This window comes from Acinetobacter sp. 226-1 (assembly GCF_030329325.1).
Taxonomy (GTDB): Bacteria; Pseudomonadota; Gammaproteobacteria; order Pseudomonadales; family Moraxellaceae; genus Acinetobacter; species Acinetobacter sichuanensis.
In genome coordinates, this window is record NZ_JACANU010000017.1 from 1 (window position 1) to 48651 (window position 48651).

General features: G+C 37.7%; 43 protein-coding genes. 28 read left to right on the forward strand and 15 right to left on the reverse strand.

Translation table 11 applies throughout. The features are described 5' to 3' along the window. Positions 1-182 precede the first annotated feature (182 nt). Together nadC and HX124_RS16245 are read left to right on the forward strand one after the other, a co-directional pair. Positions 183-1028: a carboxylating nicotinate-nucleotide diphosphorylase gene (gene nadC, locus HX124_RS16240; RefSeq protein ID WP_286384149.1), complete on the forward strand. Its 846-nt coding sequence runs from the start codon at positions 183-185 to the stop codon at positions 1026-1028. A 158-nt stretch (positions 1029-1186) separates the two neighbouring features. Continuing rightward, entirely contained in the window at positions 1187-3052 is a 1866-nt protein-coding gene (locus HX124_RS16245; RefSeq protein WP_286384147.1) for an LTA synthase family protein, read from the forward strand. A gap of 30 nt (positions 3053-3082) precedes the next feature. Here the strand turns inward: HX124_RS16245 and HX124_RS16250 are convergent, their stop codons facing one another. The 3 genes from HX124_RS16250 to rph form a co-directional block, all read right to left on the reverse strand. Then, complete coding sequence (locus tag HX124_RS16250) at positions 3083-3232, reverse strand: ABZJ_00068 family colistin stress protein (RefSeq protein ID WP_286384146.1); 150 nt, start codon at positions 3230-3232, stop codon at positions 3083-3085. Positions 3233-3418: 186 nt separating this feature from the next. Further along, positions 3419-5584 (reverse strand): phosphocholine-specific phospholipase C, encoded by a 2166-nt coding sequence (locus HX124_RS16255; protein WP_286384145.1) that lies wholly within the window; start codon positions 5582-5584, stop codon positions 3419-3421. 303 nt (positions 5585-5887) lie between these two features. Further along, complete coding sequence (rph, locus tag HX124_RS16260; RefSeq protein WP_107009160.1) at positions 5888-6604, reverse strand: ribonuclease PH; 717 nt, start codon at positions 6602-6604, stop codon at positions 5888-5890. Between the two features lie 469 nt (positions 6605-7073). On the opposite strand from rph, the gene HX124_RS16265 reads away from it, so the two are divergent. Then, on the forward strand, positions 7074-7361 hold the full coding sequence (locus tag HX124_RS16265) for a hypothetical protein (RefSeq protein WP_116746701.1): 288 nt from the start codon (positions 7074-7076) through the stop codon (positions 7359-7361). A gap of 58 nt (positions 7362-7419) precedes the next feature. Here the strand turns inward: HX124_RS16265 and HX124_RS16270 are convergent, their stop codons facing one another. Together HX124_RS16270 and HX124_RS16275 are read right to left on the reverse strand one after the other, a co-directional pair. Continuing rightward, positions 7420-8559: a fatty acid desaturase family protein gene (locus HX124_RS16270; protein WP_502872840.1), complete on the reverse strand. Its 1140-nt coding sequence runs from the start codon at positions 8557-8559 to the stop codon at positions 7420-7422. A gap of 147 nt (positions 8560-8706) precedes the next feature. Then, positions 8707-9744: a flavin reductase family protein gene (locus tag HX124_RS16275; protein ID WP_286384144.1), complete on the reverse strand. Its 1038-nt coding sequence runs from the start codon at positions 9742-9744 to the stop codon at positions 8707-8709. Between the two features lie 172 nt (positions 9745-9916). Here HX124_RS16275 and HX124_RS16280 point away from each other — a divergent pair, with 172 nt between their 5' ends. Next, positions 9917-10561, forward strand: a complete 645-nt coding sequence (locus HX124_RS16280) for a TetR family transcriptional regulator (RefSeq protein ID WP_286384143.1) — start codon at positions 9917-9919, stop codon at positions 10559-10561. A gap of 80 nt (positions 10562-10641) precedes the next feature. On the opposite strand, the gene HX124_RS16285 is transcribed toward HX124_RS16280, so the two are convergent. Beyond that, positions 10642-11250: a thiol:disulfide interchange protein DsbA/DsbL gene (locus HX124_RS16285; RefSeq protein WP_107009165.1), complete on the reverse strand. Its 609-nt coding sequence runs from the start codon at positions 11248-11250 to the stop codon at positions 10642-10644. A 183-nt stretch (positions 11251-11433) separates the two neighbouring features. Between HX124_RS16285 and ubiG the strand changes: the two genes are divergently transcribed. From ubiG to HX124_RS16310, 5 genes are all read left to right on the forward strand, one after another. Then, positions 11434-12147 carry a bifunctional 2-polyprenyl-6-hydroxyphenol methylase/3-demethylubiquinol 3-O-methyltransferase UbiG gene (ubiG, locus tag HX124_RS16290; RefSeq protein WP_286384142.1) on the forward strand — a complete coding sequence of 238 codons (714 nt, stop codon included), beginning with the start codon at positions 11434-11436 and terminating at the stop codon, positions 12145-12147. Continuing rightward, entirely contained in the window at positions 12147-12836 is a 690-nt protein-coding gene (locus tag HX124_RS16295) for an HAD family hydrolase (protein WP_107009167.1), read from the forward strand. The genes ubiG and HX124_RS16295 overlap by 1 nt, the downstream gene beginning before the upstream one ends. 36 nt (positions 12837-12872) lie before the next feature. Beyond that, a complete protein-coding gene (locus HX124_RS16300; protein WP_107009168.1) occupies positions 12873-13619 on the forward strand; it encodes a YciK family oxidoreductase in 747 nt (248 codons plus the stop codon). A 173-nt stretch (positions 13620-13792) separates the two neighbouring features. After that, on the forward strand, positions 13793-13948 hold the full coding sequence (locus HX124_RS16305; protein ID WP_286384141.1) for a hypothetical protein: 156 nt from the start codon (positions 13793-13795) through the stop codon (positions 13946-13948). Between the two features lie 282 nt (positions 13949-14230). Continuing rightward, positions 14231-14629, forward strand: a complete 399-nt coding sequence (locus tag HX124_RS16310) for an RcnB family protein (RefSeq protein ID WP_107009170.1) — start codon at positions 14231-14233, stop codon at positions 14627-14629. Between the two features lie 90 nt (positions 14630-14719). Here HX124_RS16310 and HX124_RS16315 read toward each other — a convergent pair whose 3' ends face one another. After that, positions 14720-15229 (reverse strand): hypothetical protein, encoded by a 510-nt coding sequence (locus tag HX124_RS16315; protein WP_286384140.1) that lies wholly within the window; start codon positions 15227-15229, stop codon positions 14720-14722. A 214-nt stretch (positions 15230-15443) separates the two neighbouring features. Between HX124_RS16315 and HX124_RS16320 the strand changes: the two genes are divergently transcribed. From HX124_RS16320 to HX124_RS16360, 9 genes are all read left to right on the forward strand, one after another. Then, a complete protein-coding gene (locus HX124_RS16320; protein ID WP_286384139.1) occupies positions 15444-15842 on the forward strand; it encodes an RcnB family protein in 399 nt (132 codons plus the stop codon). A gap of 195 nt (positions 15843-16037) precedes the next feature. Next, a complete protein-coding gene (locus tag HX124_RS16325) occupies positions 16038-16388 on the forward strand; it encodes an RcnB family protein (protein WP_286377979.1) in 351 nt (116 codons plus the stop codon). A 127-nt stretch (positions 16389-16515) separates the two neighbouring features. Next, positions 16516-17871, forward strand: coding sequence for an amino-acid N-acetyltransferase (gene argA, locus HX124_RS16330; RefSeq protein WP_286377980.1), 1356 nt, complete (start codon positions 16516-16518; stop codon positions 17869-17871). A 324-nt stretch (positions 17872-18195) separates the two neighbouring features. Then, entirely contained in the window at positions 18196-19155 is a 960-nt protein-coding gene (locus HX124_RS16335; protein ID WP_286384138.1) for a sulfonate ABC transporter substrate-binding protein, read from the forward strand. A 75-nt stretch (positions 19156-19230) separates the two neighbouring features. After that, positions 19231-20163 (forward strand): sulfonate ABC transporter substrate-binding protein, encoded by a 933-nt coding sequence (locus HX124_RS16340; RefSeq protein ID WP_107009192.1) that lies wholly within the window; start codon positions 19231-19233, stop codon positions 20161-20163. Between the two features lie 18 nt (positions 20164-20181). Continuing rightward, positions 20182-21351, forward strand: coding sequence for an FMNH2-dependent alkanesulfonate monooxygenase (ssuD, locus tag HX124_RS16345; RefSeq protein WP_286384137.1), 1170 nt, complete (start codon positions 20182-20184; stop codon positions 21349-21351). After that, positions 21348-22169, forward strand: a complete 822-nt coding sequence (ssuC, locus tag HX124_RS16350) for an aliphatic sulfonate ABC transporter permease SsuC (RefSeq protein WP_286384136.1) — start codon at positions 21348-21350, stop codon at positions 22167-22169. The genes ssuD and ssuC overlap by 4 nt, the downstream gene beginning before the upstream one ends. 10 nt (positions 22170-22179) lie before the next feature. Beyond that, positions 22180-22977, forward strand: coding sequence for an ABC transporter ATP-binding protein (locus HX124_RS16355; protein WP_286384135.1), 798 nt, complete (start codon positions 22180-22182; stop codon positions 22975-22977). 342 nt (positions 22978-23319) lie between these two features. Then, the gene (locus tag HX124_RS16360; protein ID WP_107009193.1) at positions 23320-23931 is read left to right on the forward strand and encodes a TetR/AcrR family transcriptional regulator; all 612 of its coding nucleotides are present in this window, start codon (positions 23320-23322) and stop codon (positions 23929-23931) included. Between the two features lie 80 nt (positions 23932-24011). Here HX124_RS16360 and HX124_RS16365 read toward each other — a convergent pair whose 3' ends face one another. The 5 genes from HX124_RS16365 to HX124_RS16385 all read right to left on the reverse strand — a co-directional run bounded on the left by HX124_RS16365 (position 24012) and on the right by HX124_RS16385 (position 30656). Further along, positions 24012-24575 (reverse strand): 5'-methylthioadenosine/S-adenosylhomocysteine nucleosidase family protein, encoded by a 564-nt coding sequence (locus HX124_RS16365; RefSeq protein ID WP_286377985.1) that lies wholly within the window; start codon positions 24573-24575, stop codon positions 24012-24014. 106 nt (positions 24576-24681) lie between these two features. Further along, on the reverse strand, positions 24682-25800 hold the full coding sequence (dnaJ, locus tag HX124_RS16370; protein ID WP_107009180.1) for a molecular chaperone DnaJ: 1119 nt from the start codon (positions 25798-25800) through the stop codon (positions 24682-24684). 93 nt (positions 25801-25893) lie between these two features. After that, on the reverse strand, positions 25894-26271 hold the full coding sequence (locus HX124_RS16375) for a hypothetical protein (RefSeq protein WP_107009181.1): 378 nt from the start codon (positions 26269-26271) through the stop codon (positions 25894-25896). Between the two features lie 135 nt (positions 26272-26406). Further along, positions 26407-29541 (reverse strand): efflux RND transporter permease subunit, encoded by a 3135-nt coding sequence (locus HX124_RS16380; protein WP_286384151.1) that lies wholly within the window; start codon positions 29539-29541, stop codon positions 26407-26409. 8 nt (positions 29542-29549) lie between these two features. Continuing rightward, positions 29550-30656 carry an efflux RND transporter periplasmic adaptor subunit gene (locus HX124_RS16385; protein WP_286384134.1) on the reverse strand — a complete coding sequence of 369 codons (1107 nt, stop codon included), beginning with the start codon at positions 30654-30656 and terminating at the stop codon, positions 29550-29552. 210 nt (positions 30657-30866) lie between these two features. On the opposite strand from HX124_RS16385, the gene HX124_RS16390 reads away from it, so the two are divergent. The 4 genes from HX124_RS16390 to HX124_RS16405 all read left to right on the forward strand — a co-directional run bounded on the left by HX124_RS16390 (position 30867) and on the right by HX124_RS16405 (position 37918). Then, positions 30867-31484 (forward strand): TetR/AcrR family transcriptional regulator, encoded by a 618-nt coding sequence (locus HX124_RS16390; protein WP_286384132.1) that lies wholly within the window; start codon positions 30867-30869, stop codon positions 31482-31484. 169 nt (positions 31485-31653) lie between these two features. Then, positions 31654-34344: a phosphoenolpyruvate carboxylase gene (gene ppc, locus HX124_RS16395; RefSeq protein WP_107009183.1), complete on the forward strand. Its 2691-nt coding sequence runs from the start codon at positions 31654-31656 to the stop codon at positions 34342-34344. Positions 34345-34671: 327 nt separating this feature from the next. Next, a complete protein-coding gene (locus HX124_RS16400; RefSeq protein WP_286377989.1) occupies positions 34672-35976 on the forward strand; it encodes a solute carrier family 23 protein in 1305 nt (434 codons plus the stop codon). 259 nt (positions 35977-36235) lie between these two features. Beyond that, a complete protein-coding gene (locus HX124_RS16405) occupies positions 36236-37918 on the forward strand; it encodes an amidohydrolase (RefSeq protein ID WP_286384129.1) in 1683 nt (560 codons plus the stop codon). Between the two features lie 148 nt (positions 37919-38066). Here HX124_RS16405 and HX124_RS16410 read toward each other — a convergent pair whose 3' ends face one another. Further along, positions 38067-38717 (reverse strand): hypothetical protein, encoded by a 651-nt coding sequence (locus HX124_RS16410; protein ID WP_286384127.1) that lies wholly within the window; start codon positions 38715-38717, stop codon positions 38067-38069. A 209-nt stretch (positions 38718-38926) separates the two neighbouring features. Continuing rightward, positions 38927-40063 carry a TDT family transporter gene (locus HX124_RS16415; RefSeq protein WP_286384126.1) on the reverse strand — a complete coding sequence of 379 codons (1137 nt, stop codon included), beginning with the start codon at positions 40061-40063 and terminating at the stop codon, positions 38927-38929. A gap of 207 nt (positions 40064-40270) precedes the next feature. Between HX124_RS16415 and ribF the strand changes: the two genes are divergently transcribed. From ribF to HX124_RS16445, 6 genes are all read left to right on the forward strand, one after another. Then, the gene (ribF, locus tag HX124_RS16420) at positions 40271-41272 is read left to right on the forward strand and encodes a riboflavin biosynthesis protein RibF (protein WP_107009187.1); all 1002 of its coding nucleotides are present in this window, start codon (positions 40271-40273) and stop codon (positions 41270-41272) included. A gap of 63 nt (positions 41273-41335) precedes the next feature. Further along, positions 41336-44179: an isoleucine--tRNA ligase gene (gene ileS, locus HX124_RS16425; RefSeq protein ID WP_286384123.1), complete on the forward strand. Its 2844-nt coding sequence runs from the start codon at positions 41336-41338 to the stop codon at positions 44177-44179. Then, positions 44172-44711 carry a signal peptidase II gene (lspA, locus tag HX124_RS16430; RefSeq protein WP_286384122.1) on the forward strand — a complete coding sequence of 180 codons (540 nt, stop codon included), beginning with the start codon at positions 44172-44174 and terminating at the stop codon, positions 44709-44711. Before ileS ends, lspA begins: the two co-directional genes overlap by 8 nt. Continuing rightward, positions 44707-45189: an FKBP-type peptidyl-prolyl cis-trans isomerase gene (locus tag HX124_RS16435; RefSeq protein ID WP_286384150.1), complete on the forward strand. Its 483-nt coding sequence runs from the start codon at positions 44707-44709 to the stop codon at positions 45187-45189. Before lspA ends, HX124_RS16435 begins: the two co-directional genes overlap by 5 nt. Positions 45190-45331: 142 nt before the next feature. After that, positions 45332-45874 carry an NADPH-dependent FMN reductase gene (locus HX124_RS16440; RefSeq protein ID WP_286384121.1) on the forward strand — a complete coding sequence of 181 codons (543 nt, stop codon included), beginning with the start codon at positions 45332-45334 and terminating at the stop codon, positions 45872-45874. A 390-nt stretch (positions 45875-46264) separates the two neighbouring features. After that, positions 46265-46765, forward strand: coding sequence for a lytic transglycosylase domain-containing protein (locus HX124_RS16445; RefSeq protein WP_107009197.1), 501 nt, complete (start codon positions 46265-46267; stop codon positions 46763-46765). Positions 46766-46827: 62 nt separating this feature from the next. Here HX124_RS16445 and HX124_RS16450 read toward each other — a convergent pair whose 3' ends face one another. Beyond that, positions 46828-48177: an MFS transporter gene (locus HX124_RS16450; RefSeq protein WP_286384120.1), complete on the reverse strand. Its 1350-nt coding sequence runs from the start codon at positions 48175-48177 to the stop codon at positions 46828-46830. Between the last annotated feature and the right edge of the window lie 474 nt (positions 48178-48651).

Below are 48651 nucleotides of genomic sequence, written 5' to 3' on the forward strand. Positions count from 1 at the left end.
ATTTTAAATAGAGAACCCAAAGATATTCTATACGACACTTCATGTCGTATGACTTACGCCAGTCGCTTATATCCTCGTCCTGAACGGCGAGGTTTTACGCTCCAATAGATAAAAACTTATCCTATTGTTAAAGGACGATGCTAATATATTGCACAATTTTTAAGAGCGAATATAGGGAATTTATGAGTATACCTCAGTCTTTGCTTGATCAATCGATCCACATCAATATACAACAAGCATTACAAGAAGATGTGGGCGATGCAGACATCACTGCCCTACTCACACCTGAAGATGAGCAAGCGACTGCAACGATCATCACACGTGAAACGATGGTTTTAGCGGGTCAACCTTGGGTAAATGCTCTGATTCAAGCTTATGATCCAAATGTACAAATTACATGGCTTAAAAATGATGGTGATCTCGTCCAAGCCAATGAAATATTATTTAAACTGGCAGGTTCAGCACGTAGCCTACTTACTGTAGAACGTCCAGCGCTCAACTTTGTACAAACATTATCGGCGGTAGCCACCAAAACTGCCGAGTATGTCAAACAACTTGAAGGCTTAAACACTCAATTACTCGATACACGTAAAACCTTACCGGGTCTTCGTATTGCACAAAAATATGCCGTTGCAGTGGGTGGTGGGAAAAATCATCGTTTGGGTTTATTTGATGCCTTTTTAATTAAAGAAAATCACATCATGGCAGCAGGTGGCATTGCACAAGCGATTGCTAAAGCACATCAAATTGCACCGAATAAACCAGTCGAAGTCGAAGTTGAAACATGGGAAGAACTCAATCAAGCACTTGAAGCCAAAGCCGATATTGTCATGTTAGATAATTTTAGCCAACAGCAAATGATTGATGCCGTTAAACATGTTGCAGGACGCTGTAAATTAGAAGCATCGGGTAATATTACCATTGAAAATTTACGTGAAGTTGCAACTTCAGGTGTAGATTATATTTCAATGGGCGTACTCACCAAAGATGTTAAAGCCGTTGATTTATCTATGCGTTTTAATGATTAACAGACAATAATTCGAACATATTCCCTCTTTTAGTTATTTAAAGTAAAAGAGGGAATAAAATAGTATTTTGATTACAATTTAAGCGCCTTAAAACTTTCAAAACCTATCCCTCAAGCCTATAATTGCAAGCCTTCTCTTATCAAGCTTAATCTCTGCAAATGAAGACTTTAAGACAACAAGTCCTTTTTTTAATTGTGGCTTTTGTATCTGTATTGGCTTTTTTTCTCTATCAAGAAAATATTCAAAGGTTTTGGGCTTTACCCGAAGCTTATCGAGAATTACGCCTTTATAAATATGGTTTTTCTGTTTTTTTAAATTACGCACTGATTAGCCTGATTTATCTGGTTTTTAGACGAACTTTTGCCACAATTTTAGTCAGTCAGTTTTTAATTTTTATGCTGACCTTTATCAATGTGAAAAAAGAACAGTACTTGTCAGCAAGTCTTATTCCTAGCGATTTTTTATTAGCAAAAGAAACATTAATTGCTTCGCCTTTTTTATTAAAAATTACTTTTTTTACAGGTTTACTGCTTTTTATTGCCTTAATGTTTTGGCTATATCGTAAAGAGCAAACTGAAAAAAATACCCTACTTTGGGCAAATGCAGTTTTATCTATTTCAATTCTGAGCTTTTTTATTACGGCAAATTTTAGTAATAATTTTAGTCAGGTATGCTCAGGCGAGCAAAAACCAAGTTTATGTAAATATCGTATGTACTTACCCAATACACGTGGAGATTGGGTAGGCGATCATATGAATATTAAACAATTAGGTTTTAGTGCTTTTTTCTTTTCAAAAACAGTTGATGATATTAAAGCCAAAGTTTCAAATACTGCGACAATTCCTGAAGCTAGAATTCAAAATATCTTAGCAACATCAGAAGCTTTAGCTGAAAATAAACCTCAACACCAAGCAGACCCAGAAAAATTATTACCGAATATTATTTTTGTCATGAGTGAATCTCACTGGGATGCAACTCAGCTCGACAAGAGTATTCCTAAAAATATTACCCCCACCATTCAAAAAAATCAGGTCAGCAAACTACTCTCCCCTAGTTTTGGTGGTGGTACAGCCAATGTCGAATTTGAAGTCTTAACCAGTTTAAATACTTATTTAAATCAGAATCAGTTGGCTTATGTTGCAAAACTAAAACGTCCAATGTATTCATTACCGATGTATTTAAATAGCTTGGGTTATAACACGACAGCCATGCATAATAATGGTAAATATTTTTATAACCGTAGCAGTGTTTATCAAAATTTAGGTTTTAACCAATTTACTTCAATTGAAAATATGGTGAGTGCTGCTGATCGTGGTAAATATATTAATCAAGCAGGTTGGGCAAATGACGATTTAATTTACAACAGTATTCAACAACAACTCAAACAACAAGATCGACCACAATTTATTTATGCAATTAGTGTTGAAAATCATCCGATGTATAATGATGATCGTTTTGGAGCCAATAATTTTAATATTAGCAAATCTGGTATTTCAGATGCTTCCAAACGTGCTTTAAATACCTATTTGTCTGGTATGCAACGTGCCGATCAACATTTAAAAACTTTGCTTGAATATACCAAACAATTAGAACGCCCAAGTATTGTAATTTTCTTTGGTGATCACTTGCCTAACTTACAAAATGTTTATGATGAATATAGCTTTTGGGGTTCAGAACAAGCCAAAACCGAGAAAAATGATGTGCGTTTTTATGAAACACCTTTAGCCATTTGGAGCAGTTTTCCAATCAACAAAAAACAATGGGCAGAACCGTTTATTCCTGCACATTTTCTTGCACCACGTGTTTTAGCAGCAGCGAATATTCCGCTGTCACCCTATTATAAATTTATCCAAAAAGTGAATACTTGCTATAGTGCTATCCATAAAACAGGCAATTACACCACTCAACATTGTGATAATGCTGTACAGCAATTGCAAGATTATAAAGATTTAAACCTAGATATTTTAGATGGTAAAAACTTTAGTTATGAAAGTTTAAAATCAAGCCTACAACAGCAAGATTAAAATGAATTTATGCAAAGTGCACTTTTCTACTCAGCCCTCTAAATCAGTCTGCTTGCTTTTGTTGGGTTGAGTCGATTGGGTTTTTTGGGTTTGTAATGTCTCATCTGAGTTTTCTGCCTGTGGTGCAATTGTCATCAACACAAAAGTAACGACCATCAAAGCAATAATTAATAAACTCATAAAACCTCAAAACTTTATCTTTTATGATCTACAACACTAAAAGATAAACATGACATTTTTTTAAAGATTTGGTTGTATCTTCAAGGTGGTCTATAAGGAAAAATGTAAATTTAAGTTTTTATTTTATAGTGAAGTTAAAAATAAGGCATTTTTCAACCATGTAATGCCTTATTTTTAAATATAAAACTACCCATTAAACCCCATATAAGGATCAGAGATAGAATCTTTGTTATTTTCAATACGTCCCGCAAAACGACGACTATAACGAGAATCTGTTGGCATACTTACCGTAAAATCATACCATCCGCCAAATTCTGTCATATCCAAAATTAACTCTTGCTCTGTCGCATTTGTTTCAATTTCCCATGTTTTATTGGGCAAATAGGCATTGGCTGTGACGCGCAATTTTGTTGCTTTAGCAGCGTCATTTCTGACTTTTAAATAGAGCTTATAGCTACATTCTTCTACGCATACACGTATTTCAGGCAAACTTTCTGTTTGAGCATTTTCAGTTAAATCGCCAATAAAAGCACGATGAAAACCATTTGCTCCCAACACCCACAAATCATATTGTCCATTTAGAGTATGCCAAACATCTTCTAACTGTTTGCCTGCTTCTACCATATAACGCTTTGGAATTGCAGTTAAATTTAATTTGTCATAAACATGGAATACTGCTGCTTGCGTACCTGTGTTAGAGAACATTAATTTTACAGTTTGTCCTAACACATCTACTTTTGCACTGGTATGTAAAATATAAGGTAAAGCTTTAGAAGGACGAATGCCTTGTTCTTGCACAGGAAATAATGCATCAATTGGGCGTACCACTTGAGGCAATGCAGCTTGTGTCTGACGAATCGCATCAGCTTGCTCTTTACTCTTTTTGCCTGCTAACTCAGGTAGAGCAGAGATATTTGGTGTTTTAAAATTAAATGCACTAGTTAAATCGCCACAGACTGCGCGACGATATGGGCTGATATTTGGTTCTTTGACGGCAAAACGTTCCTCTAAGAAACGAATCACAGAAGTATGGTCAAAGACTTGAGAATTCACCCATCCACCACGACTCCATGGAGAAATGACATACATAGGGACGCGAACACCTGGTCCATAAACACGACCATCAGGTTGAGGTTGTGATTTTGAATCCGCAATTGCTTTATGGTCAAAATACTCATACGAAAGCTGAGCATTGGTCAGAGTCGTTTTACCCTGTAATTGTCCTGTTTCATTACGAGAAGGCGCACTTGGTGATGGCATATGATCGAAGTAACCATCATTTTCATCAAAATTCACCAAGAGTACAGTTTGGCTCCAGACGTCTGGATTCTCAGTTAATGCATTTAATAGCTCTTGAATATACCATGCACCTTGTACAGGGCTTGAAGGTCCAGGGTGTTCACTATATGTCGCTGGTGCAACAACCCAACTGACTTGTGGTAATTTCTTTTGTGCAATATCGTCTTTTAATGCCGCAAAAAAACCACCATCTGGCATTGTATTGGCAATGCCTTTATATAAAGGCTGTGTTGCATCAATTTTTTCATCATAAGCTGGGCTAATGACATCACTATTACTGACAGGTTGCCCTGACAATTCATTCGCACGACGATATTGTTTAAAACCCGCCAGTGGATTATCGGTAAAATTATCTGGCATGCCTTGATAAACTTTCCATGACACACCTGCCTGTTGCAAACGTTCAGGATAAGTTACCCAATCATAACCTGCACTTGAAGGACCAAGACCATCAAATTCATTGACCACACTCGCAACATTTGCACCTGTAGGTCCATTGGTTCCTGTCCAAATAAATTTTCGATTTGGGTTTGTTCCTGCATGCATCGCACAATGATACGCATCACACAAAGTAAAAGCATTTGCTAAAGCAAACTGAAACTCGACTTCAGCTTTTTTAAAATATCCCATCGATTGAGGTTGTTTATGCTTCACCCAATCGCCCATACGTCCAGCGTCCCACGCATCTTGTCCATCTTTCCATGAATGTGGTGTGCCACTGACACGTTGAGCATTGCCTAAACGACTATCTAAATGATAAGGCAATACTTTATTCTGATCTTTATCATATTGCTGCCAAACTTTACGCTCATTTGACAGTGGAATAGTAAAGCGATCACCAAAGCCACGTACACCTTTTAAGGTACCAAAATAGTTATCAAATGAACGATTTTCTTGCGTTAAAATAACGACATGTTTGACATCTTGAATTGTACCTGTTTCTACCTTGGCATCAATTGCGAGCGCCTTTTGAATACTCATTGGGAAACTTGCTAAAGCTGCCGCACCAAACATTGTTTTACTTGTATTTATTAAAAAATCACGACGATTCATCTTCAATATCCTTAATTTTTATTATGGTGCACAGTGCATTTTACAATTTGACACAGGTGGATTTGGCGTTTGGCTTGAATCACTGTCATTATCGTCGTTACATCCACTGAGCATTAAACAGCAGCTTGTGGCTAAAATTAAAAATAAACTTTTCATTGACCATTTCCGTATTTCAAAGAAGCTGTTAGTCAATACAAAGCCCATGACAGTTTGGTGATGCTTTGGTTTCAATTCCATTAAGCTTTTGAATGGACAATAAAAAACGCATCCGAAGATGCGTTATATATTCAGGCTAAAAAGTGCTTACCAACCCAAAGCTTCTTGTTGTTTTTTCACTAACTCTTGGATACCTTTTTCAGCCATTTCTAGCATTGCATTACACTGTACACGTGTAAATGGTTTGTCTTCGGCTGTACCTTGAATTTCAATAAATTCACCAGCTTGGGTCATCACAACATTTAAGTCGGTTTGACAGTTTGAATCTTCTTCATAGCAAAGATCGAGTAAAACTTCATCTTTATAAATACCAACAGAAATTGCAGCAACAAGCCCTTTTAATGGATCTTGTTTAATTTTTTTCTGTTCAAGTAGAATATTCATCGCATCAATAAGTGCAACTGCTGCGCCAGTAATCGATGCTGTACGTGTGCCGCCATCCGCTTGGATCACATCACAGTCAATCGTAATGGTATTTTCACCCAGTTTTTTCAAATCCACCATCGCACGTAGGCTACGACCAATTAAACGTTGAATTTCTTGAGTACGACCACTTTGTTTACCACGTGCTGCTTCACGATCACTACGTGTATGTGTAGAGCGCGGCAACATACCATACTCAGCAGTCACCCAGCCTTGCCCTTTTCCTTTTAAGAAACGTGGTACTGAGTTATCAATACTTGCAGTACACAACACTTTTGTATGACCAAATTCAACCAATACAGAACCTTCTGCATAACGCGTATAATTACGGGTAATTTTCACATCACGTAATTGATCTAATGTACGTTGGTCGATACGCATAATTCGTCCTAATGTTGACTAAAATAATTGTGCATAAGTATAGCAGATGCAATCAAGATGGTTTTGTTACAAGTAAGTGTTTTTCAACGAAACAAGATGTTATAGTGCCAGTTTGTTGTGATGTAAATCAACCAAATTTGCTGTTTTTATTTTACCTTTTTTATTATTTTTCATGAATAATCATTATTTTTAAAATAATAAAATGTTAAATACATCACATTTTAATTTAAAATAAAAAATATTAAAAAAATTCAGAAAACTCAAATATATTTATACAAAAAATTATATTTAAATTTAACAAAATTCAGGTTTAAGACATTTTAAATTGAATATTATTTTTTACAAATATTTATATATTTTTGATATAGAAGTCGTTGTTTTAAAAAAATCAATCTTTTATTTTAAGTTTAAATACATTAAATTTTCAAACAATTAAATATAACCAATAGTTGAAATGATTATTTTTGAAATGAGCTTAATTCAAGGAATAGATGAGCCTATTAAACATCTCTATTTTCAGAATAATGAACATACACGAAAGAGTTTTATTGAAAAAATCGAAATCATGATTTTTGAAGAACTCAAGTCAAGTTTGAAAAATCTTAAAAACCAAGATTTAATTAATTTCTATAATGATATTTATTGCGAAAGCTATAATTTATTATTAAAAATGCAAAATAGTTTTATTTCTTCTGGTACTGCCGAATATGAATTAAACTATTTACATGTTGAAGAAAGATATATCGAAACAGTTTAAATAACGATGGAATAGTTTTTTACACTATTCCATAAAAGTAGCGCCAACATGCAAATGTTTAAGCAAAAATTCCTTTCACCTTTGCCAAAGATTGTGTGATTTTAGTGGTCATATTATTCGGTAGAGAACATTTGGTTAAACGTACCCACACACTACCAAACTGCTGAAAAAAATTCGCTTCATTGTAGTTAATGCCATACTCAGTACATAAAGCCTGAATTTTCGGTGCCACTTCTGCATAACGATTGGCAGGCATATCTGGGAATAAATGATGCTCAATTTGATGGCTCAAATTACCACTTAAAATATGTAGCCATTCTGCTCCAGTAAAGTTACTTGAGCCACGAATCTGACGTAAATACCATTCAGCACGCGTTTCATTTTCAGTATTGTCTACTTCAAACGTTTCTGCATCTTCAGTAAAGTGACCATTAAAAATCACCGCTGAAGACCACAAACTACGGATCACATTAGCAATCGCATTGCCCGCAAAAACAGGCAAAGCATTTGGACCTGCAATCACAGGAAAAAATACATAATCTTTTAAAATCTGACGACGCGCTTTCTTACGAAATTTGCTTGCATCTACCCAAACTTGCTGCCAAGTCTTGGTTTTATAAATCAAAGCATCTTCCAAATGCAGATTTTGCACACCGACATACCATTCAAAAAACACCATCAACTGAATTGCCAACGGAATATTGAACAAGAAACGAGGTTCCCACTTTTGCGACTCACTCACACGAAGCAAACCATAACCGACATCATGGTCTTTACCGACAATATTGGTATAGGTGTGATGCACATAATTATGGGTATATTTCCAATCATCGCCTGTCGCCATGGTGTCCCAGTCATAATTTGCACCATTCAAACTTGGATCATTTAACCAGTCAAACTGACCGTGCATCACGTTATGACCGAGTTCCATATTTTCCACAATTTTGGAAATACCCAATAAACCTGTACCCATCACCCAAACAGGTGGAATCCAACCGCCAAACATCAACATAGCACGAGAAGCGATCTCGCTATAACGCACAAAGTTACGGATTTTATAAATATATTTAGCATCTTGCTCGCCCAAATTTTCCATCACTTCACGACGGATTTCATCCACACGGCGACCAAATTCTGCTGTTTGTTCAGGGTTTAAATGTTTTGATTTACTGTTTGAAAAATTCACTGACATATTCATTATTTTTACTCCTGAACAGTCCAATTTTTAAGGACTGTTACTAAATTTTGGCAACAATTTCCCTTTAGCAAGATTGGGTCTGCCGAAAAATTGTTTACATCTTTTAAATGGGTTTAAAGATATTGATGATTTAGAAATATCTGCAACTTAGAGATTGATCACCACAGGACTCACTGCTTGGCTGATACATAACTTAATTTGTGTATTGGCATCATGATTGATCTCACCTGTCAGCATATTTTGGGTTGAACCACTGACTTTCGTACAGGTACAGGTATTGCACATGCCCATACGACAGCCATGTGTCGGTCTTAAACCTGCTTTTTCGGCACTTTCAAGCAAATTTGATTTCGCTTCAAACTCTTGCTGAGAACGTATAAAAGTCACAGGTTGCGCTTCCAAACTTTCATCTACAGCAATCTGAAAATACTCTTGCTTTAAACGCTCACTGATATTCAAATCTTGAAAAATATCATTGGCACTTTGCATCATGGTTGTAGAACCACAGACATAGCTTTGACGTTGTTGAAAGTCAGGTACTAAACTATCCAATAGCTCTACGGTTAAATGCTTTTTCTGCTGTAGAGTATTGATATAGTGATAATTAAACTGTGAATTTTGTTGATAAAGCTGTTCTAAATCTGCATGAAATGCTTCATCACGACTAAAATAAATCACATCTACAGCACGATTTTCGTCTTTTAAAGCCGCCAATAAAAGTGAGTAAATTGCCGTGATGCCACTGCCTGATGCGATCAATAACAATGGCGAAGTATGATTTTCTAAAACAAAATCACCTTGGGTTTGTGATAATTCTACAATGCTACCAAACGCTAACTGTGTCAGGACATTTGACACTTTGCCTTGTTGTTTCACTGCAATGATAATGTCACCATTTTCAAGTAACTTCACTATAGAATAGCTACGCTGTTCTCGTACTCCTGCAATTTCCACAGTCACCAATATGCTTTGTCCTGCCTTAAATTGTCGATGCTTAAAATTACGATTTGGGCGTAATTGGATTTGATAAAAACCAATACTTAAGACACGAATTTTAATGATCGTCGCTTTGATCTTTTTCCATGCCCAAACAGGATTAATTTTTTCGGCGATAAAATCGACAAAATCCTCACGGATCCATTCAGGATGATACTGCTCGTCTTGCACTGTTGCGATATAACTCATAAACGTTCCTCTTTGTGCTTGCTATTTATTGAGTGAACAAGTGTTCTTTTAGTGAACGTTTGTAAGCTATACTTATTTTTAATTTCAGTCAACAAGTGTTTACTGACATTCGTCGTTTAATTTCCCTTTATTTTTGATAAACTCATCACAATCAATTTCTTCGGATAACAGCATGTCGATACGGGATGAGCGCAAACAACAAAGTCGTCAGGCTTTACTTGATGCTGCCTTGACACTCAGCACATCAGGTCGTTCATTTTCGAGTATTAGTTTGCGTGAAGTTGCACGAGAAGTAGGTTTAGTTCCAACCGCTTTTTATCGACATTTCCAAGATATGGAAGAGTTAGGCAAAGAGTTAGTTGATCAAGTTGCTCTTTACCTTAAAAATGTTCTCCATCAACTCGGACAAGGTCTGGCTTTGCCTGAAGCGAAAACTCAAACAACAATGGACTCTTTTTTCGAAGCTGTAGAGCAAAATCCACAACAATGGATTTTCATGATCGCTGAACGATGGGGAGGATCAAAAGCTGTACGCCTTGCCATTAATCGCGAAATTAATTATTTAACTGAAGATTTAACCAGCGAATTAAAAAAATTAGAATTTTTTGAACATTTTCAAAATAGTCAGGACTTACATGTTTTAACAAGTTTATTGATTAACTCATCATTTACTTGGGCAATGTCATGGCTTAGCCTGAGCCGCCAATACTCAGATCTTGAATTAGAGTCACAAAAAATGATGTTTAAAAAACAATCCGTGACACAAATTCGTTTAATTTTTAGAGGCATTTTAAACTGGGAAAGTAGCCGTATTTAAAAACTTAAATTTGCATTGTTTTCTGAAAAATTCTGACAAAAAAAACCTACATAATGTAGGTCTTTTTTTGTCATGTTAAATTATTTACGTTCTTTATTAATTAAGTATTCAACAACTTGAACTACTTTTTGATCTTCACCTTGTACAACATATTTGCCATTTACCACAACTGCTGGAACACCACTTAATTGATATTGTTGAGCAAGTTTATTGGCTTGTGAAACTTTGGCAGTAATTGCAAATGAATTATACATGCTATTAAATTTTGCTTCAGGTACACCATATTTAGTAAAGAACTTAGCAAATTCATCTTTTTGTAAAATTTGCTGACCAGTACCATTCGCATGGAATAACGGTAAATGTGTACGTTTACGTACGCCTAATGCTTCAGATACATAATATGCACGTGCACCTTGTTCCCAAAGTTTATTCATTGCTGCTGGTGTACGAATAAAATTCACATCACTTGGAATTTTTCTTAGCCATGCTTGCATATGAGGTTCTAACTTAAAGCAGTGTGGACACCCATACCAAAAAAATTCACGTACTTCAATTTTACCTGCAACTTCAGGTTTACCAGGGTTTTGTACTACGGTGTAATCTTTACCTGCAACAAAATCAGCCGCCATTGCATTTGCAGAAAATGCCATAACCATTGCAGTCATGCCACCTAAAATAAATTTTTTCATTGACTTTATTGTCCTCGAACTCGTTTTGTATAGCTTATGCACTCACTATAAAACAATTATGGGAAAATCGTTTTCCTTCTGTGAAGTTTTTTACACGATTCATCGCTTTTTTCATAATTAACGGTACACTAGCATAATTGAACTTAATTTTTGATTAAAACAATTTATTCAGAGGTGACGAATATGTCGCAACTTAATGTTGATCCACAGGAAATTGCTAAATTTGAAGCGCTTGCTGCATTATGGTGGGATCAGCACTCTGAGTTCAGACCCTTACATCAAATCAATCCACTTCGTTTAAACTGGATCGATGAACGTGTAGGCGGTTTATCAGGTAAAAAAGTACTTGATGTTGGCTGTGGTGGTGGAATTTTAGCTGAAAGCATGGCGCGTCGTGGTGCAGATGTACTCGGTATTGATATGGGTGCTGCGCCTTTAAATGTGGCACGTCTACATGCTGAGCAAGAAAATGTTCAAAATATTGAATATAAACAAATCCCTGTGGAACAACTCGCAGAAGAACAAGCAGGTCAATATGACGTTGTGACTTGTATGGAAATGCTGGAACATGTACCTAACCCTGCATCTATTATTCAAGCCTGCCAAAAATTAGTTAAACCCAATGGGCAAGTATTTTTCTCAACCATTAACCGCAATCCAAAAGCCTATTTATTTGCCATCATTGGTGCGGAATATGTACTTCGTCTTTTGAAAAAAGGCACGCATGATTATCATAAATTTATTAAGCCTTCTGAACTTGCACATGACATCCGTACCTCAGGTTTAAAACTCAAAGATATGACAGGCTTACATTATAATCCATTGACTAAACACTACTGGCTTGCACCAAATGTCGATGTGAATTATATGGTTTATACAGTCAATGAAGGTGTCTAATGCAAGCAGTTCTATTTGATTTAGATGGTACATTGATTGATACAGCAGCAGACTTTATTCGCATCATTCAAGAGATGTGCCGTGCAGAAGGACGTGCCGTTGTTGATGCAGATCTGATTCGTACTCAAGTATCTGAAGGCGCTCGTGCCATGGTGAAATTGGTTTATCCTGAACTTGAAGTGGATGATCCCATTTTTTTAGCGCATCGCCAACGATTTTTAGATTTATATGGCGCTGATATTGCAGTAGATACAGATTTATTTACAGGCATGTATCCACTTTTGGCAGATTTAGAAAGTCACCATATTCCATGGGGTATTGTCACCAATAAACCACGTGGATTAAGCGAAGCTTTACTCAAAGCACTTGATTTAACTGAGCGCTGTGCAGTTCTCGTTTGTCCTGAAGATGTCAAACAAACAAAACCTGATCCTGAACCGATGTATCTTGCTGCAAAACACTTGAAGATTGATGAAAAACAGATTATTTATGTAGGTGATCATCCAAGAGATATTGACGCAGGTCGCAATGCAAAAATGTATACCATTTTAGCAGCGTATGGTTATCTACCCTTGCAACACAAAGATAATTTAGCAGCATGGCAAGCAGACCATATTGTCAGCAATGTTTCTGAATTACATCAAGTGCTCAATAAACTGGTGGGTATTAAACAACACAGCGTAACTTAAAAATCATCATAAATAACAAAGATTAGGAGGTCTCCCATGAAATATTCAGAATATCAACCTCGTTCAGACTTACTCAAAGACAAAATCATTTTGATCACAGGTGCAGGGGACGGAATTGGGCGTGCTGCTGCAATCAGTTATGCACTGCATGGTGCTACAGTGGTTTTACATGGTCGTACGCTGAATAAGCTTGAGGTCATCTATGATGAAATTGAAGCTTTAGGAGCACCACAACCTGCAATTTTACCCTTACAACTTTCTTCAGCTTCAGCACGTGACTATGAGCTTTTAGTAGATACACTGGAACAGCAATTTGGTCGTTTGGATGGGATTTTGCATAATGCAGGTATCTTAGGGGAGCGTGTTGAATTGGCACATTATCCTGAAGAAGTTTGGGATGATGTCATGGCTGTTAATTTACGTGCGCCATTTATATTAACTCAAGAGTTATTACCTCTATTACAAAAATCTGAACATGCTTCTGTGGTATTTGCAAGCTCAGGTGTTGGTCGTGAAGCACGTGCAGAATGGGGCGCTTATTCTGTTTCTAAAATTGCCATAGAAGCTGTCAGCCAAATTTTTGCTAAAGAACGTACTTATCCAAATATTCGTTTTAACTGCATTAATCCAGGTGGAACACGTACAGCAATGCGTGCCAAAGCCTACCCTGCTGAAGATCCAAAAACTTTACCTACACCAGAAGCGATTCTTCCTGCATATCTTTATTTAATGGGAGATGACAGTCTTGATATGAATGGTCAAAGTATTGATGCACAAGACTAAAATTTAGTATTAAGTTTTGAATGAGTTGCTAAAACTCATTCAAATACGTCTTTCTACAGCACATTATTTAAAATCGCTTTACCCAATCAATATTACAATAATATTCAGTTTTCCAAATCAAAAGATCTGATTTATCCTTTTTCCAAGCTCAATTTTATGGCAAGGAACTACACATGACAGATCAAAAACTTAAAGTTGAAATGATTCGTTCTATTGAAGAATTGCAACTTCCAAATGAACTCATTGATGCTTTAGATGATGTAAAACTGGCTGAAAATGTCAGCACTGCCTTAACTTATTTAAAAAATATAACGCAACAGTGGCATTAATTTTTCTGTCATTTAAAAGATAAGCAATGATAATTTAGTGTGATCAATTCACTTATTTTCATAATTTCTTACATCTTTATTGAACTCCGTCACAAATTTTAAATTTGCTTTTAACCCTTATTTAACAAGTCTTTCCAATTTGAGCTTTTATCATTAACAGAAATATGTTCTTATTATGTCTGCATTTTTAAATGAAAAACTGAACTTTCTTCACAGTTTCTCTGCAATTTGACAGTACATTAGTGATGTGAAAAACAACACTTCAAAAAAGCGAGGGCTCCTATGAAAAAGATTTTAGCGATCATCGCCATTTCTTTATCAACACTGATGAACATGCAAATCGCCAGTGCAGGACCTCATTTTGACAATGATCGTGGTTATGAACGTGGTGAAAAAGGCGACCGTGGAAATCGTGGGCGTAATGCACGTGACTATGATGACGATGATATTCAAGAAAAGCGTCGTGAACGTGAAGAACGTGGTGTAAAACGTTTGCAACAACACAAATGGCAAACAGGTTATGTCATGCCGCAACATTATCGTGGTAATAGTTATAAAGTCGATTATAAAGACTCGAATCTTCCAAAACCGTCTCGTAATCAACAATGGTACAAAATTAATAACGACTATATTTTAGTTGATTCAGACAGTAATAATATCGTGAATATTCGTGGGATGTGATCAACATCTATTGACCATCTCGCAATGCTTATCATAATAAAACAGCGTACACTTTGCATGTACGCTGTTGCTCAATGCCATAGATGTGACTCAGTGCCTCTGCGGTTTATGCAAGTCAATCCAATACATTAATGGATGCTGTTCAATAAAAGCGAAAGGAATATCAATCTTCCAACCTTGCTGATTATATATTCGCACATGGGGTTTTCCTAAAATATCTAAATGACGATATTTCGTAATCTCATGAAAATAAATCGTCCGATCCCTTCCAACACCTCGATTATAAACAACACAATTTTCATGCAATTCGATATACCAATTACGTGCCAAAAATAAGAAAGTATTGGCAAGAAAAGCAAATAGCCCACAGATGACCCATGCAGCAATCTGCTGATTTTTTTCCACATGCCCTGTTAAAATCCAAATTGCAATTGCGCCTGCAGCTATTACCAATAGGATGAAAAAAACTTTTGTGTGTTGACTTATTTCTAGGCGGTTATGACTGGGCGTTTGATAACGGAACAAGTGACGCATGATTTGAAAGAAATAAATACTGATGAGACTGGTGAAAAAAGTAATCAAAAAAAATTTTATCGTCATAATGATCTTCTCTTTATTTTTTTATCTGTCTTAAATTTTACATCAAGCGTTGAAAATACTGATCTTATTTTTAACATAAAACAATATTTGCTTTTTATTCTCCATCAAGTCTTCATACATTTCACAATTCAACTCAATAGCACTCACCATTTATCTCAAATTGTTGAGTAAATTGATTCTATCGAAGGAAATCAGCTCTATTCAGGTGAATCAAATGAAAAGTGTACTCACAGCAATCGCATTATCTTTAAGCGCACTCGTTGCAACATCTGCAATGGCTGCACCAAATGACTATCATCGTGACCATAACAATCGTTACCAACAAAATCATTGGGATCATAAAAATGATCACCGTTGGAACAACGATAATCGTCATAACAATCAACATAACAGTCAATATAACAACCAGCATAATAATCGTGTAAATCCAAGTCGTGAATGGCGTTCTGGGCAGTATTTACCAAGCCAATTTAGCTCATCACGTTATCAGGTAAATTATAAAAATTATCGCCAATTGCCAAAACCGAGCAAATACCAACAATGGTATAAAGTAAATGGTGACTATGTATTAGTGAATGAACGAAATAATCGTATTATTCGCATTATCGGTTAAAAATTAGAATTTCTAGAAAACCCCATACAGCCCAATTTATATTGGGCTTTTTCTTATTTTGATAATTTAAATATATTTATGGATAAATATAACGTTTTTTAAATACATATTTTCAAATTTACTTCATTGTTTCTCTATATTTTTCACGTAAATTTAACTCATCGAAAGGCACAAACATAAGGTTAGGCAGAGTCAATGAAAAGTTTAGTTAGCGCAATTACATTATCATTAAGCGCACTTGTTGCAACATCTGCAATGGCTGCACCACAAGATCATTCACATGCTACACATACATCTCACAGCAGCCAAACGCATCAACAAACTGTAAAACATAATACCCATACACAGCATGCACAATCACAACAACAATCGTGGAAAACAGGCAATGCCTTCCCAAGTCAATATCGTAGTGCTGGCTATAAAATTGATTATAAACAACATAAAAACTTGAACAAACCGACCAAACATCAGCAATGGTATAAAGTGAATGGTCAATATGTATTAATGAATACGACAAATCATAAAATTGTCAAAGTTGTTCGTTAAACTCAAAAATCTCTCCCAACACCTTATATTTTTAAAAGACATAAGGTGTTTTTTTATGGTTCATATACCGAAGTGATTTTTTTTGTTTAGAATTGCAAATTGAATATGACCTATTGAGATGGCTTACATGCAAACTGACATTTTAGAAACTTCACAAAGCACCACCCAACAATATGTGCATTGGTTTCGTCATTCTGCGCCTTATATCAATGCACATCGTGGCAAAACATTTGTGCTCATGTTTGCTGGTGAAGCGGTTCTACATGAGAATTTTCAGCATATTATTCATGATATTGCGCTCTTACATTCACTTGGAATTCGCCTGATTCTTGTTTATGGTGCACGTCCACAAATTAATGCAAATTTAAAAGAAAAGCATATTCAAAGCCCAATTCATATCAATCGACGTGTGACGACACGCGAGTCTTTACCTGCGGTGATGAACGCTGTTGGTTCTATTCGTTTGCAAATCGAAGCGCTACTTTCAATGGGTTTAGCCAACTCTCCGATGTTTGGTGCACGCATAGATGTGGTTTCTGGTAACTTCGTAACAGCAAAGCCGTATGGCATTCGTGATGGTGTGGACTTTCAACTGACTGGTGAAGTCCGCAGCCTAGATACCGAAGCTATCCAACGGCATTTAGACAGCCAAAACATTGTTTTACTGGGTCCTACGGGCTACTCCACTACAGGTGAAGTCTTTAACTTGTTAGCAGAAGAAGTCGCAACCAAAACAGCGATTCATATCAAAGCCGATAAATTGATTTTTTTAGGCAATCAACAAGGTTTATTAGATGAACACGGACAATTATTAAGAGAGATCACACCGCATCAACTCGATCAACATATTGAAAAATTCCAAGATTCTAATTTTGAAATCGCACTCCATTTACATAATGCCAAGGAAGCTTCGCTCAAAGGCGTACATCGCGTTCACTTACTGTCTTATGCCTATGATGGTGCGTTAATTGAGGAATTATTCACCCGTGATGGTCACGGCACCATGATCACTGATGCACATTATGAAGAAGTGCGCATGGCAAATATTGGTGATGTTGGTGGCTTAATCAACCTCTTGCGTCCACTCGAAGAAGAAGGCATTTTGGTCTATCGTTCACGTGAACTTTTAGAAAATGAAATTGATCAATTTGCTGTGATTGAACGCGATGGTACGATTCTCGCTTGTGCTGCGCTCTATCCAATTCCTGCAACAGAAAATGAAATTCAATCTGCTGAAATAGCTTGTGTTGCTGTGCATCCAAGTTATCGCAAGTCCAATCGTGGCAGTCAAATTCTGCATTTTCTTGAAGAAAAAGCACAACAACTTGGAATTCAACAACTGTTTGTACTCACTACGCGTACTGCACATTGGTTTATTGAGCATGGTTTCTCTAAAGCCAGCGTTGACGACCTCCCTTCAGCACGCCAAGCTTTGTATAACTATCAACGTAACTCTATGGTTTTTAAAAAGCGTATTTCTTAATTCCGTTTGGTATGACATCTGAATGAGCATTAGCACAATTCTCACTAAGCTTATATCAATAGATTGCATCAAATCCTATATTCATTTTGATGCAATCTATATCTATAAAAATAACTAAAAAATAAATTATATTTTTCAAATATTTAATTAACCTTCCTTTCTAGTGAATACATTTTAAATTGCTTATTTTTTGCTAAGTTTAGCTTTTATTTTTTTATCTTTTTTTTTCATTAGCAATCATATAAAACTTATTTTTTGGAAAATACAAAGCTCTCTAAGCTGTTGCTCATTCACTTTATTTTTAACGTAGGGGCAACATAACTCATGACTCGTTCATTTCAACCGACATGGAAAAAAATTACCATTCTCAGTGCGAGTCTTGTTACCGTTATGATGCTATCTGCATGTTCAAAAAAAACCGAAAGCACCACTTTAAATATTGGTTATCAAAAATATGGTCTACTCCCCATTATTAAAGCGCGTGGCGATCTGGACAAAGCGTTAAAACAAAAAGGCATCAATATCAAATGGGTAGAATTCCCTGCTGGTCCACAGCTTTTAGAAGGTCTCAATGTCGGCAGTGTAGTGTTTGGCGAAGCAGGTGAAGCACCGCCTATTTTTGCACAAGCGGCGAACTCGAAACTGGTCTATATCGCCAATCAGCCTGCTGCACCGAAAGCTGAAGCTTTAATTGTACCGAAAGATTCGAACATTCGATCTATCCAAGAACTCAAAGGTAAACGTGTTGTTTTAAATAAAGGTTCAAATGTCCATTATTTATTGCTCAAACTGCTTGAAGCCAACCATTTAAAACTTTCTGACATTGATGTGGTGTATTTACCTCCAGCCGATGCCCGTGCAGCATTTGAAAAAGGCGCTGTGGATGCATGGGTCATTTGGGATCCGTTCTTTGCTGCAGCAGAACAACAACTTGGTGCCAAAGTTCTGGCAACAGGAGAAAACCTCGTCAGTAATCACCAATTTTATTTGGCAGATCGTGAGTTTGCAGAACAACATCCTGATGTCCTAAAAACCGTCGTGAATGAACTTAACACCACAACACAATGGGTCTCACAGCATCAAACAGATGCAGCAAAGCTTTTAGAACAACAAACAGGGTTATCGACAGAGATACTCAGCACGTCTATCTCTCGTATGGGATTTGGGGTGAAACCTATTTCAAATGAAGTGGCGAAAGAACAGCAATATGTCGCAGATGCTTTTTATCAGCAAAAACTTATTCCAAACAAAATCAATATTCAAGCGGCTATTTTAGCCCATTAATTTGAGGAAAATAATATGACTCAACAGCAAAACAAGACACCAAAACCATTACAGCCTCAGTTCACACAGCATGGCATGACTGCAATGTTGGTGGCTTGTGCGATGTTGGGTTCACCTGTAGTTTGGGCAGTAGACCCAAGCGTCAAAGAGTTACGCATTGGCTTCCAAAAAAGCTCAATTAATTTGGCAATCGCGAAGCAACAACAATTGTATGAAAAAGAATTTCCCAATGCCAAAATCTCTTGGAATGAATTTCCTGCTGGTCCACAAATTTTAGAAGCACTTGCAGTGGGTTCAATTGATGTCGGCGTAACTGGCGATACACCGCCTGTTTATGCTCAAGCAGCCAATAAACCGTTGTATTACATCGCCTATGAAGCAGCAAAACCCTTGGCATCAGCGATTTTAGTGCCTAAGGATTCAAAATTGACGCAACTCAGTCAACTCAAAGGGAAACGCATCGCGCTACAAAAAGGCTCTAGTGCACATTATTTATTGGTACAGGCGGTGCGTAAAGCAGGTTTGCAATGGTCTGACATTCAACCCATTTGGCTTACGCCTGCGGATGCTCGTGCAGCATTTCAAAAAGGTGCGGTCGATGCATGGGCAATTTGGGATCCTTATTTTGCTTCTGCACAAATTGAAGACCAAGCACGTGTACTGGCTTCAGGTAAAGGTTTAAGTCCTAATTACACATTTTATTTAGCTTCACCAAATTTTGTAAAACAACATCCTCAAGCAGTGACTGGTTTTATTCAACAAATCAATCTGGCTGATCAATGGGTACAAACACATCAAAAAGAGACGGCGCAAAGTATTGCTCAAAGCACAGGTTTAAAACCAAACATCAGTACGGTATTTATTCAACGTCGCCCAAAACCTTCTTTTGCAGCACCACTCAACGCCAAAGTCATTGCAGATCAGCAACAACTGGCAAATCGTTTTGCTGAACTGAACATTATTCCTAAACCGATCAATATCAAGCTAGCCGTTTGGACTGGCAAATAATTTAAAAGGACGCAAGTGATGAAAATTTTCTGGTTTATTCCAACACACGGTGATAGTCGTTATTTGGGTACGAGTAAAGGCGCTCGTCAAGTCGATCATGCTTATATGAAGCAAATTGCGGTTGCAGTTGATAACTTAGGTTATGAAGGTGTTCTTATTCCAACAGGGCGTTCATGTGAAGATCCGTGGATTACAGCGGCAAGCTTAATTGATGCGACACAAAACTTAAAATTTCTGGTAGCTTTACGTCCAGGTGTGACCACTCCTGCCCTTGCTGCACGTATGGCAGCAACCTTTGACCGTTTATCGAATGGTCGCGTGTTACTCAACCTTGTGACAGGTGGCGATGAGCAAGAGTTAAAAGGCGACGGTGTCTATGAAGACCATGCAACACGTTATAAAACTGCCGCAGAATACACCACCATTTGGCGTGAAATTTTAAAGCGCTCACACACAGGTGAACCTTTTAGTTTTCAAGGTGAACGTTTAAGCGTAGAAGATGCCAAGTTGCTCTATCCACCAATTCAGCAGCCTTATCCGCCGCTTTGGTTTGGCGGTTCTTCTGAAGACGCCATTGAATTGGCAGCCGATCAGGTCGATACCTATTTAACTTGGGGCGAACCACCTGCCGCAGTCAAAGAAAAAATAGCTGTCGTCAAAGCCAAAGCTGAAGCCAAAGGTCGTCAGTTAAATTATGGCATTCGTTTACATGTCATTGTGCGTGAAACCAATGAACAAGCATGGCAAGCAGCCAATGAGCTGATCCAATACGTCGATGATGCAACGATTGCCGCAGCGCAAAAGAAATTTAAACAAATGGACTCTGTTGGTCAGCGCCGTATGGCTGAACTGCATAATGGAGACCGAAGTAAACTTGAAGTGTCACCTAACCTTTGGGCAGGTGTCGGTTTAGTACGTGGTGGTGCGGGTACAGCTTTGGTTGGTGATGCACAAACAGTTGCTGACCGTATTCAAGAATATGCTGATTTGGGTATTAGCACATTTATTTTCTCAGGCTATCCACACTTAGAAGAATCAATCCGTTTTGCTGAATTGGTCTTCCCTTTACTGCCGATTGAAACACGCCAAAAACTTACACAACCGAATTTAACAGGTCCATTTGGTGAAATCGTTGCCAATAACTATACCGCAGAGGAACATAAAACTCCTTTAAAGGAGTCAGCATGAATGCAGCGACCAAACCAAATCATCAAGTAAAAAATCGTTCCGTTTCACGTGGAACGAAAAAAATTGGACAACGCCTGTTACCTTGGATCGTACCTATTTTATTGGTTCTGATTTGGCAAATTTCCTCTCAAACAGGTTTACTTGAAAGTCGTGTATTGCCTGCACCTACTGCAGTCGTTTCGGCATTTTGGACGTTATTGCTCAGTGGTGAACTTTGGCAACATGTCAAAGTCAGTGCAGGACGTGCTTTGATGGGGTTATTAGTCGGGGGTGGTTTAGGTCTATTTTTAGGCTTACTCAATGGTTCGTCAAAAGTTGCCTCAAATTTACTCGATACCACTTTACAAATGATCCGTAATATTCCAGCGCTCGCTTTGATTCCACTGGTCATTTTATGGTTTGGTATTGATGAATCAGCCAAGTTGTTTTTGGTTGCTGTGGGCGTATTTTTCCCGATGTATATCAATACTTATCATGGTATCCGCTCTGTAGATCCACAATTGATTGAGATGGGTAAAAGCTATGGTTTAAGCCGTTGGCAACTGTACAAAGACATTATTTTACCAGGGGCAATGCCTTCAATTTTGGTCGGTTTACGTTTTTCACTTGGACTAGTTTGGGTCTTACTGATTGTTGCTGAAACCATTTCAGCACAATCAGGTATTGGTTATATGACCATGAATGCCCGAGAGTTCTTACAAACGGATATCGTACTGGTGGGGATTTTACTCTATGCCCTATTAGGTAAATTTGCCGATGTTTTTGCACAATATTTAGAAAAATATCTATTGCGTTGGCATTCAGGCTATCAAAAATAGGAGCGAGATTATGACGGATTTAAGCATCAGCCAATATGCTCACGAGTTTGTTGCAACGCCTGAAAATGTTACAGCAGATAATGAAAAAATTGGTGCAGAAATCGATATCACCGAATTACACAAATATTATGGTGATGTAAAAGTTCTAGAAGATCTTGATTTAAACATCAAAGCAGGAGAATTTATTGCCATTGTAGGACGCAGTGGTTGTGGTAAAAGCACCCTATTGCGTTTAATTGCCGACTTAGAACAACCCAGTTATGGTGAAATTAAGTTTAAATCGCAAATTAATTTTCGTGAAGGCATTACCGCAGATGATATTCGCGTCATGTTCCAAGATCCACGTTTATTGCCTTGGAAAAGTATTCTTAAAAATGTTCAATTGGGTTTAGATAAAGCCCAATATCCAAAAGCTGAACAATTACTGGAAAAAGTCGGATTAAAAGAAAAGTCGGAACTCTGGCCCTCTCAACTTTCAGGTGGGCAACGCCAACGTACAGCTTTAGCACGTGCCTTATCTCACACACCACGTGTTCTGCTCTTGGATGAACCATTAGGTGCTTTAGATGCCTTAACACGACTAGAAATGCAAAGTTTGATTGAAAAATTATGGCTAGAACAAGGTTTTACCACGATTTTGGTCACTCACGATGTCAGTGAGGCAGTACAACTTGCCGATCGCATAATTTTGTTAGACAAGGGACATATTGCTCAACAATTTAATATTGATTTGGCACGACCTCGTCAGAAAGGCATCGCTTTTGCCGAGTTTGAACAACAAATTTTACAAGCAGTATTGTCTACTTAATTCATAGTATAAAATTCAAACAACAACTTTAAAGTTAATTTAGAGTTGTTGTCATTTTATTTTAACGTGATCACAAATTTATTAAAATTTCTTAACAAATTTACTTTTTATATTATGTTCAATATTAAAATAAGCTTAAAAAAAACCATTTATTTTTTCTTATATTTTTATAATTATTGCATTATTTTTGTGCATATAAACTAAATAAATGCATATTCGACATTAAATAATAAAACTTCATAATAAAACTCAATAATATTTTAAAATAGTCGAGCAGACCTGTGCACAAATCAAACGTTTTACCGTACAATTTAAATGTTATTTTTTAGACCCAGTGATGCGATGGAACAAAAAAAGAGTGCTCAGAAAAGACAGCAGTTACTCAATGCAGCCTTAGACGTATTTTCAATCTACGGATTTAATGGCGCGAGTTTAGAGGAAATTGCTCAGCTTGCCGAAATGCACAAATCAAATATTTTCTATTATTATGAAAATAAAGAAGCCTTGTATGTCGAAGTGCTAACAACAGTCATGCAAAAATGGTTAGCGCCTTTACAAATGCTTGAATCAGAATTAGAGCCTGTTGAAGCGTTAAGTCATTATTTAATGACAAAAATTGAAATTTCTAGAACGCAACCAAAAGCCTCTAAGCTGTTTGCTTTAGAAATTATTCAGGGTGCGCCTCATATTTTACCGATCTTAAAAGGTCCATTAAAAAAATTATTTAAGCGTAAAGCAAAAGTGATTTTAAACTGGCAAGAGCAAGGTAAAATTTCAACGCAAATTGACCCTGAACTTCTGATTATTAATATCTGGGGCTTAACACAAAATTATGCCGATTTTAGTACACAGATGGAAATGGTTACAGGCAAGACTTTAAGAAATAAAAGTATGTATCAACGTGCAATTGAACACACGATTCATATGATTTTATATGGTGTAATTCCAAGATAAATCGATCATTCTTAAAGCTCAAACATTGTTTTGGCATACGACCATAGTTTGCTATGGTCGCCAGATTTTATTTTAAAAATTTAAAACCGCTTATATAAATCTAATAATTTTTGCGCGCCTAATAATAAATTTTCTTCCCAATCTAAATGTGCGGTTTCATTTGCACCATCGGTAATATACTTTACTGAAATTAAACGCACACCCAATTTTTTACAGACTTTTGCTAATGCATAGCCTTCCATATCGACTAAATTACATTTTACTTTAGGTAAACTAATTTCGAAATTATCACCTGTACCACAAATCCCCTTCGGCAAGTCTTGAAAATAAGGCTCTATTTCAATAGCACTTGGAAAATGCTCATCCATTGGGGTAATTCCAACCTCAAACCCTAAAGGTGATACATCCATATCACGCTGTACAAATGTCGTAACCTCAACCAACTCATGCGCATTAAACGTTGAGCTTCCCGCAGTACCTAAATTTAATAAAGTTTTACACTGCGTTTTCTGGATAATTTCAAATGCTTTAAATGCAGCATTCACTTTTCCGATACCACTATAATGCACAGCAATACTTTCTTGTTCAAATAAGCCTTTTGACTCACTTGGCAATGCCATCACTAAAGCTAAATCCTGTTTCATAAAAGCACTTTCATCTCATGTTTTTGATTTGAATAAGGTTGTTTATTTTCAATAAAAAAGCCAACTTCTGCATCAAAGTTGGCTTTTCATTTCATCATACGATCAGTTAGTCAAATAAACGATCGAAGAATGATTTTTTCTTTGGTGATGATGTACTGTCATCACCATCCATTGTTGCTTGCAATTCTTTTAACAATTCACGTTGACGTGCTGTTAAGTTGACTGGTGTCTCTACCACAATACGACACAGCAAATCACCTTGCATACTGTTACGTACAGGGGTTACACCTTTACCACGTAAGCGGAACATTTTTCCTGTTTGAGTACCTTCAGGAATTTTTAAGCTCACACGACCTTCTAAAGTCGGGATTTCTATTTCTTTACCTAAAGCAGCATCAGCGATACTGACAGGAACATCCATATAAAGGTCTGCACCATCACGTTGGAAGATTTCATGTTCACGTACAACAACTTCAACGTATAAATCACCTGCTTGACCATCACGAATTGCTTCGCCTTTACCAGTCAAACGCACGCGATCGCCATTGTCCACACCCGCAGGAATAGTCACTTCAAGTGTTTGCTGACGGTCTTTTACACCTGTACCATGACAGGTGTTACATGGGTTCTTAATGATTTTCCCTTGTCCACGGCACGTACTACATGTCTGCTGTACCGAGAAAAAGCCTTGTTGCATACGCACTTGACCTGCACCATGACAAGTCTTACACGTTTCTACATCATTTGGATTTTTAGAACCTTTACCATCACATACATCACATGGTGCTGGTGCAGTAAAAGTCACCGTTTTTTTAACGCCTTTAACTGCTTCTTCTAAGGTTAATTCCATGACGTAACGTAGGTCTGAGCCACGACGGGTTCGTTGTTGGCTACGACCGCCACCACCGAACGCACCACCAAAGATATCACCAAATTGGCTGAAAATATCTTCTGCGCTAAAGCCACCACCGCCAAAGCCGCCACCACCGCCCATGCCACCTTCAAACGCTTGATGTCCCATACGGTCATACATACTGCGTTTTTCGCTGTCAGATAAAACTTCATAAGCTTCAGCAGCTTCCTTAAATTTATCTTCAGCTTCAGGGTTGTCAGGGTTACGGTCTGGATGATATTTCATCGCCAACTTACGGTAGGCTTTTTTAATTTCATCATCACTAGCGGTTTTAGCAACACCTAAAACCTCATAATAATCACGTTTAGCCATGATTGGCGATGCTCCACAAAATTTTGATCAATTCTTACTGTCAACTAAAATGGGGACGACCCGTCGCTTTTACAAGCGTTCACAGTAAAAAAATTAAAATACAGCTTTACTAATAAGATATTTATTGAAACCTTTAAACCATGCATTTAAGAGGTATAACCATGAAATTGCACTAAAAATTACACCAATCACAGTACATGCCTTAACCCAAAGCATCGAATCCCAATAAAAGAAAATGAGCGGAATAAACCACAATGCAGCAAATGCTGCCAAAACTAAGAAAATGACCACACTACGCATCACCCATAATGCTTGAGCATGAATCCATACTTCTGCATGTTCGGACATCGCAACTTTACGTGCTAAAAAGTACGAAATAAGAGCACTGATAATCGTAAATAATGCGAGAAATAGGAAAATATACGAGATCGTCATATAACGACGATGTACTTTGAGATTGTCTTGCCCCATAGGTGATTTTTATACCTCAATCCATCACATCATTTTACATATTTTGTGTGGAAACTTCTAATGCGACTAGCTGTAAAATATGAGGTGCTACTATATTGAATTTTTCAAAATTTCGCACCTACAATTCATATATTTCTAGGAAGTTTTTACTTGTTTTTTAACTTTAAACCACGCGGCATAAAGTGCAGGTAGAAAAAATAGTGTTAAAAGTGTTGCAATAATTAAACCACCCATGATGGCAACTGCCATTGGTCCAAAGAAAATACTACGTGATAATGGAATCATTGCAAGTACCGCAGCCAGTGCAGTTAAAATAATCGGTCTAAAACGACGAACGGTTGCATCTAAAATTGCATTCCATTGATCTTGTCCAGACTGAATATCTTGCTCAATTTGATCAATCAAAATCAGTGAATTACGCATAATCATGCCTGATAATGCAATTGTACCGAGCATAGCAACAAAACCAAATGGCTTATTAAAGATTAATAAAAATAAAACAACACCAATTAAACCCAAAGGTGCTGTTAAAAATACAATAAAGGAGCGTGAAATACTTTTTAATTGAATCATTAGGAGTGTAAACACGACAGCTAAAAACAATGGCATTCCTGCATTAACAGAGCTTTGTCCTCTGGCTGACTCTTCTACTGTGCCACCGACTTCAATTAAATAACCATTTGGTAATTCAGTACGTAATTGCTCAATACTGTCTGCTAACTCGCCCACTACAGTTGCTGGTTGTAAAGCACTACGAATATCTGCACGTACTGTGATTGTTGGTAAACGATTACGATGCCAAATTAAACCATCTTCAAATTTATATTGAATATTGGCAATTTGAGATAATGGCACTGAACCGCCTTGACTCGTTGGCACAGCCAAATTTTCTAAAGATCCGACTTCAAGCCGTTCAGCCTGCTCACCACGTAAACGAATATCAATAAGCTCTCTTTTTTCACGGTACTGATTAATCATTGCCCCTGAAATTGAACTATTTAAAAAATTGGCAACATCTAGACTACTCACGCCCATTTGGCGTGCACGATCTTGATCAATTTCTAAAGAAATAATTTTGCTTGGTTCACCCCAGTCTAAATGCACGTTAGTCGTATTCGAATTTTGACTGACCAAAGCTGAAACTTTATGTGCTAACTGACGGACTGTATTTAAATCTTCTCCCGATATACGATATTGAATTGGATAACCTACAGGTGGACCATTTTCTAGTAACGCCACACGAGTACGCACCTCAGGCAATAGTTGGCGAATTTGCGTATCTAAAGATTTACGAATTTCATCACGATCATCTAAAGAAGATGCCAAAACAACAAACTGGGCAAAACTTGCTTGTGGTAACTGCTGATCAAGCGGTAAATAAAAGCGAGGAGAACCTGTACCGACATAAGCAACATAATTATCAATCCCTTTTTGTTTAGATAAAAATGCCTCGACTTTTTTGACTGCTTTTTCAGTTGCAGCCAGAGAAGCACCTTCTTCGAGCTTAAGATCAACTAAAATTTCAGCTCGATTGGAAGGTGGAAAAAACTGTTGTGGTACTAACTTGAACATCATCACTGATAAAATAAATATACCTACAGTCAGCGTGATCACGGTCTTACGATAATTTACACACCAGTTGACCAACTTTCGAAAGCTTTGATAAAACTTAGTTTGATATGGATCATAATGTTCACCCGTATGATGCACGATAGGGGTTGGTTCAGGTTGTTTACGTAAACGCGCCCATAGACGTTGATACCATGGTGCTTTTTGGGCTGTTTGATTAAAATCTGGTAAAAGTTTATCGCCTAAATAAGGCACAAAAACCACGGCTGCCACCCAAGACACCACCAAAGCAATGGTTACGACTTGGAAAATAGAACGTGTATATTCACCCGTGCTCGATGCTGCGGTTGCAATCGGTAAAAAACCTGCTGCGGTAATCAATGTCCCAGTCAGCATAGGAAAAGCCGTGCTTGTCCATGCATAACCTGCGGCTTTCATACGGCTATAGCCTTGCTCCATTTTGATTGCCATCATTTCAACAGCAATAATGGCGTCATCGACCAAAAGACCGAGTGCTAAAATTAAAGCACCTAAGGAAATTTTATGTAGCCCAACATCAAATAAATTCATTCCTGCAAAAGTCATTGCTAAAACTAAAGGAATCGAAAATGCGACGACTAAACCTGTACGAAACCCGAGTGAGAAGAAACTCACTAATAAAACAATAATGACAGCTTCTGCTAAAACCTGAATAAACTCATGAATACTACGTTGCACTGCAACAGGCTGATCAGAAACTTTTTGTAGCTGCATACCCAGTGGCAAAGTTTTTTGTAGGTGGGTAAATTCGGTTTCTAAGTTTTTGCCCAAGGCAATAATGTCGCCTCCTTTACGCATAGATACTGAAATACCAATACCATTATCACCATTAAAACGCATACGTGGTTGCGCAGGCTCACTAAAGCCTCGATAAACCTCAGCAACATCAACCAGTTGAATGGTTTTATCGCCCACTAACAAAGGCATTTTTTTAAGGTCATCGACAGACTGTAACTGCCCTCCTACACGAACTTGAATACGGTCTGTTGTTGTTTCAAAAAAACCTGCACTTGCGACACTATTTTGCTGACTTAAGGCTTCTTGAATTGCTGTTACAGGAATTCCTAATTGAGCAGCTTTGGTATTTGAAAGTTCAATCCAAATTTTTTGGTCTTGTAAGCCAACTAACTCAACTTTCCCTACATCTTTAACACGCTGTAACTGGAGCTGTAAGCGGTCAGCGTATTCTTTTAAAGTGGCGTAATCGAAATCTTTGCCTGTTAAAACATAAATATTTCCAAAAGTATCACCAAACTCATCATTGAAAAATGGTCCTTGCACACCGCTGGGTAATTGGTGCTGAATATCCCCAATTTTTTTACGAACTTGATACCAAACATCAGGAATTTGATTAGATTTTAAAGAGTCTTTGGCAACAAATGTCACCAATGATTCACCTGGGCGTGAATAGGCTGCGATCCGATCATATAAGCCCGTACTCATCAATTGTTTTTCAATACGATCTGTGACTTGTAAAGAAACTTCTTCTGCGGTTGCACCCGGCCAATAGGTCTGTACTACCATCACTTTAAAGGTAAATGGTGGGTCTTCGCTTTGTGATAATTTTGAATAGGAAAATATCCCCACAATACCGAGTAAAATCATAAAATAAAGCACTAAACCTTTATTTTTGAGTGCCCATTCTGACAAGTTAAACTTCATGTCATGACTCATGGTTTTACTCCTGCTGATAAAGTGACTGCTCTATTTTCACGGTCTACAGGTTTGATTTTTTGTTTTTCTCGCAATAAATGCACACCACCAATCACCACCCAATCCGTTGCATTTAAACCATTTAAGATAGGCACACTATCACGACCATAAGCACCTAAACTGACAGGAACTTTTCGAATCGTCTGATTTTGATTAACCACCCAAACATAAGCTTGATGATTATTTGCTGAAACACTGGATAAAGGCACACTTAAAACATTGTCAATATTTTGGCTAAAAAACACGCGAGCACTTTGCCCCAACTGAATCACAGACTGCCCTTCTCTTAATGTAACTTTCACACTAAAAGTACGGGATTGATCTGCCGCAGGTGAGATTTCACGTACATAAGCCGCAAATTTGTCCTGTGGTTTTGACCACAATGTGACCCATGCATTTTGCCCTACTTTAATCTGACCAATGGCTTGCTCAGGAACACCGATGACGACTTCTCGTTCACCATCAATAGCCAATTGATATGCTGCTTGCCCTGCTGAGATGACTTGCCCAACTTCAATATTACGTTGTGTAACTACCCCATTTTTATTGGCAATGAGTTGATTATAGATTGTTTGATTGGTTGTTATTTCATAATGAGCTTGTGCTTGTTTTAAGGTCGAGGCTGCTGCTTCATATTGATTTTTGACAGCATCATACTGTGAACGGCTCACCGCATGGCTTGGTAAAAGTTGTTGAAAACGCTTAAATTCATCTTCTGCAATTTTTAATGCAGATTGTGCATTTTCCAGTTGGGCTTTGGCTGAATTTAATTGTAACTGAGCATCTTTGATGTCTAGCTTTGCAAGAGTTTGCCCAACTTTGACCCGATCCCCAACATCCACATAACGTTCCGTAATTTGTCCACCCACACGAAAAGCCAAAGCTGTCGTTTGTCGTGCTTGTACATCACCAGCATAACTTTTTTGTTCTTCATGCGACATTGTAGGTTGCGTTACCATAACAAAAGGAATTTCTTCTGCTTCTGGCGCTTGTTTTTGACACCCCACTAAAATCACACCACATACCATCATTAAACTGATCACAGTTGATTTTAAAATACTCATACACAATGCTCTTATTGAAACGTTTTTTTTCGGGCAGAATAGCAGTTAGGTGAATGAATATTTTATCCATCATGTGATTCCTCACATATGTTCATCCATGTTCAATCACTTTAACAAAGGTTCAACTTTTAATTAATATACCGCAAGGTACATTAATTAAAAATGACCATAAAAGTAAATGACCTATTTGACTTTTTTTTGGAAAATTTAGTGCAAGCACATGTTGGTCGTCCTAAGGACTTAGAAAAGCGAAAGCAGATTTTAGAAGCTGCTAAAGCCTTATTTTTATTACATGGCTATCATGGTTCAAGCATGAATCAAATTGCTAAAGCAGCAGGTGTAACCAAACTGACGGTCTATAACCATTTTCAAGATAAAGAAAATTTATTTACCTGTGCAATTGAACAAACCTGTGAAGCTTCAATTAATGCTAGACCATTAGGTTTGACTGCTGAAAGTAATTTTCAAATTTGTTTTTATCAAGTATGTGAACTTGCACTGAATATTATTTCTTTGCCTGAAGCCATTAAGCTTGAGCATTTACTTTTAGAACTTGCTGCTGAAAAGAACCCTTTAGCACTACAGTTTTATAATGTTTCACACCAAAAAATGTGTACAGTCTGGCAAGATTTCTTTGAACAAGCCATCGCATTAAAATTCATTCAAGCTGATGATATTGAAAAACAAACAAATTTAATTTTGTCATTGTTATTGGGCATTCGTCATCATGAAGTTCTGCTTGGTATTCGTCAACCACCCGATGAACAAGAAAAATATCAAATTATTCAGGATAGTATTCATCTATTTCTTTTACGTTATAGCCTATAGTCAATGTATTAAGTTTCTAAATAAAGATTATGCAGATTTTACGGCATACTATTTTTTAAAAGCACAATTGTTGTTGAAATAACCGACTGCTTTTCTACTTTTGTAGGGGTGTACTTGGAATCTCAACATAGCGAGTTATAGTCAAAAGGATAAGAACTGGAGAATAGCAATGATTCAACAAATTAATGCTCCACTACGTGAGGATGTACGTTTGCTCGGAAATCTTTTAGGGGAAACTTTAAAAGAACAAGCTGGACAAGATTTGTTTAATCAAATTGAACAAATTCGTGCTTTAGCCAAAGGTGCACGTGATGGTCAAATCGAAGCAGAAAAACAACTCGAACAATTGTTTCTTCATTTAAAAGATGATGAAATTTTGCCACTAACCCGTGCATTTTCACATTTTTTGAATTTTTCTAATATTGCTGAACAATACCATGTGGTGCGTAGTCGTCGCCAAAGTGAATTTGATGAAACGCAGCCCTCACCCAATGTTCTTGTACCATTGTTTGAACAATTTAAAACTCAAGAAATTAGTACACAGCAGCTTTACCAACAAATTTGTCAACTCAGTATTGAGTTGGTACTAACTGCGCACCCGACTGAAGTAAGCCGCCGTACGCTGATTCAAAAATATGATGGCATTAATGATTGCCTATCAAAATTTGATCAACAAAAACTGACCCCTAAACAACGTGCTGAAGTTTTAGCAGATTTAAAACAATTAATTTGTTCAGCATGGCAAACGGATGAAATTCGTCAACACCGACCTACACCTGTAGACGAAGCAAAATGGGGCTTTACTACCATTGAACAAACATTATGGAATGCTGTTCCTAAGTTTATTCGTGAACTAGACCACTTGGTTCAAGAACATTGTGAAAAACCATTGCCTTTAGATATTTCCCCAATTCGTTTTGCATCATGGATGGGTGGAGATCGTGATGGTAATCCAAATGTTACGCATAATATTACCCAAGAAGTCTTATGGTTATCACGCTGGAAGGCAGCAGATTTATATGTTCGTGATATTGAAGATCTGCGCTGGGAACTTTCTATCGAAGCATGTTCAAATGAACTCAAACAAGCTTTAGGTGGGCAACATCCTGAACCTTATCGTGAATATCTACGCACAACACGCACTCGCTTAAAAGCAACTCGCCAATGGCTTGCGAGCAAATTACAAGGACAACATTCCGATGTTGACCGCAGTCTGATCATTCGTCATAAAGATGAGTTATTACAGCCACTTCTTCTGTGCTATCGCTCGCTGATCGACAGTAATTTACCTGAAATTGCCAATGGCAAATTGCTCGACTTTATTTATCGGGTCAACTGTTTTGGCATCGAATTACTCAAACTTGATATTCGTCAAGAATCAGGTCGTCATCGTCAAGCCATTTCAGCAATTACTGAATATTTAGGTTTGGGAAATTTTGAAACTTGGACGGAACAAGCACGTCAAAACTTCCTCATTCAAGAGTTACAAAGTAAACGTCCGCTCTTGCCTAAACATTTAAATGAACCTGCCAATAGCCTGATTGAGCATCCTGATGTACAAGAAGTGTTTGCCACTATGCGTACTTTGGCAGAACAGCCAAAAGAAAGTTTAGGGGCTTATATCATCTCTATGGCGGAATACCCAAGTGATGTTTTAGCTGTTTTACTCTTGCAAAAAGAAGCAGGCATTGAACACTTTTTACGCGTCGTTCCACTGTTTGAAACGCTGAAAGATTTAGATGGTGCAGCAGCAACCATGAACACGCTGTTCAATATGCATTGGTATAAACAGCATATTCAGGGCAAACACGAAGTCATGATCGGCTACTCAGACTCAGCCAAAGATGCAGGTTTTATGTCTGCTAACTGGGCGCAGTATCGTGCGCAAGAAGAATTGACTGCTGTAGCAAAACAACATGGCGTACAACTGACATTGTTCCATGGTCGTGGTGGCTCTATCAGTCGTGGTGGTGCACCAACGCAACAAGCTCTATTTTCACAACCACCAGGGTCAATTTCAGGTGCGATTCGCGTGACTGAACAAGGCGAAATGATTCGCTTTAAATTTGGTTTGGAAGAAATCGCACTACAAAATCTGGAAATTTATACCGCAGCGACGCTTGAAGCAACGCTACTGCCACCGCCTGAACCGAAACAGGAATGGCGTGATTTGATGCACACCATGACCGATTTATCGGTTCAGGTATATCGTCAGACCGTACGTGAAAACCCACATTTTGTGAAATATTTACGTACCGTAACGCCTGAACTTGAATTACAAATGCTGCCGCTCGGTTCACGCCCTGCAAAGCGTAAAGTCAGTGGTGGGATCGAATCATTACGTGCGATTCCGTGGGTATTTGCATGGACACAAATTCGTTTGATGCTGCCTGCATGGCTCGGTACAGGCGCTGCAATCAATCAAGTGATTGATCAAGGTCAGAAAGCCTTACTAGATGAAATGCTTGCCGAATGGCCTTATTTCCAAACCCTCATTGATATGCTGGAAATGGTCTTATCCAAAGCCGATTCCAACATTGCACTATATTATGAATCACATCTAACCGATGATGAAGACTTGAAAGTTTTAGGTGCTGAACTACGTCAACGCTTGCATGATGCAGTACAAACATTGTTGGCAATGAAAGGTGAATCTCAGCTTTTAAGTTCAAATGAAGTCCTTGATCAAGCCATGAAAGTACGAAAGCCGTATTTGCTCCCTTTGCATTTATTACAAGCGGAGTTAATGAAACGTCGTCGTGCTTATTTGGCTGAACGTCAGGCTGAGCATACTCCTGTCGATCATGCACTCATGGTCAGTATTGCTGGGATTGCCGCAGGTTTACGCAATACAGGTTAAATAAAACGTTGAAACACAATAGAAGAGAAAGCTAAATTTTCTCTTCTATTGATAAAAAATGCCAATCCGATCAAGCATTTTATATTTCTAATAAATAATAAATAAATTTTTTTAATCAGTAATTCAATATTTAATTATGCATTTTTTTTATTTGTATTATTTTTAATACTTTGATTTTATTTGGTTAGATCTATCAATAGTTTTACCGTATGGTAAAAATAATAAATTATTTCTAATAAATGCAATCCTTTAGTTTGACTAAAATGATTAAAACTCAAAACAAGAAAGAGTATCATGTGCGCAATTTGTTTTTTGAGCGCTCAATTTATGTCCAACTGGTTCCCCAAATGGCGTCCCTATACAGGTGATATTAACTCGCAACCTGTCGGTACCAATGAGTATTTACCTCCTGCTCAAAGTGCCGTTTTAGGCATACAACATACTTTTGCGATGTTTGGCTCAACCGTACTTGCACCCTTCCTCATGGGGTTTGAGCCCAATCTGGCTATTTTAATGTCTGGTATCTGTACCATCCTGTTCTTTCTTATGACAGGTGGTCGCGTTCCAAGCTATCTTGGTTCAAGTTTTGGTTTTATTGGCGTGGTGATTGCTGCAACAGGTTATGCAGCCTCTGGCACAGGTGCTGCCAATCCCAATATTGCTGCGGCTGCTAGTGGCATCATGGCATGCGGCATTATCTATGCCATTTTTGGTCTATTGGTCATGGTAACGGGCACTCGTTGGATTGAGAAACTCATGCCACCTGTCGTCACAGGTGCGGTAGTCATGATCATCGGTTTAAACCTTGCTCCTGTCACAGTCAAAAGTGTAGCAGGCAATAACTTTAATATGTGGATGGCATTGGTCACTGTGCTTTGTATGGGTGTCGTTGCCGTCTTTACACGTGGTTTAATGCAACGTCTATTATTGCTGCTTGGTTTAGTCTCATCTTATTTTATTTATTTCATTGTTTCCAATGTCATGGGTTATGGCACAGCAATTGATTTTAAACCGATTCAAGATGCTGCATGGTTTGGTCTGCCAAGCTTTCATTCACCAACATTTGATATGAATGCAATTTTAATCATTGCACCGATTGCTTTAATTTTAGTCGCTGAAAATTTAGGTCATATCAAAGCAGTTGGGGCGATGACAGGCGAAAACCTCGATCCACAAATTGGTAAAGCCTTTTTTGCTGATGGTGTTGCGACGACGCTTTCTGGTGGCGTGGGCGCACCTGGTATGACCACTTATGGTGAAAATATCGGGGTGATGGCGGTGACTCGTGTCTATTCAACCGTAGTTTTCGTCATTGCAGGTGTATTTGCTATTTTCTTAGGTTTTTCACCTAAGTTTGGTGCTGTCATTCACACCATTCCTACGGCTATTTTAACAGGTGCTTCCATTGTGGTTTTTGGTTTAATTACCATTGCAGGAGCAAAAATCTGGATTGAAAATAAAGTTGATTTTTCCAAAAATAAAAATCTGATGGTTGCATCAGTCACCATTATTTTAGGTACAGGTGATTTTGCACTGCAATTTGGTGACTTTAACTTAGGCGGAATTGGTACTGCAACATTTGCAGCGTTGATTTTAAACTGGTTCTTTAGTTTAAAAGATCAATCAGAATAAACATTTAAAAAATAATAAATTAATCATTTTAAGCAGCTTAAAAGGCTGCTTTTTTTCTGGAATCATCTTGATTTAATCTGTTCTTACAAGGGCAATATGCTTCAACTTTAATACCTTTATCACATAAAAACATACCAAGTAAGTTTTTGACTTCATGAGAACAGCTGATTACCTTAATTTAAGTCAATATATTGGCTAAAAGCACTTTGCACATGGATCGCAAGTCAATAATCATCTAAAGAACAAGGATTAAATTCGCATGAAGCAACTTTTGCAAGGATTCGCTGTACCTGTTTTTAAATCACCGACTTTTAAAAAAATATGTCTAAGCTCAATCGCTGCAACGCTTGCACTTTCAATGAGTGCTTGTAGTGATGATGACGATGATGATCAAACTTCAACAACGCAAAAAGCTGACCTTATCTTTGAAAATGGTACTGTCTATACAGTAGATGCCAAACATTCTGAGGCTGAAGCAGTTGCGGTGAAAGATGGAAAAATTGTTTATGTCGGTACGAGTGCTGGACTTAAAGATTGGCGTGGTGATAAAACTCAGGTTGTCGATTTAAACGGGAAAATGCTTCTACCAGGTTTTATTGATACTCATAACCATGCTTATTTACGTGCTGAGTCTATGTATTGGGTCAACCTTGATACACAAAGTTTAGATGGCTACAAACAGGCAACTCAAGATTTCCTTTCTAAACATGCTGATGCAAAACAAGTCCGTGGTGTGGGTTGGAATCTGAAATATGTTTTAGAACAAGCAGAAAATACAGGTAAATCTCCTGCTCAACTACTTGATGAAATTGTTGGCAAAGATATTCCTGCGGTCTTTATTACGCATGGTCATCATGAAGTTTGGGCAAATACTCGTGCTTTAAAAAATGCAGGAATTACCGCTCAGACACCAGACCCAGCAGGCGGCTTTATTGACCGTGATAAAAATGGTCAACCTACAGGTATTTTACGTGAATTTGGTGCACAAAATTTAGTGATTCAAGTCTTACCACAGCCTGATTTTACTGTTGATGAATATAAAAATGCTGTGCTCTCTTTCCAACAAGATCTTGCTCCACAGCGTGGTGTTACTTCTGTTTTAGTGCCAATACATTATCCAACAGATTCTTTCTTAGATGCAATGAAAGCTTTGGATAGTGAATCTAAACTCACTGTACGTTATGACCTTTTACAATGGACAGACGAAACACGAGGTACAGAACAAATTGCTGGGTTTATTGAGCGTCGTGCGAAATATAAAGGACAGTTCTTTAAGACAGATTCCATCAAAATTTTTGGTACAGGTGCAAGCAGTACTTATGGTTCGGTCGTTTGGGATCAAGAAGTTTTAAAGAAAACGGTTGCTGCATTGGATAAAGAAAAATTCCGTATCTATATTCATGATATTGGTCCAACAAGTACTTATAATCTAATGCTAGATGCTTATGAATATGCACAACAACAAAATGGTCAACGTGATGCGCGCCATATGATTACCCATGTGAGTGACGAGGCGATTCCAACGATTCCACGCTTCCTGAAACTCGGTGTACGCGCTGATGGTCATCCTCTACCAAAAGCATTTTTTGATGCGGGCGTAGCGCTGACATCATCAAGCGACTACCCTGTGCGTGAGTTTTTCCCAATGACACGTATTGCCCAAGGTGTGCAATCGGGTATTCCACTTGCAGACATGATTCAGAGCCATACCATCAATGGTGCTGAAGCCATTTTTGCTGAAAAAGAAACGGGTTCTATCGAAAAAGGTAAAGCTGCTGACTTAGTCATTATGGATCAAAATCTATTTAAAGTTGCACCGACTGCTTTGGAAAATGCACAAGTTGTCATGACAGTTTTCAACGGTAAAGTTGTTTATGACCGAAGCAAAGTCACCACAAAAAATGAAAAAGTTACAGAAGTTGCAGATGGGCATGATCACTGATTTTGCTGTTTAATTTTTGATGCAGTGAGATAAATTTTTTCTCACTTTCAAATAGCTTCTACAATAAAGCCCCTAACTCAACTCGGTTAAGGGCTTTTATTTCTATCATTGAAAAAATTAATAGTGTTCTAATATGTAATATGTTCAATCATTCATATTTTTCAAACTGTTTAATGTAACTTTCTTTATGCTTCTTTTTTAATTCTTCAATGTACAAACTTCCTCCAAAAACTACACATAAATAATGAATTTGTAAAGCAATCAATTCTTTTTCAATTGGAATAGTATTAGGCTTAACTTCTATTGGATTCTTTATATCAGGGTCAAAGCTAAAGGAATAAAAACCACGATCAATAATTTTTTCAGATAGAGTCTTTGATGGGTAAGCAGTAAAAACAGATGGTTTACCATTCGTAATTTGTGTAAAGGTAGTTGGTCTCTCAGCAACACTTTTTGTCTCTGTAATAGGACATTGTGCATATAAATAATTATGGTTAGATCGAAGATCATTTTTAAAATACAGATCAAATCCAATTAATGCTTTAATTTTATTGATTCCATCTTTACTGTCCTTAAAAACAGTTATATCCATGTCATTTTTATTAAGTAGGATTTTTTCGTTACTATTTAAATCTATTGTTAATGTTTCAGGTGTTAGTTTATCTATCTTAGAAGCATCAATTTTGATACCTAGAAGCCTATCATCAGGTGAATTCATCTTAGTTTGTACATTTTGATCTGCTACACAATTAGCAGAAATAATTGATAATGCTAATCCAAATAATTTTAGAGGTTTCATATCATTCCTTATTTTCTGCATTATTCAGTCAGTTAGTATAATTTAACACTATGATAGCATTAACTATTATATTTTTTTGATCTATCCGAAGTGAAAAGATTAACTAACATCTAATGATTATTTTCATCTCATGCTCTTGTCTCCATGTATAGAAATAAAAAGCCCCTAACTCAACTCGGTTAAGGGCTTTTATTTCTATCGCTGAAAAATTAACGTTGTTGACTGTCTAATAACGCCTTTAGACAAGGAGAAAAGAATAAATGCCCCTGATACATGCCTTTTAAAGTTTTCGCCATTACCATGACCCAAAGCATCATCAAAATTGCTGCAAATGCTAGACCTATATTCACAATAAAACTCACATGCAACTGATGCCCCAGATTTAACACCGCCAAAGTAAATACACCCAATGGAAATGTCAGTCCCCACCAACCGAGATTAAACGGTAAGTCTGTGGCTGCATGTTTCAATGTGGTCAATACAGCTATGGCAAACCACCACACTCCAAAGCCAAGCAGAATAAAACTCGCTACGATGCCTGCATTTTGAAAGAACACACCCAATTGTTCTAACTGAATATAAGCCAAGACTTGTGGTGCTTGTGCACCTAACACCAATAGAGCCAACGCACCTGTACCAATCGGTCCCAAAGCCAACCAACCACTGATAGCCAATTCTTTACTTGGTAGTTTATGCAGTGCTAGACGTAACATTAAAATAGTCAGAATTCCGAAAGCAGGCAATACAGACATACCCCACAGCATATAACTTGCAAATAAAATCCCGACCGCCTGTTGCCCTGTTGCCAAATGCGCCAACAATAAACCACCAGAAGTTGCTGTGACTTCACATGCCACGATTGGCAGTAACCACATTGCAGTCATGGTATGTAACTGATGCTCTTGCTTATAGAACATACAAAATGGAACCAATACCCCAATGCCCATTGCTAAAATCGCATCTACAAACCACAGGACTTGCGCGATCTGAATCGCGATATCGTCATACAATGCAACGCCATATTTTAAAAAGCCATTGAGTACTGTTGCTAAACCCATCGGGATTGCACCTAAAAACAATGCCATGCTTGGATGGGAAAAAATCTGCTTTGCTTCTTGAGGATAGATCAACCAACGTAATGCATAAACTAAGCTAAATACAATGAATAAAAGTGTGTTGAATTGCCATAAAGCTGTTGCCACTTGCCATAAAATCTCTTGTGCAAATGGAAATTCGGGTAAAATCAATGCCACCACACCTGTTCCCATGGTCATGGTGAACCAGTTCGGGGTAAACTGTCGAATCACATCGCGGCTGTGTTGTAGTTGATAAAATGGCTTTTTCATGGCTTTTTCCTCATTTCAGCAGATAAATTGATTATAAAAGCTCTTATTAATAAATAAAATTGATTTGTTTTTATAAAATGAATCAATTTTATTGATATATATTTACATGCACATTAAAAAATTCTGGATAAAAACACAACAACAAAGACGAAACTGTGAGAATATGGCAATATATATCCTTTCAAATTTTAAGTTTATTTTGAAATCATGCAGCTGTTACGTCTAAATGCCTTAGCACCGAATTTACAATTGCCCCAAACCGCAGTGACGATTGGCAATTTTGATGGTGTCCATTTGGGACATCAAGCCATGGTTTCTCAACTTCAAGAAGTTGCCAAAACCAAAAACCTCAAAACATTGGTGATGATTTTTGAGCCACAGCCTTTAGAATTTTTTAAAGCTTATGAGGCTCCGCCACGCATTACCTCACTCAGAGAAAAAGTAGAATACTTAACTGAATTGGGTGTGGACTACATTGCGATTGCTAAATTTGATAACCAATTCCGTAGTCTGAGCGCTGAAAATTTTGCTGATGTTTTAAAAGATAAACTCAATGCACAAAGCCTGATTTTAGGTGATGACTTTCACTTTGGTAAAGACCGTCAGGGCAACAGCGAATTTTTAAAAAAATATGGCTTTGATGTCACCAATCTGACCACCATCGAATTTGATGGTGAGCGTGTCAGTTCAACCCGTATTCGTCAGGTGCTGCAAGCGGGTGATTTGGCTTTGGCTGCCAAATTATTGGGACGTCCTTATAGCATGATTGGACGAGTTCAATATGGTGACCAGATTGGACGCACCATCAATTTCCCGACCATCAATGTTCGTATGGGGCGCCATCGACCATGTTTAAATGGTATTTATGGGGTTGAAGTGGTATGTGAAACCACTTCTTTAACTGAAAAAGTCAAAGCCGACAATCCAGATAAAACAGGCATTTTAGGCTACCAAGAAAATGCCTTATATGGTGCGGGTCATGTTGGTACCCGTCCTGCCATCAAACAGGATCATCCAGAATGGCGATTGGAGGTACATTTCCCCGATGTTTCTGCTAATCTGTATGGTCTGTTAATGCGGGTGACCTTCCTCGACTATTTACATGGCGAGCTGAATTACCCTTCGCTTGAAGCACTTCAGGCAGGAATTGACAATGATGTTGAGCGATTACTTGAATTTCGCAAAAATACACCCCATTTTCCGTTCTAAACCCAAATTTTTTATTGTAAAACGCGTCAGCAATCAGGCTGATAATATTGGATGACAACTTGCATGAGCGATAAGCAAACTCCTGAAAATGCTGTGGATTATAAATCTACGCTGAATCTACCAGGTACTGAATTTGCAATGAAAGCAAATCTCGCAGTACGTGAAGCGAAATGGTTGGAAGAGTGGTATGCCGACAACATTTATCAGCAGATTCGTGCATCGCGTATTGGCAAGAAAAAATATGTGCTTCATGATGGTCCTCCATATGCCAATGGTCAAATCCATTTAGGTCATGCTGTAAACAAAGTCCTAAAAGACATCATCATTAAAAGCCGTGTCATGGACGGTTTTGATGCGCCTTATGTGCCAGGCTGGGACTGTCACGGTCTGCCGATCGAACTCAAAGTCGAAGAAAAAGTTGGTAAAGTTGGGCAAAAAGTTGATGCTCCGACTTTCCGTAAAGCATGCCGTGAATATGCCTACACGCAAATCGAACTGCAAAAGAAAGATTTCGTGCGTATGGGTGTGTTTGGCGATTGGGACAATCCTTACTTAACCATGAACTTCAAACAAGAAGCCGACATCGTACGTTCATTGGGTGAAATTGCCAAAGCGGGTCATATTGAACCAGGACTTAAACCAGTGAACTGGTGTTTGGACTGTGGTTCTTCACTTGCCGAAGCTGAAGTCGACTATAAAGATAAAAAATCTGACGCCATTGATGTCGGTTTTGGTGTGGTTGATCTTGCTGATTTATCTACAAAAGTGGGTGTTACTGTTTCCAATCCTACGGATATCGTGATCTGGACAACCACCCCTTGGACGTTGCCTGCTAACCAAGCTGTTGCGCTACATGCTGAAATTGAATATCAATTGGTCGAAGTTCAATCTGAACGTGGCACACAAAACCTCATCTTGGCAAAAGATTTAGTTGAGTCTGCATGTGAACGTTACAAGCTTGAAAATCCAAAAGTTTTAGCTGATTTTACAGGTAGCAAACTTGAAAATTTACAGCTTCAACATCCACTTATTACAGATCGCCAAGTGCCTGTAATTTTAGGTGAACACGTCATCGCAACAAGTGGTACAGGTGCAGTACATACTGCGCCGGGTCATGGTGTAGACGACTATAAAGTTGGCTTACAGTACAACTTAAAAGTTGAAAATCCTGTCGGTGGTAATGGGGTGTATTTGCCAACATCTGCACTGTTTGCAGGTGAGCACATCTATAAAGCCAACCCACAAATCATTGAAGCACTCGGTACAGCAGGCAAACTTTGGGCACACGTGCCAATCGTACACAGCTATCCACATTGCTGGCGCCATAAAACGCCGATTGTCTTCCGTGCAACACCACAATGGTTTATTAGCATGGACAATAAAGGCTTACGTCAAGATGCCTTGAATGCCATTGAAAATGACATCAGCTTTGTGCCTGACTGGGGTAAAAACCGTATTGAGTCGATGATCGAAGGTCGCCCTGACTGGTGTATCTCTCGTCAACGTACTTGGGGTGTGCCAATCCCATTCTTCGTGCATAAAGATACCAATGAATTACACCCTCGCACACCTGAATTGATCGAAGAAGTTGCCAAACTGATCGAAAAAGAAGGCATTGATGGTTGGTATAACCGTGATGCAGTTGAGTTCATCGGTGATGATGCTGAACAGTACAACGCTGTTCGTGACACTTTAGATGTATGGTTCGACTCAGGTACAACACACTATGCAGTGCTTCGTGAACGTGAAGAACTGAACGACCCTGCTGACTTGTATCTTGAAGGTTCAGACCAACATCGTGGTTGGTTCCAATCGTCTTTGTTGACTTCGATTGCCATCAACAAACGTGCACCATACAAAGGCTTGCTCACTCACGGTTTCGTTGTGGATGAGAAAGGTCGTAAGATGTCAAAATCGATTGGGAATATCATTACCCCTCAAGAAATTATCAAAGATATGGGTGCAGATGGTTTACGTTTCTGGATCGCATCTGCCGACTACCGTTATGAAATGACGGCAGGTAAAGAAATCTTTAGCCGTGCGTCAGACGGTTACCGTCGTATCCGTAATACTTTACGTTTCTTATTGGCAAACTTGAATGGTTTCAAACCTTCAACAGATGCACTGCCTGTAGATCAATTGATCGCATTGGATCAATACATTTTGCAACGTGCAGCAGAAGTACAGAAAACCATTCAACAAGCTTATGAGGATATGAACTTCCATATCGTCACCAATGCTTTAACCAATTTCTGTATTAATGACTTAGGTGGTTTCTACTTAGACATCATCAAAGACCGTCAATATACGACTAAAGCAGACTCACAGGCACGTCATTCTGCACAAACTGCTTTATATCACTTGGTACAAGCATTTGTACGTTGGATGTCTCCAATCTTAAGCTTCACAGCACAAGAAGCTTGGCCACTGATTCCTGAACAGTCTGAAAAATATGTCTTTACGGCTGAATGGTATGACATTCCTGTTGCATCAACTGCAAACCTGATTTCAGAAGCAGATTGGCAAACCTTAATCACCGTAAAATCTGCGGTGAATAAGCAAATTGAAGCGGCACGTAATGCCAAACTGATTGGTTCAAACTTGTCAGCAAAAGTTGAACTTTGGGCAAATACTGAACTCAAAACAGTTCTGGATCGTCTAGGTGATGAGCTTCGTTTTGTCTTGCTTACCTCTCAAGTTATCGTCAATGCATTTGATGAAACACAAGGTGAGACAACTGATCTGGACGGTTTACGTGTCAAAGTTTCAGCCGCAGATGGTGAAAAATGTGCACGTTGCTGGCATGTGCTTCCTGATGTAAATACACATCATGAACATCCTGGTCTTTGTTCACGTTGTATTATTAACCTTCCTACAGGTCAGGGCGAAGAGAGAAAATATGCCTAATCCACAAAATAAAAAGGGCTTATTGCAGTTTTATCCTCACAATATCATTTGGCTTGGACTTTCAGTCCTTGCCATTGTATTGGATCAATGGACCAAATGGATTGCAGTTAGCCATTTAAAATATGGTGAACAAAATCCTGTAATGCCCTTTTTAAATTGGACATTAGCACATAACTATGGCGCAGCCTTTAGTTTCTTGTCCGATGCCGGTGGATGGCAAAAATATTTCTTTACAGGTTTAGCAGGCATTGTTTCGATTGTCTTTATTTTTTGGCTCATGCGTATGCCCAAAAAATTGATCATCCTACCTGCTGCCATTGCCCTGATTTTAGGTGGAGCTGTCGGTAATCTGATTGATCGGGTTTCATTAGGTTATGTTGTTGATTTTATACATGTATATTATAACAACAGCCATTTCCCAATCTTTAATATTGCAGACAGTGCCATCACTTTAGGCACTATTTTATTATTAATTGATACCTTCTTTTTAGAAAAGCAACGTATCCAGCGTGCGGAAGCGCAAAATGATTGATGAAATTATTAACCCAAATGAAGAAACCCGTATCGCAGAAGGTTCTAAAGTTGACCTGCACTTTTCTGTTGCTATTGAAAATGGCGTAGAAATTGACAATACCCGCAGTCGTGAAGAGCCTGTTAGTCTTGTGATGGGTGATGGTAGTTTATTACCTGGTTTTGAAAAAGCACTTTTTGGATTACGTGCAGGTGACCGTCGTACGGTTAGCCTTCCTCCTGAAGATGCTTTCGGTCCGTGGAATGCTGAAAATGTTCAAAAATTTGACACTATTAAGTTTGAACAACGCCCTGTCGAAGGTCACATGATCGAGTTTGAAGACAAAGCCAAACAAAGCCTCTTTGGCGTAGTTAAAACTGTTGGTGATGACATTACCGAAGTTGATTTTAACCACCCTTTAGCAGGTAAAAATATTACCTTTGAAGTGGAAATTTTCAAGGTGACACCTGCAGGTCAGCAAGGCATAAAATTGATGTAATATCATCGACCTATAAAAGCTCCTTCGGGAGCTTTTTTATTCGCAGCTTAATTTTTTGATCTGCGATAAAGATACAAATTGCCCCTATGCAAAAAGACAGAGAAGCTTTAACTTAATAAAATTAAAAAACAAAGGCTTAATTATGAAACTCTATATTGTAGTCGGTAGTGTCCGTGAAGGGCGCACAGCGATTAAAGTCGCGCGTTGGGCAGAAAAAACCATCAAAAGTTTTGAATACAGCACTGTTCAAACTGAAATTATTGACTTAAAAGAATGGAATTTACCTATTTTTGCAGGTGCACATCCACCACTTTCAGGTATTTATGATCAACCCAAACAACAAGAATGGGCGGATAAAATTAGCCAAGCAGATGCTTTCATTTTTATCAGTCCAGAATACAACCATGGTTATAGCCCTGCCCTGAAAAACGCTTTGGATTATCTAGGTAAAGAATGGCAAGCTAAATCAGCAGCTTATATCGGTTATGGTTCAACCAATGGTTCTCGAGCTGTTGATCAACTTCGACAAGTCGGTACTCAACTTGGCTTAATTGATAGCAATGCCGTCATTGAAATCCGTGATATTTTCTCACGTAATCAAACTGAGGAATTTGAAGGTAATTCTTTTGATGAGAAAGCGTTAAAAGCTGCTTTTGATAAATTAATTCAGTATGGCAATGTCTAGTTGTACGCTATAACGTACAAAAAATGTGGCTATTTGCGAATATACTTAATGGGAACTTTCACCTATTCTATAGTCATAGGGAACAGGAAGTTTCCAGAACACAAAACAAAAATAATCAAGTTCTAGCATCAGGATGTGAGGTAGGACAGGAGTTATACCTAATAAACCGATACAAAACAGCTCAATCAGGATGATTGGGCTGTTTTTTATTAAACACTCACATTCCTTTGCAAATCTTAAAAAATTCATCATTGACTGAGCGATCATAGCTACCTAATATTCCGCATAAATATTTTTTCTTTTGGTTGTATTTTGTCAATTTATTGTTATTTTTCCAAATTTTATCATTCTTTTTCGAAGACTTTCTTAGAAAGTACAAAACTTTTTTTCATTGGCACAAGCCTTGTTGTTACTGGTTGTGCTTCCGTTGATAATGGATCACTTGAAAAACGCTCACTCTTACTCGCAACGGGTATCCAAAAAGCCTATTCTGTAGAAACAACAACGGCTCAACGTATTGCACCTATGATTTTGCAACATGCTGAACAATATGATGTAGATCCATTGCTACTTGCTGCGATGATCCGACAAGAATCTAGCTATCGCAGTGGAGTTATTTCACCTGCAGGCGCTGTCGGTTTAACCCAAGTTATTCCGCGTTATTGGCAGCAAACTTGCCAAGGTGACTTATTTGATGAAAATACCAATATTCAATGTGGTACTTTTATTTTAGCCAAGTACAACAAATCTGCAGGTAGTTGGAAAAAAGCCCTTGCTTATTATAATGTTGGACCTACAGGCTACCACTCAAGTTGGAAAATGAAAAGACAAGGTAATCGTTATGCAGAGCAAGTAGAGGAACATCAAAAACAATTGAAAAATGAGTTATAAAGCAAATATTTTCAATAAAAAACCTTGGACAGTGCCAAGGTTTTTTATTACACATGAATAAATTAATTTGTTGAAATTGCGGCTGCTTTTACTTCAATTTTACGCTCAGCTTTCTGTAAACGAATACATGAAATTGCTAAAACACCAATTACGCCGGGAATAGCCACTGCAATAAAATTCCATTTATGTGGTAATTCCATACCTAAAAGCATACCAATCACAATTGGACCAACAATCGCACCTGTACGACCAATTGCAGATGCCCAGCCAATGCCAGTCGAACGAATAGCTACAGGATAATATTGTGCAACATAACTATAAAGTAAAATACTTGTTCCAATTGAAGAGGCACCAGCTAAACTCACCAATAAATAAATCACTGGCTGAGGTGAGTTGAAGCCCAAACCGACTAAAGATAAAATACCGACGATCAACATGCTAATTAAAACTGGTTTAAAATCAAAGCGATCTGCTAGAATCCCTCCACCAATAGTACCAATTACAGCACCAATATTAAGTGCAAGTAAGAACATCAAGCTACTTCCTAAAGAGTAACCTGCTGCCATCATTAATTTTGGTAACCAACTGCCTAACGCATAAAGCATTAATAAACACATGAAAAAAGCAACCCAAAATAATAAAGTTCCTTTAGCACGGTTTTCTGTAAATAATGCTTTAACAGACGCACTTTGAGTTTGGTCATCTGCAGATAATACGAGTTTTGTATTCTCTGTAAGCTGTATATTTGGTTCAATTTTCTTTAAAAAATAACGAGCTTGATCATTTTTTTGAGCTTTAACTAAATAAGTTAAAGATTCAGGCAAAAATTTTATAAAGAAAGGTACAAATAATAGAGGAATACCTGCTATATAAAACATGATTTGCCAACCAAAACTTGGGGTAAACCATGAACCACATAATGCAGCCATAATTCCACCAACAGCATAACCACTAAACATTGTTGTAACTAAAGTACTTTTTAAACGCTGAGGTGCATATTCTGCTGTTAAAGCAACTAAATTTGGTAAAACACCACCAATACCTAAACCTGCAATAAAACGTAAAATTGCAAATTCGGTTGGATTTGAAGCAAATCCACCTGCAAAAGTAAATACACTAAATAATGAAACACAGATTAAGATCACTTTTTTACGTCCAATCTTATCTGCTAACATCCCAAATGACATTGCACCAAACATCATTCCTGCTAATGCAGTACTCGCAAGCATTCCTGCTTGCACGGCTGTCATGCCCCATTCTTTCATTAATAAAGGCAAAACTACCCCATTAATTGCTAAGTCATAACCATCAAATAAGACGATAAATAAACACCAAAGAATAATATTTATGTGGAATGACTTTAACTTTGCATGATCCACTACAGCATTTACATTCATTGTTTGCGCTGTCATTTTTACTCACCTCCAATTGTGAGACTTAATTTCAACATACAATGAATGGCTGTTCATTTTTTGTCTAAAACCTTATAAACATAAATATATACCTAAATAGTATTAAATTTATTTTTTGGTATAAAATGCCACCACTAACTTATATTCATTATCAATAAAAATGATGTTTTATATGAAAAGTGTAACTAAGTGATTTTTAAAAGATAATAGAAACAATATGTTAGATTTAAATAGCTTATCAATTCGACTATAGTTAGCTTGCTCTATCAAAAATTCAAATTTATAAGACAGTTTTTAAAAAAAATATTAAGATTTTATTTCCAATTCACATGAATTAATTTATTCATCATTTTGAATTTTTGCTTTCCTTCTCTCATAAAAAAAGCCCCCTCGATTATGAGGGGGCTTTTTAGATTTAAAAGCTGGCGATGACTTACTCTCACATGGGTAACCCCACACTACCATCAGCGCAAA

Excerpts from the sequence above, each read along its gene's own strand:
- nadC (WP_286384149.1), top strand. The coding sequence starts at position 183 with ATGAGTATACCTCAGTCTTTGCTTGATCAATCGATCCACATCAATATA.
- HX124_RS16245 (WP_286384147.1), top strand. The coding sequence starts at position 1,187 with ATGAAGACTTTAAGACAACAAGTCCTTTTTTTAATTGTGGCTTTTGTA.
- HX124_RS16250 (WP_286384146.1), bottom strand. The coding sequence starts at position 3,232 with ATGAGTTTATTAATTATTGCTTTGATGGTCGTTACTTTTGTGTTGATG.
- HX124_RS16255 (WP_286384145.1), bottom strand. The coding sequence starts at position 5,584 with ATGAATCGTCGTGATTTTTTAATAAATACAAGTAAAACAATGTTTGGT.
- rph (WP_107009160.1), bottom strand. The coding sequence starts at position 6,604 with ATGCGTATCGACCAACGTACATTAGATCAATTACGTGATGTGAAAATT.
- HX124_RS16265 (WP_116746701.1), top strand. The coding sequence starts at position 7,074 with ATGAGCTTAATTCAAGGAATAGATGAGCCTATTAAACATCTCTATTTT.
- HX124_RS16270 (WP_502872840.1), bottom strand. The coding sequence starts at position 8,559 with ATGAATATGTCAGTGAATTTTTCAAACAGTAAATCAAAACATTTAAAC.
- HX124_RS16275 (WP_286384144.1), bottom strand. The coding sequence starts at position 9,744 with ATGAGTTATATCGCAACAGTGCAAGACGAGCAGTATCATCCTGAATGG.
- HX124_RS16280 (WP_286384143.1), top strand. The coding sequence starts at position 9,917 with ATGTCGATACGGGATGAGCGCAAACAACAAAGTCGTCAGGCTTTACTT.
- HX124_RS16285 (WP_107009165.1), bottom strand. The coding sequence starts at position 11,250 with ATGAAAAAATTTATTTTAGGTGGCATGACTGCAATGGTTATGGCATTT.
- ubiG (WP_286384142.1), top strand. The coding sequence starts at position 11,434 with ATGTCGCAACTTAATGTTGATCCACAGGAAATTGCTAAATTTGAAGCG.
- HX124_RS16295 (WP_107009167.1), top strand. The coding sequence starts at position 12,147 with ATGCAAGCAGTTCTATTTGATTTAGATGGTACATTGATTGATACAGCA.
- HX124_RS16300 (WP_107009168.1), top strand. The coding sequence starts at position 12,873 with ATGAAATATTCAGAATATCAACCTCGTTCAGACTTACTCAAAGACAAA.
- HX124_RS16305 (WP_286384141.1), top strand. The coding sequence starts at position 13,793 with ATGACAGATCAAAAACTTAAAGTTGAAATGATTCGTTCTATTGAAGAA.
- HX124_RS16310 (WP_107009170.1), top strand. The coding sequence starts at position 14,231 with ATGAAAAAGATTTTAGCGATCATCGCCATTTCTTTATCAACACTGATG.
- HX124_RS16315 (WP_286384140.1), bottom strand. The coding sequence starts at position 15,229 with ATGACGATAAAATTTTTTTTGATTACTTTTTTCACCAGTCTCATCAGT.
- HX124_RS16320 (WP_286384139.1), top strand. The coding sequence starts at position 15,444 with ATGAAAAGTGTACTCACAGCAATCGCATTATCTTTAAGCGCACTCGTT.
- HX124_RS16325 (WP_286377979.1), top strand. The coding sequence starts at position 16,038 with ATGAAAAGTTTAGTTAGCGCAATTACATTATCATTAAGCGCACTTGTT.
- argA (WP_286377980.1), top strand. The coding sequence starts at position 16,516 with ATGCAAACTGACATTTTAGAAACTTCACAAAGCACCACCCAACAATAT.
- HX124_RS16335 (WP_286384138.1), top strand. The coding sequence starts at position 18,196 with ATGACTCGTTCATTTCAACCGACATGGAAAAAAATTACCATTCTCAGT.
- HX124_RS16340 (WP_107009192.1), top strand. The coding sequence starts at position 19,231 with ATGACTGCAATGTTGGTGGCTTGTGCGATGTTGGGTTCACCTGTAGTT.
- ssuD (WP_286384137.1), top strand. The coding sequence starts at position 20,182 with ATGAAAATTTTCTGGTTTATTCCAACACACGGTGATAGTCGTTATTTG.
- ssuC (WP_286384136.1), top strand. The coding sequence starts at position 21,348 with ATGAATGCAGCGACCAAACCAAATCATCAAGTAAAAAATCGTTCCGTT.
- HX124_RS16355 (WP_286384135.1), top strand. The coding sequence starts at position 22,180 with ATGACGGATTTAAGCATCAGCCAATATGCTCACGAGTTTGTTGCAACG.
- HX124_RS16360 (WP_107009193.1), top strand. The coding sequence starts at position 23,320 with ATGGAACAAAAAAAGAGTGCTCAGAAAAGACAGCAGTTACTCAATGCA.
- HX124_RS16365 (WP_286377985.1), bottom strand. The coding sequence starts at position 24,575 with ATGAAACAGGATTTAGCTTTAGTGATGGCATTGCCAAGTGAGTCAAAA.
- dnaJ (WP_107009180.1), bottom strand. The coding sequence starts at position 25,800 with ATGGCTAAACGTGATTATTATGAGGTTTTAGGTGTTGCTAAAACCGCT.
- HX124_RS16375 (WP_107009181.1), bottom strand. The coding sequence starts at position 26,271 with ATGGGGCAAGACAATCTCAAAGTACATCGTCGTTATATGACGATCTCG.
- HX124_RS16380 (WP_286384151.1), bottom strand. The coding sequence starts at position 29,541 with ATGAAGTTTAACTTGTCAGAATGGGCACTCAAAAATAAAGGTTTAGTG.
- HX124_RS16385 (WP_286384134.1), bottom strand. The coding sequence starts at position 30,656 with ATGAGTATTTTAAAATCAACTGTGATCAGTTTAATGATGGTATGTGGT.
- ppc (WP_107009183.1), top strand. The coding sequence starts at position 31,654 with ATGATTCAACAAATTAATGCTCCACTACGTGAGGATGTACGTTTGCTC.
- HX124_RS16400 (WP_286377989.1), top strand. The coding sequence starts at position 34,672 with ATGTCCAACTGGTTCCCCAAATGGCGTCCCTATACAGGTGATATTAAC.
- HX124_RS16405 (WP_286384129.1), top strand. The coding sequence starts at position 36,236 with ATGAAGCAACTTTTGCAAGGATTCGCTGTACCTGTTTTTAAATCACCG.
- HX124_RS16410 (WP_286384127.1), bottom strand. The coding sequence starts at position 38,717 with ATGAAACCTCTAAAATTATTTGGATTAGCATTATCAATTATTTCTGCT.
- HX124_RS16415 (WP_286384126.1), bottom strand. The coding sequence starts at position 40,063 with ATGAAAAAGCCATTTTATCAACTACAACACAGCCGCGATGTGATTCGA.
- ribF (WP_107009187.1), top strand. The coding sequence starts at position 40,271 with ATGCAGCTGTTACGTCTAAATGCCTTAGCACCGAATTTACAATTGCCC.
- ileS (WP_286384123.1), top strand. The coding sequence starts at position 41,336 with ATGAGCGATAAGCAAACTCCTGAAAATGCTGTGGATTATAAATCTACG.
- lspA (WP_286384122.1), top strand. The coding sequence starts at position 44,172 with ATGCCTAATCCACAAAATAAAAAGGGCTTATTGCAGTTTTATCCTCAC.
- HX124_RS16440 (WP_286384121.1), top strand. The coding sequence starts at position 45,332 with ATGAAACTCTATATTGTAGTCGGTAGTGTCCGTGAAGGGCGCACAGCG.
- HX124_RS16450 (WP_286384120.1), bottom strand. The coding sequence starts at position 48,177 with ATGACAGCGCAAACAATGAATGTAAATGCTGTAGTGGATCATGCAAAG.